Origin of the sequence: Enterobacter sp. T1-1, assembly GCF_000710795.1 — a bacterium.
Classification (GTDB): domain Bacteria; phylum Pseudomonadota; class Gammaproteobacteria; order Enterobacterales; family Enterobacteriaceae; genus Enterobacter; species Enterobacter cloacae.
In genome coordinates this window covers 1-50,492 of the sequence record NZ_JALW01000072.1, presented here as the reverse complement: position 1 = coordinate 50,492, position 50,492 = coordinate 1, and the positions used below count along the sequence as shown (strand labels likewise).

The 50,492-nt window shown below is 56.0% G+C and carries 39 protein-coding genes; 17 read left to right on the top strand and 22 right to left on the bottom strand.

Annotation, left to right across the window (positions count from 1 at the left end; genetic code table 11):
- Positions 1 to 138 precede the first annotated feature (138 nt).
- Positions 139 to 1,164, bottom strand: a complete 1,026-nt coding sequence (locus tag AK59_RS0120700) for a TerC/Alx family metal homeostasis membrane protein (protein ID WP_014833633.1) — start codon at positions 1,162 to 1,164, stop codon at positions 139 to 141.
- 330 nt (positions 1,165 to 1,494) lie between these two features.
- On the opposite strand from AK59_RS0120700, the gene AK59_RS0120695 reads away from it, so the two are divergent.
- A complete protein-coding gene (locus AK59_RS0120695; RefSeq protein ID WP_029883702.1) occupies positions 1,495 to 2,829 on the top strand; it encodes an MFS transporter in 1,335 nt (444 codons plus the stop codon).
- 35 nt (positions 2,830 to 2,864) lie between these two features.
- Here the strand turns inward: AK59_RS0120695 and AK59_RS0120690 are convergent, their stop codons facing one another.
- On the bottom strand, positions 2,865 to 3,602 hold the full coding sequence (locus tag AK59_RS0120690) for an IclR family transcriptional regulator (RefSeq protein ID WP_013099184.1): 738 nt from the start codon (positions 3,600 to 3,602) through the stop codon (positions 2,865 to 2,867).
- Positions 3,603 to 3,771: 169 nt separating this feature from the next.
- Here AK59_RS0120690 and AK59_RS0120685 point away from each other — a divergent pair, with 169 nt between their 5' ends.
- Positions 3,772 to 4,464 carry an RraA family protein gene (locus tag AK59_RS0120685; RefSeq protein WP_013099185.1) on the top strand — a complete coding sequence of 231 codons (693 nt, stop codon included), beginning with the start codon at positions 3,772 to 3,774 and terminating at the stop codon, positions 4,462 to 4,464.
- Complete coding sequence (locus AK59_RS0120680) at positions 4,464 to 5,417, top strand: NAD(P)-dependent oxidoreductase (protein ID WP_029883701.1); 954 nt, start codon at positions 4,464 to 4,466, stop codon at positions 5,415 to 5,417. Before AK59_RS0120685 ends, AK59_RS0120680 begins: the two co-directional genes overlap by 1 nt.
- Before the next feature lie 16 nt (positions 5,418 to 5,433).
- On the opposite strand, the gene AK59_RS0120675 is transcribed toward AK59_RS0120680, so the two are convergent.
- A complete protein-coding gene (locus AK59_RS0120675; protein ID WP_029883700.1) occupies positions 5,434 to 6,630 on the bottom strand; it encodes an NAD(P)/FAD-dependent oxidoreductase in 1,197 nt (398 codons plus the stop codon).
- A gap of 228 nt (positions 6,631 to 6,858) precedes the next feature.
- Here AK59_RS0120675 and pitA point away from each other — a divergent pair, with 228 nt between their 5' ends.
- Positions 6,859 to 8,358, top strand: coding sequence for an inorganic phosphate transporter PitA (gene pitA, locus AK59_RS0120670; protein WP_013099193.1), 1,500 nt, complete (start codon positions 6,859 to 6,861; stop codon positions 8,356 to 8,358).
- Between the two features lie 54 nt (positions 8,359 to 8,412).
- On the opposite strand, the gene uspB is transcribed toward pitA, so the two are convergent.
- Positions 8,413 to 8,748, bottom strand: coding sequence for a universal stress protein UspB (gene uspB, locus AK59_RS0120665; RefSeq protein WP_003861224.1), 336 nt, complete (start codon positions 8,746 to 8,748; stop codon positions 8,413 to 8,415).
- Between the two features lie 282 nt (positions 8,749 to 9,030).
- On the opposite strand from uspB, the gene uspA reads away from it, so the two are divergent.
- Positions 9,031 to 9,468 carry a universal stress protein UspA gene (uspA, locus tag AK59_RS0120660; RefSeq protein WP_003861223.1) on the top strand — a complete coding sequence of 146 codons (438 nt, stop codon included), beginning with the start codon at positions 9,031 to 9,033 and terminating at the stop codon, positions 9,466 to 9,468.
- Between the two features lie 91 nt (positions 9,469 to 9,559).
- On the opposite strand, the gene rsmJ is transcribed toward uspA, so the two are convergent.
- Together rsmJ and prlC are read right to left on the bottom strand one after the other, a co-directional pair.
- Positions 9,560 to 10,312 (bottom strand): 16S rRNA (guanine(1516)-N(2))-methyltransferase RsmJ, encoded by a 753-nt coding sequence (rsmJ, locus tag AK59_RS0120655; RefSeq protein ID WP_029883699.1) that lies wholly within the window; start codon positions 10,310 to 10,312, stop codon positions 9,560 to 9,562.
- 7 nt (positions 10,313 to 10,319) lie between these two features.
- The gene (gene prlC, locus AK59_RS0120650; protein ID WP_029883698.1) at positions 10,320 to 12,362 is read right to left on the bottom strand and encodes an oligopeptidase A; all 2,043 of its coding nucleotides are present in this window, start codon (positions 12,360 to 12,362) and stop codon (positions 10,320 to 10,322) included.
- Between the two features lie 213 nt (positions 12,363 to 12,575).
- Between prlC and AK59_RS0120645 the strand changes: the two genes are divergently transcribed.
- From AK59_RS0120645 to AK59_RS0120635, 3 genes are all read left to right on the top strand, one after another.
- Positions 12,576 to 13,418, top strand: coding sequence for a 23S rRNA (adenine(2030)-N(6))-methyltransferase RlmJ (locus AK59_RS0120645; protein ID WP_029883697.1), 843 nt, complete (start codon positions 12,576 to 12,578; stop codon positions 13,416 to 13,418).
- Positions 13,419 to 13,489: 71 nt separating this feature from the next.
- On the top strand, positions 13,490 to 14,842 hold the full coding sequence (gene gorA, locus AK59_RS0120640; protein ID WP_029883696.1) for a glutathione-disulfide reductase: 1,353 nt from the start codon (positions 13,490 to 13,492) through the stop codon (positions 14,840 to 14,842).
- A gap of 183 nt (positions 14,843 to 15,025) precedes the next feature.
- On the top strand, positions 15,026 to 16,675 hold the full coding sequence (locus tag AK59_RS0120635; RefSeq protein ID WP_013099199.1) for an alpha,alpha-trehalase: 1,650 nt from the start codon (positions 15,026 to 15,028) through the stop codon (positions 16,673 to 16,675).
- 58 nt (positions 16,676 to 16,733) lie between these two features.
- Here the strand turns inward: AK59_RS0120635 and AK59_RS0120630 are convergent, their stop codons facing one another.
- Complete coding sequence (locus AK59_RS0120630; protein ID WP_013099200.1) at positions 16,734 to 18,323, bottom strand: STY4199 family HEPN domain-containing protein; 1,590 nt, start codon at positions 18,321 to 18,323, stop codon at positions 16,734 to 16,736.
- 148 nt (positions 18,324 to 18,471) lie between these two features.
- Here AK59_RS0120630 and AK59_RS0120625 point away from each other — a divergent pair, with 148 nt between their 5' ends.
- Together AK59_RS0120625 and AK59_RS0120620 are read left to right on the top strand one after the other, a co-directional pair.
- Positions 18,472 to 19,011, top strand: a complete 540-nt coding sequence (locus AK59_RS0120625) for a GNAT family N-acetyltransferase (protein WP_029883695.1) — start codon at positions 18,472 to 18,474, stop codon at positions 19,009 to 19,011.
- Between the two features lie 71 nt (positions 19,012 to 19,082).
- Positions 19,083 to 19,409 carry a lysozyme gene (locus AK59_RS0120620; RefSeq protein ID WP_013099202.1) on the top strand — a complete coding sequence of 109 codons (327 nt, stop codon included), beginning with the start codon at positions 19,083 to 19,085 and terminating at the stop codon, positions 19,407 to 19,409.
- Here AK59_RS0120620 and AK59_RS0120615 read toward each other — a convergent pair.
- Together AK59_RS0120615 and AK59_RS0120610 are read right to left on the bottom strand one after the other, a co-directional pair.
- On the bottom strand, positions 19,388 to 19,990 hold the full coding sequence (locus tag AK59_RS0120615; protein WP_029883694.1) for a helix-turn-helix transcriptional regulator: 603 nt from the start codon (positions 19,988 to 19,990) through the stop codon (positions 19,388 to 19,390). The two genes, AK59_RS0120620 and AK59_RS0120615, sit on opposite strands and share 22 nt — an antisense overlap.
- Positions 19,991 to 20,163: 173 nt before the next feature.
- Positions 20,164 to 20,922 (bottom strand): SDR family NAD(P)-dependent oxidoreductase, encoded by a 759-nt coding sequence (locus AK59_RS0120610; protein WP_029883693.1) that lies wholly within the window; start codon positions 20,920 to 20,922, stop codon positions 20,164 to 20,166.
- A 119-nt stretch (positions 20,923 to 21,041) separates the two neighbouring features.
- On the opposite strand from AK59_RS0120610, the gene AK59_RS0120605 reads away from it, so the two are divergent.
- The 3 genes from AK59_RS0120605 (at position 21,042) to AK59_RS0120595 (ending at position 24,603) form a co-directional block, all read left to right on the top strand.
- Positions 21,042 to 21,941 (top strand): LysR family transcriptional regulator, encoded by a 900-nt coding sequence (locus tag AK59_RS0120605; protein ID WP_029883692.1) that lies wholly within the window; start codon positions 21,042 to 21,044, stop codon positions 21,939 to 21,941.
- 50 nt (positions 21,942 to 21,991) lie between these two features.
- Complete coding sequence (gene yhjD, locus AK59_RS0120600; protein ID WP_013099206.1) at positions 21,992 to 23,017, top strand: inner membrane protein YhjD; 1,026 nt, start codon at positions 21,992 to 21,994, stop codon at positions 23,015 to 23,017.
- Between the two features lie 263 nt (positions 23,018 to 23,280).
- The gene (locus AK59_RS0120595) at positions 23,281 to 24,603 is read left to right on the top strand and encodes an MFS transporter (RefSeq protein ID WP_013099207.1); all 1,323 of its coding nucleotides are present in this window, start codon (positions 23,281 to 23,283) and stop codon (positions 24,601 to 24,603) included.
- A gap of 93 nt (positions 24,604 to 24,696) precedes the next feature.
- Here the strand turns inward: AK59_RS0120595 and AK59_RS0120590 are convergent, their stop codons facing one another.
- Positions 24,697 to 26,739: an AsmA family protein gene (locus AK59_RS0120590; RefSeq protein ID WP_029883691.1), complete on the bottom strand. Its 2,043-nt coding sequence runs from the start codon at positions 26,737 to 26,739 to the stop codon at positions 24,697 to 24,699.
- 66 nt (positions 26,740 to 26,805) lie between these two features.
- Positions 26,806 to 27,579 (bottom strand): cyclic-guanylate-specific phosphodiesterase, encoded by a 774-nt coding sequence (pdeH, locus tag AK59_RS0120585; protein ID WP_013099209.1) that lies wholly within the window; start codon positions 27,577 to 27,579, stop codon positions 26,806 to 26,808.
- A 229-nt stretch (positions 27,580 to 27,808) separates the two neighbouring features.
- Between pdeH and AK59_RS0120580 the strand changes: the two genes are divergently transcribed.
- The gene (locus AK59_RS0120580; protein WP_029883690.1) at positions 27,809 to 28,738 is read left to right on the top strand and encodes a sugar kinase; all 930 of its coding nucleotides are present in this window, start codon (positions 27,809 to 27,811) and stop codon (positions 28,736 to 28,738) included.
- 62 nt (positions 28,739 to 28,800) lie between these two features.
- Here AK59_RS0120580 and AK59_RS0120575 read toward each other — a convergent pair whose 3' ends face one another.
- The 9 genes from AK59_RS0120575 to bcsR form a co-directional block, all read right to left on the bottom strand.
- A complete protein-coding gene (locus AK59_RS0120575; RefSeq protein WP_013099212.1) occupies positions 28,801 to 30,294 on the bottom strand; it encodes a M16 family metallopeptidase in 1,494 nt (497 codons plus the stop codon).
- A gap of 226 nt (positions 30,295 to 30,520) precedes the next feature.
- Positions 30,521 to 31,807, bottom strand: a complete 1,287-nt coding sequence (locus tag AK59_RS0120570; RefSeq protein WP_013099213.1) for a dicarboxylate/amino acid:cation symporter — start codon at positions 31,805 to 31,807, stop codon at positions 30,521 to 30,523.
- 159 nt (positions 31,808 to 31,966) lie between these two features.
- On the bottom strand, positions 31,967 to 33,973 hold the full coding sequence (hmsP, locus tag AK59_RS0120565; protein ID WP_013099214.1) for a biofilm formation regulator HmsP: 2,007 nt from the start codon (positions 33,971 to 33,973) through the stop codon (positions 31,967 to 31,969).
- Between the two features lie 119 nt (positions 33,974 to 34,092).
- Entirely contained in the window at positions 34,093 to 37,575 is a 3,483-nt protein-coding gene (gene bcsC, locus AK59_RS0120560) for a cellulose synthase complex outer membrane protein BcsC (RefSeq protein ID WP_029883689.1), read from the bottom strand.
- The gene (gene bcsZ, locus AK59_RS0120555) at positions 37,557 to 38,660 is read right to left on the bottom strand and encodes a cellulose synthase complex periplasmic endoglucanase BcsZ (RefSeq protein WP_029883688.1); all 1,104 of its coding nucleotides are present in this window, start codon (positions 38,658 to 38,660) and stop codon (positions 37,557 to 37,559) included. Before bcsZ ends, bcsC begins: the two co-directional genes overlap by 19 nt.
- Positions 38,661 to 38,666: 6 nt before the next feature.
- Positions 38,667 to 41,090 carry a cellulose biosynthesis cyclic di-GMP-binding regulatory protein BcsB gene (bcsB, locus tag AK59_RS0120550; protein WP_050491995.1) on the bottom strand — a complete coding sequence of 808 codons (2,424 nt, stop codon included), beginning with the start codon at positions 41,088 to 41,090 and terminating at the stop codon, positions 38,667 to 38,669.
- Positions 41,091 to 41,100: 10 nt separating this feature from the next.
- The gene (bcsA, locus tag AK59_RS0120545; protein WP_029883686.1) at positions 41,101 to 43,716 is read right to left on the bottom strand and encodes a UDP-forming cellulose synthase catalytic subunit; all 2,616 of its coding nucleotides are present in this window, start codon (positions 43,714 to 43,716) and stop codon (positions 41,101 to 41,103) included.
- The gene (bcsQ, locus tag AK59_RS0120540) at positions 43,713 to 44,465 is read right to left on the bottom strand and encodes a cellulose biosynthesis protein BcsQ (RefSeq protein WP_013099219.1); all 753 of its coding nucleotides are present in this window, start codon (positions 44,463 to 44,465) and stop codon (positions 43,713 to 43,715) included. The genes bcsA and bcsQ overlap by 4 nt, the downstream gene beginning before the upstream one ends.
- An 11-nt stretch (positions 44,466 to 44,476) precedes the next feature.
- A complete protein-coding gene (gene bcsR, locus AK59_RS0120535) occupies positions 44,477 to 44,665 on the bottom strand; it encodes a cellulose biosynthesis protein BcsR (protein ID WP_013099220.1) in 189 nt (62 codons plus the stop codon).
- Between the two features lie 173 nt (positions 44,666 to 44,838).
- Between bcsR and bcsE the strand changes: the two genes are divergently transcribed.
- The 3 genes from bcsE to bcsG are packed head-to-tail and all read left to right on the top strand — an operon-like array spanning position 44,839 to position 48,264.
- Positions 44,839 to 46,401, top strand: a complete 1,563-nt coding sequence (gene bcsE / locus AK59_RS0120530) for a cellulose biosynthesis c-di-GMP-binding protein BcsE (RefSeq protein ID WP_029883685.1) — start codon at positions 44,839 to 44,841, stop codon at positions 46,399 to 46,401.
- Positions 46,395 to 46,592: a cellulose biosynthesis protein BcsF gene (gene bcsF, locus AK59_RS0120525; protein WP_028027931.1), complete on the top strand. Its 198-nt coding sequence runs from the start codon at positions 46,395 to 46,397 to the stop codon at positions 46,590 to 46,592. Before bcsE ends, bcsF begins: the two co-directional genes overlap by 7 nt.
- The gene (bcsG, locus tag AK59_RS0120520; RefSeq protein ID WP_013099223.1) at positions 46,585 to 48,264 is read left to right on the top strand and encodes a cellulose biosynthesis protein BcsG; all 1,680 of its coding nucleotides are present in this window, start codon (positions 46,585 to 46,587) and stop codon (positions 48,262 to 48,264) included. Before bcsF ends, bcsG begins: the two co-directional genes overlap by 8 nt.
- 101 nt (positions 48,265 to 48,365) lie before the next feature.
- Here the strand turns inward: bcsG and birA are convergent, their stop codons facing one another.
- Together birA and murB are read right to left on the bottom strand one after the other, a co-directional pair.
- The gene (gene birA, locus AK59_RS0120515) at positions 48,366 to 49,328 is read right to left on the bottom strand and encodes a bifunctional biotin--[acetyl-CoA-carboxylase] ligase/biotin operon repressor BirA (RefSeq protein WP_013099224.1); all 963 of its coding nucleotides are present in this window, start codon (positions 49,326 to 49,328) and stop codon (positions 48,366 to 48,368) included.
- Positions 49,325 to 50,353 carry a UDP-N-acetylmuramate dehydrogenase gene (gene murB / locus AK59_RS0120510; protein ID WP_029883684.1) on the bottom strand — a complete coding sequence of 343 codons (1,029 nt, stop codon included), beginning with the start codon at positions 50,351 to 50,353 and terminating at the stop codon, positions 49,325 to 49,327. The genes birA and murB overlap by 4 nt, the downstream gene beginning before the upstream one ends.
- Positions 50,354 to 50,492 lie beyond the last annotated feature (139 nt).

Sequence of the window (50,492 nt, the reverse complement as noted above, 5' to 3'; positions counted from 1 at the left end):
TTTTTTCAAGCAGAAGACGGCATACGAGATACATCGGTGACTGGAGTTCAGACGTGTGCTCTTCCGATTAAGGGTTAGGTGCGGTCTGGTGCCCTCACCCCGGCCCTCTCCCACAGGGAGAGGGAGAAGAGCGTTGCATCAGGCCTCACGTTTCCCAGGGAACATCACGCTCGCAATAATCCCCAGCGCCAGCACGCCTAATACCACGAACAGACTGGTCGTCGCGCCAATGCTGTAGCCGTGATGCCAGAAGTGATCTGTTGCATTCAACCCGAGCTTGAACGCCACGAAGAACAGCAGCAGGACCACCGCCTTCTCCAGGTGAACCAGATACTGCTTCAGCGCTTCCAGTACGAAATAGAGCGTACGCAGGCCGAGGATGGCAAACATCATGGCGCTGTAGATAATCAGCGGCTCGCGGCTGACGGCGATAATGGCCGGTACGGAGTCAAACGCGAACATCACATCAGACAGCTCCACGACCGCCACGCAAAGTAATAATGGCGTCGCGTAACGTTTCGCTTTTTTGACGCGCCCAACCATTACGTCCTGGTTTTCTGGTTTTTCCAGCTCCGCATCCACCTCTTTCTGGGTCAGAATAAAGGCGTGGCTGCTGATTTTCGGCCAGACAGGATAGAAGCGTTTTACCAGGCGATAGGCCAGGTGTCCGGAGTAATCTTCAACCTCGTCGCTCTCTTCGTTACGCCTGAGCATCATTACCGCCGTCCAGCCAACGACCAGCGCAAAAATAACCTCCACGTACGGCCCCAGACTCAGCAGGCTGGTCCCAATGGCCACGAAGATACCGCGGAAGACAATCGCCCCCAGCACACCCCAGTAGAGTACGCGGTGACGGTACTTATCCGGCACGCCGAACCAGGCAAAAATCGCCATCATCACAAACAGGTTATCGACCGAGAGCACCTCTTCCAGCGCGTAGCCGGTGAGGAACAGGCTCGCCATCTCGGCACCGTGGTGAACATACAGGAACCCGGCAAACGCCATCGCCATCGAGAACCAGAAAACGGACCACATTGCGGCACTTTTCAGCGAGACAGGCTTATCGTGACGGTGCATGAAGAGGTCGATAAACATCGCCCCGACAGCCATCACCACAAAGACAACAACGGTTTCCGTCGGGAAACCGAGATGAGCAGCAGACATACACAACCCTTTTGTAGAGGCAAAACACAAAAACCATGCAGACTGGCATATGCCAGCAGAGAAAAAGATGGAACGGTTTTACAACGGTTCCCCCCTTCAAACCGCAGCTCTGTGGCTGCGCAAGGCGTGTACTTTACCTCACAACGTGGGGTGACGCATCTGCCGTTTAGGCGCTTTGCGTAACGCGCCTGATATGTGAGTCACCTCTTATTTACATAATTTAAACCTTCCATTCACTGGATAAAAATAACGCAACGTCGCTATAGTGGTTTTGTTAAATAAAACTGAGTTGTACCTGATAAAACCAAGAACAGACCCTGCGAGGACACAATGACAGAACAAACGCGTTATGGCGCTACCACCAGTGAGGGGATAGAAAAGGAGACGATGCGGAAGGTGATCTGGCGTATCCTCCCGTTTCTCATCGTCAGCTATCTGATCTCCATTATCGATCGCGGGAACATCGGCATGGCATCGCTGCAGATGAATGAGGATCTCGGTCTTAGCAAAGCGGCATTTGGTTTCGCCAGCAGTCTCTACTTTGTGGCCTATTTTTTGTTTGAAGTTCCAAGCAATCTGGCGATGCAAAAAGTCGGCGCACGACTGTGGATCCCGCGCATTATGATCAGCTGGGGCGTCGTTTCAATGTGTATGTCATTGGTTCAGAACACTACGTCGCTCTATATCGTACGTTTTCTGCTCGGCGCTGCTGAAGCGGGCTTTTTCCCGGGCGTCGTGCTTTATCTGACCTGGTGGATCCCTTCCCGCTACCGCGCACGCATTATTGCGTCATTTATGGTTGCCATCCCGCTCGCCAACTTCATCGGCTCCCCACTCTCCGGGCTGATTCTGTCAATGGATGGCTGGTTGGGTCTTCGCGGCTGGCATCTGCTGTTTATTATTGAAGGCTTACCCGCCGTACTGCTGGGCATTGCCGCCTGGTTTATTCTTCGCGATCGTCCTCATCAGGCGAACTGGCTCAGCAGTGAGCAGAAACAATGGCTGGAAACCACGCTGGAGAGCGAGCGTAATCAGCAAAAGAACATTGGACATCAAACGACGTGGCAGCTTTTGAAGCATCGCCAAATCTGGCTGATGGCACTCATTTACGCGGGCGCATCGTCTGCAGGCACCACCATCAGCGTCTGGTCTCCTCAACTGCTTAAATCCTTCCACCTCGATAACCTGGAAACAGGCCTGCTGAACGCTATCCCTTACGGTCTGGCATCCGTTCTCATGATTATTTGGGGGCGAAACTCGGATCGTACCAACGAGCGCCGCTGGCACACCGCACTGACACTGTTCATGATTGCCGCAGGCGTGTTCGCTGCATTTGTGAGCGTGTCGCTGCCGACGACTATCGTGATCCTCAGCATCATGTTGATAGGTGCGTATTCCATGAAAGGGCCTTTCTGGGCGCTGGCATCCAGTTGGATGAGCAGTACCTCAGCGGCTGCAGGGCTGGCTGCGATTGGCGCTATTGCTAACCTGATCGGCGGCGCGGTCATGGTCAATGCATACGGTATTATCAATGAGCGGACGGGCAGCTACACGCTGGCTATGCTTCCGCTGGCCACGCTGTGTGTGGCGGGAGGTATCGCAGTTCTCATTATGGGACGACAGGCCCGTAACGCTCAGCTACACGAAAAACAGGTCACGCATTAGTGATGACAAAAGCGGGACGCATGTCCCGCTTTTCGTTAACCGTTTTCTTCCGCTGTATCGCTCGTTTCCCCGTAGAACTGCTGACAGAAGGGCTTGCTGGCCCCCATTTTCTGTGACAGGCGGCTGGCGGTGTCGTGCATCAACTGACGAATACCTTGCTCCCTGCGATCTTCCGTCAGTCGCGAGATGGGGCCGGTCAATGCCAGCGCCGCAATCAGTTTGTCATGAACGCCGAAGACGGGCATCGCAAACGCCGCGGTATGGGGATCGCGGGCACCTGCCGTGTAGAGCGGAAGCGCAGGCTCACCGCCCGGCAGGGGCTCATTGAGGCCCCAATGGCGTAGAACCTTACTGATAGCAGAATCATCCAGCGGGAACTGAGTGCCGGGGAGATTGCTGTGACGGAGCCCATGTGAGGCTTCTGCCCGAAACAGGCACAGACGTTGTCCGCCTTCTAATACATACCAGCTGGCGCTCTCCTGGGAAGCCAGGGATAAGGCCTGAAGTTCAGGCTGCACCACCCGGGAAAGATGGAAAGACTGTTCATAAAGCTTACCGAGATAAAGCAGACGAGGACCAAGCGCATAATTGCCGTCATCATGTCTGACGACATAGTTCATCCGTTCAAGAGAGTTCATTAAGCGGTAAACCGTGGTTTTGTGGTAACCCGATAGCTGCGCCAGGGCGGTTAACGTCAGGCTTTCATCGCCAGGACGGAAGCAATCCAGTAAAGCCAGCGCCTTCTCAACCGCTACAACGCCTTCATTCCCCATCATTATCTCCTTTTCAGCCCGGCAGAGAGTGTACCTCAAATTTTGTGAGTCACTTCGTGTTTACATCACAAACCCCTTCTCAGGTCTGGCTAAAAGGAAAGCAACACCGCTATAGTTGTTTTGTATTGTACACCTGCATTGTACACAGTAAAACAATATGGAGAGAGTCATGTCCGTTTCTGAAAAATCATTGATAAACCGCCAGTTCGAACGCGTATCGGCTGAAGAGGTACGCCAGGCCGCCGAATATCAGGCAGCCATACTGGCGGATGTCGCCGGGCGCCGCGGTACGCTGCATGGACGAATCAAACCGTTGGCATCGCACATGTCCGTTGCGGGTCCGGCTGTTACCGTTGAGGTGCGTCCGGGAGATAATCTTGCCATTCATGCCGCGATGGCCGTTGCCCAGCCCGGCGATGTCCTGGTTGTCGATGGAAAAGGCGATCTGAGCTGCGCGCTACTGGGTGAAATCATGGCCACCCAGGCTCAGGCGAGCGGTATTGCAGGGATCATTATCGACGGAGCGGTACGTGACGCCGACACACTGAGCAAGGGTAACTATCCCGTTTTCTCTGCTGGTCTGAATCCCTGCGGCCCGACAAAGTCCATTTCTGGCCGGGTGAACCATCCCATTTCCGTTGCCGGGGCGACAGTGCATGCCGGAGATTTGGTAGTGGCCGATATCGACGGCGTGGTGGTGATCCCACGCGAGGAAGTTAAGCAGATTATCAGTCTGGCAAAAGGGAAGCTGGAGATGGAGACCAAACGTCTTGCTGCTATCCGTGAGGGCGATTTACGCCCACACTGGCTCAATGACGCGCTGCGTAAGGCGGGCATGCTGGCAGACGGGGAGACGCTGTAATGGCAAATAAGAAGGTAGTCCTGGTAACCGGGAGCGACCTGGCAGAGCAGGCCATGGCGATATTGCACGACTTTGAGGTGGTGTTTGCGGGTCGTCAGCCCACGGAGGATGAGCTGATTGCACTGTGTGAACAGCATAATCCGGTGGCAATACTGGTACGTTACGGCAAGATTAGCGCGAAAATCATGGATGCAGCACCAGCCCTGCAGGTTATTTCCAAGCACGGAAGCGGGATCGATGTGATAGACCAGGCGGCAGCGGCTGAGCGTAATATCGCCGTCCGCTCTGCACCGGGAGCTAACGCGGCGGCGGTGGCTGAACACACCTGGGCATTAATTCTCGCCTGCGCCAAATCGGTGGTGTCGCTGGATACGCGACTGCGCCAGGGGCACTGGGATAAAGCCACGCATAAATCCATCGAACTGGAAGGACTCACGCTGGGACTGATCGGGCTGGGGGCTATTGGCTCACGGGTAGCACAGATCGGTCACGTCTTTGGTATGCGGGTTCTTGCTTACGATCCCTATGCTCAATCAATGCCTTCCATATGCGAGCGTACTGATACTCTGACCGACCTACTTTCCCGTTCCGATGTGATTTCTTTGCATTGTCCGCTCACCGACGATAATCGGGGCATGATCAATACGAAAACGCTCGCATACGTTAAGCCAAACGCTATTCTGGTGAATACGGCACGCGGCGGCTTGATTGACGATGGGTCATTGCTCGCGGCGCTAGAGAATCGAACCTTGCACAGCGCGGGGCTGGACAGCTTTACCAGCGAACCACTGACCGCTCCGCACCTCTGGCAGGGGGTCGAGAACGTCATTATCTCTCCGCATATTGGCGGCGTCAGCGCAGCATCGTATATCAAAATGGGCACCGCGGCGGCCAGCAATATTGTAGACGTTGTAAGTGAAGCTGAAGAAACAACGCTTACCGCGAGCCGCTAATCCAAAATGAACTCCCTCAGGGCTTCTCTGCCAGCGCCTGCGCACACGCCCAGGCACTGGCCCACGCCCACTGGAAGTTATACCCGCCGAGCCAGCCGGTCACATCCATCACTTCACCGATGAAGTAGAGGCCCGGCACGTTGCGTGCCTCCATCGTGCGAGAGGAGAGCTCATTCGTGTCGACACCGCCCAGCGTGACCTCCGCTGTGCGGTAGCCTTCGGTGCCGTTGGGCTGCACGCGCCAGTTTTTCAGGGTCTCTACCAGCGTCTCCTGCTCGCGGCTGTTAAGCTGCTTAAGGGAAACATCCGGGATCTGCCCTAACCCCTGCAAACACTCCACCAGACGCTTCGGCAACTGCATCGCGAGGGTATTTTTCAGGCTCTGATTCGGGTGCGCCGCACGCTGTTCATTGAGGAACGCATCCAGATCGCACTCCGGCAGCAGGTTAACCGTGACGAACTCGCCCGGCTGCCAGTAGCTGGAGATTTGCAGCACCGCCGGGCCGGAGAGGCCGCGGTGGGTAAAGAGCAAGTTTTCGCGGAACACCGTTCCGTCTTCGGCGGTAATAACGGAAGGAACAGAAACGCCAGAAAGCGTCTGAAGCTGTTCCAGAAGCGGTTTGTGCAGAGTAAAAGGAACCAGTCCCGCACGCGTTGGCAGCACTTTCAGGCCAAACTGCTCGGCAATTTTGTAGCCGAACGGCGAGGCGCCCAGCCCCGGCATCGACAGACCGCCGCTGGCAATGACCAGGCTATCGGCGCTGACGCTTTCGCCGTTGAGCTGCAGCGTATAGCCCTGCTCGTCGCGGGATACGTCCAGCACCTCCGTACGCAGGCGCATTACCACGCCGCCCTTCTCGCACTCGGCCACCAGCATATCGACAATCTGCTGCGCGGAGTCGTCGCAGAACAGCTGCCCCAACGTCTTCTCATGCCACGCGATACCGTGCTTACCCACAAGATCGATAAAATCCCACTGGGTATAACGCGCCAGCGCAGATTTACAAAAATGGCGGTTCTGGCTCAGATAGGCCGCAGGTTCGACATACAGGTTCGTAAAGTTGCAGCGCCCGCCGCCAGACATCAGGATCTTGCGCCCAGGCTTTTTACCGTTATCCAGCAGCAGCACGCGACGACCCGCCTGTCCGGCCATCGCCGCACAAAACATACCCGCCGCACCGGCGCCAATTACCACGGCATCAAACCTTTCCACGTCAAAACCCTCGTTGTTCACTGCCGCGGATTGTAAAGTTTCCTCTGTGGTCACACCAGCGTAAAAAGATATTACAAAGCCATTTCATTGAAATTTAAAGAATATCCTTTCAGGCACTTTTCCCAAATCAGGTGGTATGTCAAAAAAAGTCTATATTTCACTTTGCCCGCCGCGCATTTGTCCTGGATAATGCGCCGCGTTCATGTCCTCAAAATGGCGTAACGTCCTATGCTACATTTGTTTGCCGGCCTGGATTTACATACCGGGCTTTTATTATTGCTTGCTCTGGTTTTTGTACTGTTTTACGAAGCGATCAACGGCTTCCACGACACTGCAAACGCAGTAGCAACGGTTATCTACACTCGCGCAATGCGATCGCAACTGGCGGTCGTTATGGCGGCGGTATTTAACTTTTTTGGTGTCCTTCTGGGCGGACTGAGCGTTGCGTATGCCATTGTGCATATGCTGCCAACGGATCTGCTGCTTAACGTAAGTTCTGGCCATGGCCTCGCTATGGTGTTCTCAATGCTGCTTGCTGCAATTATCTGGAACCTCGGTACCTGGTATTTCGGCCTGCCTGCATCCAGTTCTCACACCCTCATCGGTGCCATTATCGGTATCGGGTTAACCAACGCCCTGATGACCGGTACCTCGGTTGTTGATGCGCTTAACCTGCCTAAAGTACTGGGTATTTTCGGTTCTCTGATCATCTCCCCTATCGTCGGTCTGGTGGTTGCGGGTGGATTGATTTTCATCCTGCGTCGCTACTGGAGCAACACGAAAAAACGTGCGCGTATCCACCTGACGCCAGCAGAGCGTGAGAAGAAAGACGGCAAGAAAAAGCCACCATTCTGGACGCGTATCGCCCTGATCATTTCCGCCATCGGCGTGGCCTTCTCTCACGGCGCGAACGACGGGCAGAAAGGCATCGGTCTGGTGATGCTGGTTCTGATTGGCGTTGCACCGGCGGGCTTCGTGGTTAACATGAATGCCTCCGGTTATGAAATCACCCGTACCCGTGATGCGGTCAATAACGTTGAAACCTATTTCCAGCAGCATCCTGAACTGCTGAAAAAAGCGACCGGCGTTGACCAGCTGATCCCGTCTCCTGAAGCGGGTGCGACCACCGCGCCGGGCGAGTTCCACTGCCACCCGGCAAACGCGATTAACGCGCTGGAACGTGCGAAAGGCATGCTGGGCGATATCGAAAGCTACGACAAACTGGCCGTTGAGCAACGTGGTCAGCTGCGTCGCATTATGCTCTGCATCTCTGACGTGACCGACAAAGTCGCGAAGCTGCCAGACGTGAATGCTGACGACAAGCGTCTGCTGAAGAAACTGAAAAGCGATATGCTCAACACCATTGAGTACGCGCCAATCTGGATCATCATGGCTGTCGCGCTGGCACTGGGTATCGGTACGATGATTGGCTGGCGTCGTGTGGCAACCACCATCGGCGAGAAGATCGGTAAGAAAGGCATGACCTATGCGCAGGGCATGTCCGCGCAGATGACGGCGGCGGTCTCTATCGGTCTGGCAAGCTACACCGGTATGCCGGTCTCCACCACCCACGTACTCTCTTCGTCCGTGGCAGGTACCATGATTGTTGATGGCGGCGGTCTGCAACGCAAAACCGTGACCAACATTCTGATGGCCTGGGTGTTTACGCTTCCGGCGTCTATCCTGCTCTCGGGTGGGTTGTACTGGATTGCGCTGAAGCTGATTTAATTGGCTGAAGGCGACAAAAAAGCGGGTCAGGAAACTGACCCGCTTTTTTTATGCTCAGTGCCAAATCATTAAGGCAATCATACTGACGACGACCAGGCCACACAGGGCGCTGGTCAAAATGAACTGGCGACGCAGGCGCTCGCAGCGGCGGATAAACTCTTCATCGTGATGATCCCGGTAGCGCTGGTAGTAGATATACCCGACCAGGCGCATCTGTTTGCTGGGCTGTCCATGCGAGGTGAAGAACCCTCCACCGTCCACATACTGATAAAGCAACGGATCGCAACCACGAAGTACCACTAACAGCGCACGTAACGATGAGAAGTAGCGCGCCATATTCACTATGCAAACTACGCATAACGCCCAAAACAATGCGACGGTGCTAATCATACATCCTCCCCGGCGTCCGCCCACGAAGCAAGGCTTCTGAGCTACCGCACCCCAATGCCCTGACAGACAGTTCAGTGAAAGAATGACCAAAAGTCGATCCGGTTCGCGTTTTAATATCCGAACGGTTCATTAAATAGTGTAGGAGATCCGTTAATTTTTTTGCCACAAGGTTAATCGTTATCAACACCAAAGCTTGAAAAATATGTTTAACTGGGCCGTAATGAAAGCATCAGACGACGGCTTTCTGTTTAGTCATCGATAACTTAAGGAAGGAGTAACACTATGGCTTACAAACACATTCTCATCGCGGTAGACCTCTCCCCGGAGAGCAAAGTGCTGGTTGATAAAGCAGTATCCATGGCACGCCCTTACAACGCGAAAGTTTCGCTGATTCACGTTGATGTGAATTACTCCGACCTTTATACCGGTCTGATCGACGTGAATCTCGGCGATATGCAAAAACGCATCTCCGAAGAGACACACCACGCCCTGAGCGAGCTGTCCACCAACGCAGGTTACCCGATCACTGAAACCTTAAGCGGTAGCGGCGATCTGGGCCAGGTGCTGGTCGATGCGATTAAGAAATACGATATGGACCTGGTGGTTTGCGGTCATCACCAGGACTTCTGGAGCAAGCTGATGTCCTCAGCGCGTCAGCTGATCAACACCGTTCACGTGGATATGCTGATTGTTCCGCTGCGTGACGAAGAAGACGAGTAAGTGCAAAAAAGCCCGGTGGCGCTAACGCTTACCGGGCCTACAAATGGCACTGAACGTAGCCCGGGTAAGGCGAAGCCGCCACCCGGCTTTTTTATTCCGGCGTACCCGAATAAATATCAAACCGGTGCCCTTTGGTGGTCACCGCGTTGGTCGTCGCAACGTCCGCCAGCGGCGGCGCGTAATCCGGGCGTTTCACCACCACCCGCTTCGTTGCAAGCTGACGGGCAGGCTCAAGCAGGCCGTCCGCATCCAGATCTGGCCCCACCAGCGACTGAAACACCCGCATCTCTTTTTTCACCAGCGCGCTTTTCTGCTTATGCGGGAACATCGGATCGAGATAGACCACCTGCGGGCGCGGGGTGATATCGGTCAACGCCGTCAGGCTGGAGGCGTGGATCAGCTGTAAACGTTCCTGCAACCACGGGCCGATTTCCAGGTCCGCGTAGCCACGGGTCAGGCCGTCATCCAGCAGTGCGGCCACCACCGGGTTGCGCTCCAGCATCCGCACGCGGCAGCCGACAGACGCCAGCACAAACGCATCGCGCCCCAGCCCCGCCGTGGCATCCACCACATCCGGAAGATAGCTCCCTTTGATGCCGACGGCTTTGGCAACAGCCTCACCGCGGCCGCCGCCAAACTTGCGCCGGTGCGCCATCGCGCCCCCGACAAAATCGACAAAAATCCCGCCGAGTTTCGGTTCGTCGCGTTTACGTAATTCGAGATGTTCTGGCGTCATCACCAGCGCCATCAGGTTTTCTTCATCGTGCTCCAGCCCCCAACGGGCGGCCAGAACAGATAAGGCGCCGTCTCCGGCGCCTGTTTCATCCACTAAGCAGATCTTCACGTAGCAATCAGCCTTTGATCCCGTAATGCTCAAGCATCGCATCCAGCTGCGGCTCGCGGCCACGGAAGCGTTTGAACAGCTCCATCGGCTCTTCTGAGCCGCCGCGGGTCAGGATGTTATCGAGGAACGACTGACCGGTTTCACGGTTGAAAATCCCCTCTTCTTCGAAGCGAGAGAAAGCATCCGCCGCCAGGACATCGGCCCACAGGTAGCTGTAATAACCTGCCGCATAGCCGCCCGCGAAGATGTGGCTGAACGCGTGCGGGAAGCGACCCCAGGTTGGCCCTGGAATAACCGCGACCTGCTTTTTAATCTCAGCCAGGGTTTCGAGGATTTTTGCCCCCTGCTCCGGGCTAAACTCGGCGTGCAGGCGGAAGTCGAACAGGCCGAACTCCAGCTGGCGCAGAATAAACATTGCCGCCTGGTAGTTCTTGGCTGCCAGCATTTTATCCAGCAGTTCTTTCGGCAGTGGTTCACCGGTCTCGTAGTGGCCGGAGATAAACGCCAGCGCGTCCGGCTCCCAGCACCAGTTTTCCATAAACTGGCTCGGCAGCTCGACCGCATCCCACGGCACACCGCTGATACCGGCCACGCCTGCAGTTTCAATGCGGGTCAGCATATGGTGTAGACCGTGACCGAACTCATGGAACAGGGTGATCACTTCGTCGTGGGTGAACAGCGCCGGCTTGCCGTTGACCGGGCGGTTGAAGTTACAGGTCAGGTAAGCGACCGGCTTCTGCAGGGAACCGTCGGCTTTACGCATCTGGCCAACGCAGTCATCCATCCACGCCCCGCCGCGCTTGTTCTCACGCGCGTAGAGATCGAGGTAGAAGCTGCCGCGCAGTTCGTTTTTCTCGTCATACAATTCGAAGAAGCGCACGTCCGGGTGCCAGACGTCGATATCAGTACGCTCTTTGGCGGTGATGCCGTAGATGCGTTTCACCACTTCGAACAGGCCGTTAACGGCTTTGTTTTCCGGGAAGTACGGGCGCAGCTGCTCGTCGCTGATGCTGTAGAGGTGCTGCTTCTGTTTTTCGCCGTAATACGCGATGTCCCACGGCTGCAGCTCATCCACGCCGAACTCCGCTTTGGCGAAGGCGCGCAGCTGGGCCAGCTCTTTTTCACCCTGAGGACGGGCGCGTTTCGCCAGATCGGTCAGGAAATCGAGCACCTGCTGCGGGTTCTCGGCCATTTTGGTGGCGAGGGATTTGTCCGCGTAGCTGTCAAAGCCCAGCAGCTGTGCCAGCTCGTGACGCAGGGCAAGGATTTCCGCCATCACCGGGCTGTTATCCCACTTACCGGCATTCGGCCCCTGATCGGAGGCGCGGGTGCTGTAGGCGCGGTACATCTCTTCACGCAATGCCTGGTTGTCGCAGTAGGTCATCACCGGCAGATAGCTTGGGATATCCAGCGTTAACAGGAAACCTTCCTGCTCTTTCGCTTCGGCCTGGGCTTTTGCCGCCGCCAGTGCGCTTTCCGGCATACCCGCCAGCTCTGCTTCGTCGGTAATCAGCTTCGTCCAGCCCATGGTGGCGTCGAGCACGTTGTTGCTGTACTGGTTACCCAGCTCAGACAGGCGCGCCGCGATTTCGCCGTAGCGAACCTGCTTCTCTTTTGGCAGGCCAATCCCGGAAAGCTCGAAATCACGCAGGGCGTTATCGACGGATTTTTTCTGCGCGGTGTTCAGTTCGGCATAGTGGTCGCCGTCGCGCAGATCGCGATACGCCTTGTAGAGCCCTTCGTGCTGGCCGACCCAGGTGCTGTACTCGGAGAGCAGCGGCAGGGTTTGTTCGTAGGCTTCACGCAGCTCCGGGCTGTTTTTTACCGAGTTGAGGTGGCTTACCGGGGAGAAGATACGCCCCAGCACGTCATCCACTTCGGCCAGCGGCTGACACAGATTTTCCCAGGTGTACGGCCCGCCCTGCGCGACCACGCTTTCTACCGCCGCGCGGCAGTTGTCCAGCGCTTGCGTAACGGCTGGAACCACATGCTCAGGGAGGATTTTAGAAAACGGTGGCAACGAAAAAGGCGTCAGTAATGGATTGGTCATAAACGCTGTCCTGTTGAATTTGATGAATGAAGCGCGCATCCGGCGCTGTGCATATGGTTCAGTAATGGGGTTAAGTGTAGAGGATTTCAATGCCGGGCGTTGCGCTTTCGCGGCCGTGGAAACTTTTCTGTATACTGTGGCGATACGCTCTATTTTTGCCCGATGGCGCTACGCTTATCGGGCCTACGTTGACTACCCGGAACACATTCATCCATGCTCAGTTATCGCCACAGCTTTCACGCAGGCAACCACGCCGACGTCCTCAAACACACCGTTCAGAGCCTGATCATCGAATCACTCAAAGAGAAAGAGAAGCCGTTTCTCTATCTGGACACCCACGCGGGCGCGGGCCGCTATCAGCTGAGCGGTGAACACGCCGAGCGTACCGGTGAATATCTGGAAGGGATCGCCCGTATCTGGCAGCAGGACGATCTGCCTGCCGAACTGGAACCGTACATTGGTGTGGTGAATCATTTCAACCGCAACGGCCAGTTGCGCTACTATCCGGGCTCGCCATTGATTGCCCGTCAGCTGCTGCGTGAGCAGGACAGCCTGCAGTTGACCGAGCTGCACCCAAGCGATTTCCCGCTGCTGCGTTCTGAGTTTCAGAAAGACAGCCGCGCCCGCGTGGACAAAGCCGATGGCTACCTGCAGCTGAAAGCCAAACTGCCGCCGGTCTCCCGTCGCGGCCTGGTGCTGATCGACCCGCCATACGAAATCAAAACCGACTATCAGGCGGTGGTCACCGGCATTAACGAAGGTTACAAACGTTTTGCGACCGGCACCTACGCCCTGTGGTACCCGGTGGTCCTGCGCGCGCAGATCAAGCGCATGATCAAAGATCTGGAAGCGACCGGCATCCGCAAAATCCTGCAGATTGAGCTGGCCGTCCGTCCGGACAGCGACCAGCGCGGCATGACCGCCTCCGGCATGATTGTCATTAACCCGCCATGGAAGCTCGAAGCGCAGATGAACAACGTTCTGCCATGGCTGCATAAAACGCTGGTACCTGCCGGGACAGGTCACGCCACCGTCAGCTGGATCGTGCCAGAGTAATCGCAGCCATCGGTGGAAACTATTGATTTCAGGTATACAATCGCGGCAATTCACGATTAAGGATAAAAGCTATGACTAAGCATTATGACTACATCGCAATCGGCGGCGGTAGCGGCGGCATCGCCTCCATCAACCGTGCGGCCATGTATGGCCAGAAGTGTGCGCTGATTGAAGCCAAAGCGCTGGGCGGCACCTGCGTCAACGTGGGTTGTGTACCGAAAAAGGTGATGTGGCATGCGGCGCAAATCCGTGAAGCCATCCATATGTATGGCCCGGACTACGGCTTTGACACCACGATCAACCACTTCGACTGGGAGAAGCTGATCGCCAGCCGTACCGCCTACATCGACCGCATTCACACCTCGTACGATAACGTGCTGGGTAAGAACAACGTAGATGTGATCCACGGCTTCGCCCGCTTTGTGGACGCGAAAACGATCGAAGTGAACGGGGAGACGATCACTGCCGATCATATCCTGATCGCTACCGGCGGCCGTCCGAGCCACCCGAACATCCCGGGTGCCGAATACGGCATCGACTCCGACGGTTTCTTCGAGCTGCCAGCCCTGCCAAAGCGCGTTGCGGTGGTGGGCGCGGGTTATATCGCGGTCGAACTGGCCGGTGTGATTAACGGTCTGGGCGCTGAAGCGCACCTGTTCGTGCGTAAACATGCGCCGCTGCGCAGCTTTGATCCGCTGATCGTCGACACCTTAGTAGAAGTGATGAATACCGAAGGTCCAACCCTGCATACCAACGCCGTGCCAAAAGCGGTGATTAAAAATGCAGACGGCAGCCTGACCCTGGAGCTGGAAGATGGCCGCAGCCAGACCGTCGACTGCCTGATCTGGGCGATTGGCCGTGAACCGGCGAATGACAACTTCAACCTGGCCGTAACCGGCGTGAAAACCGATGAAAAAGGCTATATCGTCGTCGATAAATTCCAGAACACCAGCGTACCGGGCATTTACGCGGTGGGCGATAACACCGGTGCCGTTGAACTGACCCCGGTGGCCGTTGCGGCGGGGCGTCGCCTTTCCGAACGTCTGTTCAACAACAAGCCGGACGAGCACCTGGATTACAGCAACATCCCGACCGTGGTCTTCAGCCACCCGCCTATCGGCACCGTCGGTTTAACCGAGCCGCAGGCGCGCGAGCAGTATGGCGACGATCAGGTGAAAGTGTATAAATCTGCGTTTACCGCAATGTATACCGCCGTCACCTCGCACCGTCAGCCGTGCCGCATGAAGCTGGTCTGCGTGGGTCCGGAAGAGAAGATTGTCGGTATCCACGGCATTGGCTTTGGCATGGACGAGATCCTGCAGGGCTTTGCGGTGGCGCTGAAGATGGGCGCGACGAAGAAAGACTTCGATAATACCGTGGCGATCCACCCGACCGCGGCCGAAGAGTTTGTGACCATGCGCTAGTCCTGATGCCCCTCCACTGAGGGGCATTCTTTTTTACATTCACAAATCGTTGCAAAACGAATGCTCCGAAAAGAGTGATCTACCGCACATATTCCTCCCCATCTACCGAAGCGAATGTCTACGCTTATAAGACGCCCGGATAAACCTGTCTTCAAGAACACCTAACCGGAGGTCCTTATCATTATGTTCAACCAGAAACTACAGGCTAACGAGAACATCGCGTTCGAGATCGCAGAAGAGCTGCGCTACGAGACCGATCCCTGCGAGTTGAAACTGGATGAGATGATTGAGGCGGAGCCGGAGCCAGAAATGATCGAGGGGCTACCCGCCTCCGATGCCCTGACCCCCGCTGACCGTTACCTTGAGCTGTTCGAACATGTGCAGTCAACAAGGCTGTTTGCGGATAGCAAAACCTTTCCCGACTGCGCGCCGAAGATGGATCCGCTGGATATTTTGATCCGCTATCGTAAGGTGCGACGCCACCGGGATTTCGACCTGCGCCAGTTCGTGGAGAATCACTTCTGGCTGCCCGAGACCTATAGCACAGAGTATGTGTCCGACCCGGGGCTGTCGCTTAAAGAGCATATCGACAGCCTGTGGCCCGTGCTGACGCGCGAGCCGCAGGACCATATCCCCTGGTCTTCCCTGCTGGCCCTGCCGCAGGCCTATATCGTCCCCGGCGGACGATTCAGTGAGACCTACTACTGGGATTCCTACTTCTCGATGCTGGGGCTGGCCGAGAGCGGCCGTAACGATCTGCTGAAGTGTATGGCGGATAACTTCGCGTGGCTGATCGAGCGTTACGGTCATATCCCGAACGGCAACCGAACCTACTACCTCAGCCGCTCCCAGCCGCCGGTCTTTGCCCTGATGGTTGAGCTGTTTGAAGAGGACGGGGTGCGCGGTGCGAAGCGCTACCTTGAGCACCTCAAAATGGAGCACGCCTTCTGGATGGACGGCGCGGAGTCGCTACTGCTGAATCAGGCCTATCGCAGCGCGGTGCGTATGCCGGATGGCTCATTGCTGAACCGCTACTGGGATGACCGTGACACTCCGCGCGACGAATCGTGGATTGAGGACGTGGAGACGGCCCGCCATTCCGGTCGACCACCCAATGAGGTGTATCGCGATCTGCGTGCAGGGGCGGCCTCCGGCTGGGATTACTCCTCCCGCTGGCTGCGCGAACCGGGCCGACTGGCCAGCATTCGCACCACGCAGTTTATCCCTATCGACCTGAACGCCTTCCTGTTCAAGCTGGAAAGCGCTATCGCCAATATCTCGGCGTCGAAAGGAGATAAGGAGACGGCTGACCTGTTCCGCCAGAAAGCCAGCGATCGCCGGGCAGCGGTGAACCGCTACCTGTGGGATGAAGAGAATGGCTGCTACCGCGATTACGACTGGCGTCGGGAAAATATGGCGCTGTTCTCTGCGGCGAGCATTGTGCCGCTGTATGTCGGAATGGCGACCCATGAGCAGGCAGAACGCTTGTCTGATGCGGTTAAATCACGTCTGCTCACTCCGGGCGGTATCCTGGCGACTGAGTACGAAACCGGCGAGCAGTGGGATAAACCCAATGGCTGGGCACCGCTGCAGTGGATGGCCATTCAGGGCTTCAAGCAGTACGGCAACGACTCGCTGGGCGATGAGATCGCCTGGAGTTGGCTGCACACGGTGAATCATTTTTATAAGACTCACCATAAGCTGATTGAGAAGTATCACATCGCCAGCAGTACCCCACGCGAAGGGGGCGGCGGTGAGTATCCATTGCAGGATGGCTTTGGCTGGACGAATGGCGTGGTGCGGCGGTTGATTGGGTTGTATGGGGAGCCTTGAGTGGGGTGCGGTCTGGTGCCCTCACCCCGCCCTCTCCCACCGGGAGAGGGCGTTACGATCAGCGGATCACCTCATAAATGGCAGACTGAATAGCCTGCCATTTTTTTGTGCTGGCATTCGGCTGTGACTCGGCGCGGCGCGTCGCCATATCCAAATCGTGCTGCTGGCGTTTCACCACGGCCGGGACGGTACAAAACGCTTTCAGGTACTGTTTACGCAGGGATGTCAGCGATTCGCCATTCGCCATGGCATGGGTGAGCGTATTGATAAACCGGCGGCACGGCTTCTCTTCCACCATGTGCTGTCGGTAGCGCAACATCAGCTCCAGCACGTCGTCATGGTTGGATGACATCGCCTCTTCCGTCCATGAGAGCTTCCAGTCCATTCCACCCTGCAAAAAGAGCTGCGCAATGCGGGTGTCGTTGCGGTTGATGGCCGAGCGGAAATTATTCTCGTCCCAGGTAATGCCCATGCGCGTCAGCGTCTCACGCGAGGAGGGCGTTTCCCGCATCTCCTGCGGCGCAGGCGTTTCGGTGGCGGCCACCGCGGTCTCTGCTGGCGCGCTGCTGGTCACCAGCCAGAATCCTCCCACAACAATCGCAATGACCATCACGCCCACTGCGCCCCATAACACGCCGGAGATGAGCTGCTCGCGTTGTTCTGGCGTGCGCGGGGCGCGCTGGGTCGGTTTTTCGATGGTGTCACGTACTTCAAACAGATCCCCGCCGGTGACCCGATCCCTTTTCTGTGCTTTTTCCCAGAAAGCGTGCAGTTCGCTGGCATCCACCGCCATTATCCCGGCCGGGTTGACGCGGGTTCGCCCCTCTTCAAACGCACGCTGAACGGGCCGGGTGATTTGGGTGTAGTAGTTGTCGAGTAGCTGGATTTGCGCCGAGGTTAACGCTTTCTGAACGGTAAGGTTGTTGCGGATCTGGCGGATGTCATCAAGGAAGGTTTGCAGCGTTTTGCGCGGCTCCACCAGCAGCGTCAGCATGGACGGATCGCTGAACAGCGACGCGTAGTAGCGGCTGTACTCTTTTTTATCCACCAGCATCTGGGCCAGCTCGCTGAACATCATGCCGCTTAGCACATCGTTGATGTCGCCAAGCTTCAGCCAGCGCCGCACGCGGTCAGCGTTAAAGAGGGTCTTCAGGTGGTTGTTCAGACGGACCTGATCGGGCCACGCCTGCTGGATAAGCCCTTTAATCATCAGTTCAATTGCACGCACCTGCTTGTGCGCCTGCTGCTGTTCAAGATCGCTGCCCGGCGCCAGCTCGGTACTGTAGGTGAGAAGAGGCTGTTGCAGACGAAGATGTTCCAGCGCGGTGACAAACCGCATTGCCGCAATAAGCTGATTTTCACTGACATCCTGCCCGCTTTCATACTGCGGTACGCGCTGCTGCAACAGGCGCAGTTGCAGGGTAAATTCTGACATCTCGGCATCGTTCAGGTTGAGCTTCTTCGCCACGGCCCCCCATCCTCCCAGGCCTAAACGCGCGCTATCCAGCTGCTCCAGAAACCAGCGTGGATCTTTTCCCTCAGAAACATGTACATTCAGGAGAAGCAATATTTCCACAGAGGCCTGACGAATGACCGCCAGACAGTGTTCAAACTGTTCGCGGTTATGGTGTGATGTGCTGAGCGTCATTGTTTTCCTTAAAAGACCACGAAGACATCCAAAAGGGGCCCGGAACGGCCGTTTTTCTTTTTATTTATACGCGCTTAACCATACCTGACTTTCTGTTGAAATAAAGTGACAGTCCTAAAATCATTTATATTGTTTCAGGAGAATCTGAATGCCTCAGCTAACCACCTCGCGTCTTATCTGCTCGCCGTTACAGGAAGATGACTGGCCCTTTTTTCTGGCGCTACAGCAAGACCCGGATGTGATGCGCTTTGTCGCGCAGGATCGCACTGTGGCGGACATCCGTGAGGCCTTCGACTCCCGACTGACGCCATGGACGCCCGGCTGCATGCACTGGCTCTGCCTCGTGGTTCGCGATAACGCCAGCCAGACTCCGCTGGGGGTGACCGGCTACAAACACCACGAAGCGGATTGCGCCGAAGCCGGTTTCCTTTTCGCCCCCGCGGCCCAGGGAAAAGGCTACGGCTTTGAATCCCTGCAGGCACTCTGTGATTATGCCTTCCACCAGGGGGGGATCCGCCGCCTCACCGCCACCGTCACGGCAGGGAATATCGCCTCCCGGCGTCTGCTGGAAAAAGCCCGCTTCCGGCTGGAGGGTGAGCTGCGTGAGAGCTATTACCTTGGCGGCCGCTGGCATAATGACTGGCTATTCGGTTTATTACAGCGCGACTATCTGGAAAATATCAGCTGAGCAACGGCCATTTGGCGGATATGTCTCGTGACGTATTTCCTCTACAGTAGTGTCTGAAAGAGGAAAATACCATGTTGAAGCTATCTTCTGCTGCCGTTGAATTAATTAAAAAACAGCAAGGGCTGTCTCTGGAAAAATACCGTGATGAGCACGGTACTGAGGTTATTGGGTATGGTCACGTTATTCAGCAATGGGAGAAGTTCCATGGTCTTATTACCGTTGCTGAAGCAGAGCGCTTGTTAGATAACGATATTCAGATTTATGAGACGTTAATTCAGGAAAATATCGCCCAGCCATTAACGCAACACCAGCACGATGCGCTGGTGTTGTTAATGTTCAGTTTTAGTGACACACCGTGTCCAATAAACGCCATCGCTCAGGCGGTGAGCCGGGTATAGCACATTGCCGCCTGCGTGCGATTTTTTACATCCAGCCGCCGGAAAAGTGACTCCAGATGGGCCTTTACCGTTGCCGCACTGATATTGAGCGTGCGGCCAATCTCTTTATTCGACTCCCCGGCGGCCAGTAACTTGAGCACTTCACGCTGGCGCTCGCTTAAGGATAACAACGCCTGGTGTGACGTCTGCTGCGCAAGCCATTCGCCGGGAAAACAGACCATCCCCCGGGAGACCGAATCCAGCACTGCGGCAAACCGCTCGGGACTGGCATTGCGGGGAATAATCGCCTTCACGTTGCGCTGAAACATCTGTTCAGCCCATCGGGTCTCTTTTTTCGTCAGCACCATCACGACACGTATCGCAGGGAAACGCGTGATAATGTCTTTCAGAAAGCTGATGCCCTCATTCTGAATTAATGCGCCGTCAATCATGACGATAGCGGATGGCGACGCGGACAACTGCGCCCATAATTCATCTGCCTGACGGGTTCCTGTCATATTTATTTCAGGAATTAACGTCTGCAAACTGTTTATCGCTCCATGAATAAATATCGACTGCCTGTCAAACATGATTACTCGCATCGTTTTTCTCCCTCTGAGAATAGCGAGGGGGGATTGTATAGAGGCGTTATTTGAGAAAAAACTCAATGAACGGAGAGGTTACAAATTCATCGCCGTTCTTTATATCTGCCCGTATCTGGACACATCTCTTTTAAGGATTTCCTTAAGGGGTTCCGTCCCCTTAAGGAGGCGTATTACAGGAACATCCCACCAGACACTTCAATACGTTGCGCATTCATCCAGCCCAGTTTGTCGCTGAGCAGCGCGGCGATGGCATCACCAATATCATCCGGCAGGCCAACACGCCCCAGCGCGGTTTGCGACGCAAGCAACTGATTAAGCTGCGCGTCATCGCGTACGCGTCCGCCGCCAAAATCGGTTTCAATTGCCCCCGGCGCGATGATATTGACGGAGATCCCGCGTGCGCCCAGCTCTTTGGCCTGATAGCGGGTCAGTACTTCCATCGCCCCTTTCATGGCCGCATAGGTCGCGGAGCCTGGCTGTGTAAAACGTGCCAGCCCGCTGGAGACGTTGAGGATCCGTCCGCCATCTTTCAGCAACGGCAGCAGGCGCTGGGTCAGGAAAAACGGCCCTTTTAAATGTACATTCATTACCTCATCGAACTGCGCTTCTGTCGTCTCGGTATAGGGGGCGTATAAACCCGTTCCGGCATTGTTCAATAAATAATCAAAGGTATCACGCTGCCAGATGGTTCGGAGGGTTTCCTGCAACTGTTGAGCAAAATGTTCGAAACGGGTGATATCTCCGACGTTAAGCTGTAATGCCGCCGCGTTTACCCCTTTTTCCTGAATTTCTTGCACAACATCCAGCGCATCCTGCTGATTGTGATGATAAGTCAGGACAATACCTGTTCCCTCTGCTGCCAGCTTCAGGGCCGCGTTTTTACCCAAACCACGGCTACCACCGGTCACTAAAGCGATACGTTCAGTCATAAGAAACCTCATTTCAGTTGTCAGGGAGATTGAGAAAGAGCTTATTAGCTGATAGAAGATCAATAAAGATGTGACAGAACGCTTCACTGTTTCATTTACAACAACAATGAGCGCTACCGATGGATAAAATTAACGCAATGCAGTTGTTTGTTCGGGTCGCGGAGCTGGAGAGTTTTTCCCGCGCAGCGGAGACGTTGACCCTGCCAAGAGGCAGCGTGTCGCGGCAGATTCAGGCGCTGGAAAACCGCCTGGGCACTCAGCTGCTGCACCGCACCACGCGCCGCGTCAGCCTCACGCAGGACGGCATGGTCTATTACGAACGGGCAAAAGATCTGCTGGCGAACCTTGATGAACTGGACGGTATGTTCCAGCACGATCCCTCCAGTATCAGCGGGCGGCTACGCGTCGATATGCCGGTGGGGGTTGCACGAAATTTAGTCATTCCCAAACTGCCTGCGTTTTTGCAGCAGTATCCGGGTATTGAACTGGAGCTCAGCAGCAGCGATCGTCTGGTGGATGTGATCCGCGAGGGATTTGACTGCGTGGTGCGCGTCGGCACCCTGAAAGATTCCGGGCTTATCGCCCGCCCACTGGGCAAGCTTACGGTTATCAACTGCGCCAGCACGGATTATCTGACGCGGTTTGGTTATCCGGAAACGCTGGACGATTTGGCCTCACATGCGGTAATCCACTACGCCGCGATGCTGGGCACGCGCCCGCAGGGCTTTGAGTTTTATAACGGCAGTGCGACCCAGTGGGTTAAAACGGGCGGCGTCTTAACGGTCAACAGTACCGAGACGTACCATGCCGCCTGCATCGCCGGGCTGGGTATTATCCAGGTTCCCCGCGTGGGCGTTCGTGATTCTCTGCGCACGAAAAAGCTGATTGAAGTTCTGCCGCAATACCGGGCTGAACCCATGCCGGTTTCCCTGATTTACCCCCACCGCCGTAACCTTTCCCGCCGGGTACACCTGTTTATGGAGTGGCTTACGGAAATCACAAAAGCTTACGTGGATTAGTCGCAAGCTATAATTCAATGACATCCAGCTCAACGAAAAGGAAAAAACGCGTGACGCCGGAAAATAACCCGCAACGACCGACTCAACAATTAGATTATGATCCCATCAAGAAGATGGAAACCGGGCCCGAAGAGCCCAGCACACCCGGCAAAGCCAGCAAAGCGCTGGGGACGGTCACTACGCTGGCGGAGAGAGTTCAGCAGATCCCCATGATTGCGCACCTGATACGCGCCGCGGAACGTTTCAACGACCGGATGGGAAATCAGTTTGGTGCAGCGATTACCTATTTTTCCTTTTTGTCGATGATCCCGATCCTGATGGTCTCGTTCGCGGCAGCCGGTTTTGTGCTCGCGTCTCATCCGACGCTGCTGCAGGATATTTTCAATAAGATCCTGAATAACGTCAGTGACCCGACCCTCGCCACCACGCTAAAAAGCACCATCAATACTGCCGTGCAGCAGCGCACCACGGTGGGTATTGTCGGTTTGCTGATTGCACTCTATTCCGGTGTGAACTGGATGGGTAACCTGCGCGAGGCCATTCGCGCCCAGTCGCGCGAAGTATGGGAGCGTAAGCCTCAGGATCAAGAGAAAATTTGGGTTAAGTATTTCCGCGATTTTGTTTCGCTGATTGGTCTGCTGGTGGCGCTGGTCGTCACGCTCTCCATCACCTCGGTCGCCGGTTCCGCGCAGCAGATGATTATCTCCGCGCTCTATCTGGATTACATCGACTGGCTCAAGCCTGCGTGGCGCGGCATCGGGCTGGCGATTTCCATTTTCGCCAACTACCTGCTGTTCTTCTGGATCTTCTGGCGCTTGCCGCGTCATCGTCCGCGCAAAAAAGCGCTGATCCGCGGAACACTGCTCGCGGCAATAGGCTTTGAGGTGATTAAGATCGTGATGACTTATACCCTGCCGTCACTGGTGAAATCCCCTTCTGGCGCCGCGTTTGGCTCCGTTCTGGGGCTGATGGCGTTCTTCTACTTCTTTGCCCGCCTGACGCTGTTCTGCGCGGCGTGGATTGCCACCGCCGAATATAAAGGCGACACGCGCATGCCGGGGAAAACCCACCGCTAATTCCCCCTTTCGGGCTGAAAGTTTCAGCCCGATTCATCATTTCAGCATATATATCCAGTCCGTAACTTTTATTTAACTGAAAACCAGTTATATCCACTGATATTTAAAATCTGTGAAGCATTTCATGGAAGTGTTTTGGCTGGTCTGAACATTATCCGCTTTTTGTTGCTTTTATCACCGGTTCGCGGCTTTGTTACAGATTGAAATGTCGCTTTTGCTGTGCGTAATATGGCCTTTCGTCCGACATAAAATAAGAAAATATTATGCAAGCAACCGCCACAACACTCGATTCCGGGAGCGAAAACGTTCCGGTCAACTCACGCAATAAAGTTGTCGTCGCCTCGCTGATTGGCACCGCCATCGAGTTCTTCGACTTTTACATTTACGCCACCGCAGCGGTCATCGTCTTCCCGCATATTTTCTTCCCGCAGGGCGACCCGACGGCGGCCACGCTACAGTCTCTGGCAACCTTTGCTATCGCCTTCGTCGCGCGTCCGATTGGCTCTGCGCTGTTTGGTCATTTTGGTGATCGCATCGGGCGTAAAGTGACGCTTGTGGCCTCGTTGCTGACGATGGGTATTTCTACCGTCGCCATCGGCCTGCTGCCCACCTACGAGACCATTGGCATTCTGGCACCGGTGCTGCTGGCGCTGGCGCGTTTTGGTCAGGGTCTGGGTCTGGGCGGTGAATGGGGCGGCGCGGCACTGCTGGCGACCGAGAACGCCCCAGCGCGTAAACGGGCGCTGTATGGCTCCTTCCCGCAGCTTGGCGCACCGATTGGCTTCTTCTTTGCGAACGGCACCTTCCTGCTGCTCTCCTGGCTGCTGACCGACGAGCAGTTCATGAGCTGGGGCTGGCGTATTCCGTTCGTCTTCTCGGCCGTGCTGGTGCTGATTGGTCTGTATGTTCGCGTTTCTCTGCACGAAACGCCGGTGTTCGCGAAAGTGGCGGCGGCAAAAAAACAGGTAAAAGTGCCGCTGGGCACGCTGCTGACCAAACATGTCCGCGTGACCGTGCTGGGCACCTTTATCATGCTGGCTACCTATACGCTGTTCTATATCATGACCGTCTACTCCATGACGTTCAGCACCGCTGCCGCGCCGGTTGGGCTGGGTCTGCCGCGTAACGAAGTGCTGTGGATGCTGATGATGGCGGTGATTGGGTTTGGTGTCATGGTGCCGATTGCCGGCCTGCTGGCGGATAAATTTGGCCGTCGCTCCAGCATGATCACCATCACGACACTTATCATTCTGTTCGCCCTGTTTGTCTTCCCGCCGCTGTTAGGCTCGGGCAGCCCGGCGCTGGTGATGGCGTATCTGCTGATTGGTCTGAGCCTGATGGGTTTAACCTTCGGCCCGATGGGCGCGCTGCTGCCGGAGCTGTTCCCGACGGAAGTGCGTTATACCGGCGCGTCGTTCTCCTATAACGTCTCGTCGATTCTGGGAGCGTCCGTTGCGCCGTATATCGCCACCTGGCTGCAGGCAAATTATGGCCTGTTCTACGTGGGCGTGTATCTGGCGGCCATGGCGGCACTGACGCTGATTGCGCTGCTGCTGACGCACGAGACTAAGCATCAGGCGCTTTAAGCTAATGCCGGGTGGCGCTGCGCTTACCCGGCCTACATTTGAATCGTAGGCCGGGTAAGGCGTAGCCGCCATCCGGCAAATACAGACCGCACCTTACCTCTTCATCTGCGACAAAATCGTCCGGCACTGATTGGCTTCCCCTTCTGATGGCGAAATCAACGCCAGCAGCGCCGCGGCTGGCGTGACCAGCGTTGCGAGCGCTGCCGCCACCGCACCGCGTGCAATCAGAGGCCCGGGTTTTACCCCCGCCTGCGGATTTTTGAAAGTGCCGCGCACGTAGAGCGGCGAGCGCAGGGTGATGATACGGATCCCTTTGCTTTCCGGGTCGATGGTTAAATCAAGCTGCTCAGAGGCCATGCTGGCGGTTCCGGTCACGTTGATTACCGCGTTTTCCGTGTCGAAGGCAAAAATCTGCGGCCGCGCCACGCCGTTAACCAGATCCAGATTCGCCGCCGCGCAGTTCACCCGCACCTCATCGTCACCAAAGATCTGCCCGATGATGTAGTTCCCGACGTTCAGCCCCAGGATCTCCATCAGGTTGCGGCTCACCAGCCCGTCGTTCATCAGTAGCTTGAGGTTGCCATTACTGCTCCCGAGCAGCGCCGCCACGGAGTTCCCCACCCCGCGAATGTCCGCGTCACCGTTCATTTCACCAAGGGTCTTCTGCATTAGCTCCACGTTGGGCATCAGCTCTTTCAGCTTAAGCCTGCGCGCCCGTATATCAGCCCGACCCTGCATCGGCTTTTTATCGCCTTCCAGATGAATGTTAGAGGAGATGGTTCCACCCGCCATGCCAAACTTCAGCGGCTGCAGACGCAGGTCGGCATTTTTAAGCAGAATATGGGTTGAGAGGTTGCTGATCGGCAGCGTGCTGCCGTGCTCGATTTTTCGCCCTTTGAAGCGCACATCCGCATCCATTACATCCCACTTGTCGGTTTCAAAGCGATCGTAGGGCAGCACTTTCCCCGCGGGCTGAAGGTCTTTTTTGACCTCTTTCGACTTCGTGCCTTTGCCGGAATCAACGCCGATCAGAGGGCCCAAATCGGCAAGCCTCAGCTGGCGGGACTCCACATCCCCTTCCAGTTTCGGACGCGGTTTGCCAGTGGTGTAGGTCAACGTACCGTGGATATCGCTGTCACCGATACGGCCGTTGAAATCCCGATAGTCAAAGACAGACGATTTTTCCGTATCGAGTTTGGCCACCAGATGCCCGTCCGTCTCAAACGGCGGCGTATCCGGCAGCAGCACGCCGGTGAGTTCGTAGAGCTCCCCCAGCGAATCTCCGGCGAACTTCAGCCGCAGATCGACCCCGCCCATGTTCATGGGATCGTTGACCGTGCCGGTAAAGGCGACTCGCGTGTTGCCGGAGCGGAAGTCCGCCTGCACCGGGAACGGGGTACCTGCGCTTCGCAGCGCCAGCATGCCGCCAATTTTACCGGTGCCGGTCAGTGGCTGTCCGTTGTAGCGCCCGGTGGCCCGCAGGCCGAAAACGTAATCGCCCGCGCTGGCGTTATCCCCTTTCGCTTTGGTGCCGGTCACTTCACTGAACGGCAGCGGCTTACCCAGCGGATCGACCAGGATCTCCACGTCGGCCTTGCTGACTTTATCGTCGATGGCGATCCGCCCGCGATCGAACAGAATGTTATCGAGACGGAATGACCACGAAGAGGGCTGGGCATTGGGATCTTTCTCGCCGCTGCTGGCGAGGTTAAAGGTCCAGTTATTGTTTTTTTCCGAGAGACGGATCAGACGTGCATCGGGCTGCTGAAGCTTGATCCACGGCAGGTAGACGGTTTTTGTCAGGAGCGCTAACGGCGCCAGCGTGGCTTCAACCCGCGGAAGATGCACCATGGTGACGGCAGGAATATCCGGCGGATTGCCCAGAACGATGTCGTCGGCGTGAACGTGCGGCCAGGGGATCCAGCTTCGCCAGCCGGTCTCTTCTTTCTGACGCTCCCAGACCACGCCCAAATCACCGCGTATCGCGAAGGGGCGGTTCAGTTCAGTTGAGACTTTCTGGTTGATGGTCGGCTTAAGACGGTTCCAGTCGAATGTCGCAATAATGATGATAGCGACCACGATCAACAACAAGAAAATCCCTGCTGTCCAGGAGATTACCCTGGTTGTTTTAGTCATTTTGATCCCCTTTTCCTGATGACCTGTCCTGTAAAACTATAGTCCAGACAAAGGGAAACGGGCGGTTCAGAGGTTGGTTATCACACCGTCGAGGGTATCCATGGGCACCGGACGTGAGAGGTAATAGCCTTGCGCGGCGGCGGCGGGTGAGTTTTGCACATCGCGCCACTCTTCCAGCGTTTCCACACCTTCCACAATGACGCCTTTGCAATAGCGGTTCATCAGCTGTAATAACAGCGTAAACAGATTCCGCCCTTCCGGGGTCTGGCGCAACATAATGAACAGATCGCGGGCCACTTTGATGTAGTCGTAACGCACTTCGCTGAGGGCGGAGAAGTTCGCCATGCCGGTGCCAAAGTCATCCAGCCACAGGGGGCCAAATTCACACATCGAGGCAAAGGAGGATTCCTGCGGCAGGCGGACATGCTCCACCAGTTCAAAGCGCATCCACGGCAGGGTGGCGATAAGCTCCTGCAACTTCGCGTTCTGGCGCAGCGCCAGCAGGGTTGGGCCATCCACGTTGACCGAGGCCAGAATATCGTGCTGTTCGAAAAAGGCCTTTTTCGTTTCCAGCATGCGCAACTGCTCTTCCAGCACGTCCAGGCGCTGGCGCACGGCGACTTCGGCAAAATAGCGGTCCGGCGCGATACGCTGTGAAGGGTTAGAGGGGTGTGTAACGACCGTCAATATTTCAATCGCCATCAGTCGACCGTCGGTACGATAGATTGGCTGGTAGGTATACACACGCTCACATTGCAGCCAGTAGCGATGCTCCTGCAAGTTCTCAATACTTGCCTCAGGCGTAGTGCTCAGCCGCTGGATAACCTGCTCTGACTTCATTTCAGATGTCCTGTTGTTGGGATGGCCTTTCTGGACTCGTCACTGGGTTATCGGCGCGATAATTGAGAACTTTATGTTCAATTCACCGGGAAAATGAAATTAAGATGACAGAAATGAACAGGAACACGCGCTGGTTCAAAAAAAATAATGGAACGATGTTTTAATATAGTTGACCTGATAATTCACACAGCGCACACTGCTTTTAAATACTCTGTTCAGGTTCATGATTATGTCCAAAAAAATTGCCGTTATTGGCGAATGCATGATTGAGCTGTCACAAAAAGGCGCGGACGTTAGCCGCGGTTTTGGTGGCGATACCTTAAACACCTCCGTGTATATTGCCCGTCAGGTGCCGCCGGAGGCCCTCACCGTGAACTACGTCACCGCACTGGGTACGGACAGTTTCAGCCAGCAAATGCTGGACGCCTGGCAGAGCGAACACATTGATACCTCGCTGATTCAGCGCATGGAAAACCGCCTGCCGGGTTTGTATTACATTGAAACCGATGATACCGGCGAGCGCACCTTCTACTACTGGCGAAACGAAGCTGCGGCCAAATACTGGCTGGAAAGCGACGACGCAGCCGCCATTTGCGAAACGCTGGCGACGTTTGATTATATCTATCTGAGCGGGATTAGCCTCGCCATCTTAAGCCCGACCAGTCGTGAAAAGCTGCTGTCGCTGCTGCGCGAATGCCGCGCCAATGGCGGGAAGGTCATTTTTGATAACAACTACCGTCCGCGCCTGTGGGCCAGTCGTGAAGAGACGCAGCAGGTTTACCAGCAGATGCTGCAGTGCACCGACATCGCGTTCCTGACGCTCGACGACGAAGATGCCCTGTGGGGCGAGAAGCCTGTTGATGAGGTTATTGCGCGCACCCAGGCCGCTGGCGTGAGCGAAGTGGTGATTAAGCGCGGCGCGGCATCGTGCCTGGTGGCCGTAGCAGGTGAGGCGGTGATTGACGTCCCGGCGGTGAAACTGGCGAAGGACAAAGTGGTGGATACTACGGCGGCGGGTGATTCCTTCAGCGCGGGCTATCTGGCGGTGCGCCTGACGGGCGGCACGCCTGAAGCGGCTGCACAGCGCGGGCACCTGACGGCCAGCACGGTGATCCAGTATCGCGGGGCGATTATTCCGCGTGAGGCGATGCCTGCTTAAATAAGGTGCGGGCTGATGCCCTCACCCTGACCCTCTCCCACCGGGAGAGGGAATTTTTTGGATTACTGCCCCTGTGGAATATCCGTCGCGTCCTGATGCAGATCATCAGACGTTGCCGCCTGCGTAGGTTGCGGCGCGGCGGTCATGATTGAATCCCATGTCGCCTGCAGCTCCTTCATGTTGTATTCCGGCTCGCCTTTCGGCTGCAGAAGGACTAATCCCATATCCTGCGACAGCTGCTGACGTAAATCCTGATTTAACATATCGACGGTCAGCCCATTCAGGAAGTCCTGACGGAGCTTCTGGTACTGTTCCGGTGCGATGTCCACCACCTGATTCTGCAAGGAGCGAATACGCTGGCTGATCAGGATATCCGTATCGGCGCGGGCATAGGTGGCAAACAGCTTCTGCAGTTCCAGCTTTTTCTGCGCGACCAGCGCGTTGAACTCTTCTTCAGACAGGCCCTCTTTGCGCACTTTTGCCAGCTCTTTCGCCACCACGCCCAGATTGGCATTCAGCTTATCGCCAGGCGATTCGATATTAATGGCGCACTGGGCGCGCTGGAACAGCACCCGGCAGTCGAAGCCCAGCGCAATGTTCTTCACGCTGTTCTTACTGAGACTCTGCTGAACGTGCCAGAACAACGCCTCACGCGTCAGATCCGCACGCCAGTAGCGCAGCAGCGCGGCGGATTCGCGGATAGGCTGCCAGGCGGTATCCCACATCATGGAGAGCCGGTCCTGACGCACGGCATCAGTGGAGATGCTGACTGGCTCTGTCCGCAGCGGGGAGAGCGTCGGGACAGGAGCAGGCGTTTCACGCTTGCCTTTCAGCTCGCCGAAGGCTTTGTTGATCTGCTCAACCACCGCGCGGCTATCCACATTCCCGACCACGATCAGCGTCATCGCGTCCGGGGTGTACCATTTCTGATAGAACGATTTTACCTGTTCGGCATCGACCGGCTGTTTCAGCGGCTCTGCCGGGTCGTGCCCAAGCAGCGCTGAGCCTTTCAGGCGATAACGCCACCAGCCCTCTTTGGTATCCGCAGGCCAGGTCGCCACCATATCGCTGTTGCTCAGCGCATAGTTAACGGTTTCCGGCGTGATCGCCAGATTGCCAGTGGCATCGGAGAGATACGTAAGAGCTTCTTTGAGCAGATCGTTACGGTTATTCGGCAGGCTCAGGTTAAACATGGTGTAGTCATACGAGACGACGGCCGGCGGCAATGGGCGCTTCGGGTCAATGCCCTGCTGCCAGAGCGAACGCACCTGAACAGCCTGTAAACTGCCGCTCTGGGTGAGCGCCAGTCGGGGAATAAAATGGCTAAAGCCGGTCTGCTGGGTGCTTTCAGTGAGGGAGCCGGTATTCACAGACAGACGGATCTCAATACGATCGCTGGGACGCTGCGGCGTGGCTAACACCTGCCACTGAAAACCATTCGCCAGGGTCCCTTGTTGCCATGCCGGGTCTGGCTGGAGCGCATCTGCCTGCACATAACTGGCTGCTGCCATCATCAGCAAACCGCCGGTTAAGAGTCGAATTTTTGTGCCCTGCATGTGAACCCCTGATCAACATTCCTGGTTAAAAAGAGTGTCTCGCGACGCGCTTCACTCTAAAAGATGACGATGAAAACACGTCGATTAGACCGCGCGTTCGGCAAAACGTCACGGTGAGAAGTGCAATATACCCAAAAAAAATCTTGTCGAATTATGACAGGTACGAACAGTCATTATGCGCAGGAGCCCGCATTCCGACAAGGGAATGCGGGAATTTAGCGGAAAATCAGGAGGATAAACCCGGGTTTTTGCTATCAGAAGAGCGATTATTCAGCGTATCGTCGAGCTTTTTGTGATCCAGCTCTTTAACCCATTTTGCCACCACAACCGTAGCCACGCCGTTACCCACCAGGTTGGTTAACGCACGCGCTTCAGACATAAAGCGGTCAATACCGAGAATCAACGCCAGACCGGCCACCGGCAGATGTCCCACAGCGGAAATGGTCGCCGCCAGCACGATAAAGCCACTGCCCGTTACGCCCGCAGCCCCTTTCGACGAGAGCAGCAGCACCACCAGCAGGGTGATCTGATGGAAGATATCCATATGGCTGTTGGTTGCCTGTGCAATAAACACTGCCGCCATGGTCAGGTATATCGAGGTACCGTCGAGGTTAAAGGAGTACCCTGTCGGGATCACCAGCCCCACCACCGATTTACGACAACCCAGCTTCTCCATCTTATCGAGCATGCGCGGCAGCGCCGACTCAGAGGAGGAGGTCCCCAGCACAATCAGCAGCTCTTCGCGGATATAGCGGATAAATTTGAAGATGCTGAAACCGGCCGCGCGGGCAATCGACCCCAGCACCACCACCACAAACAGAATACAGGTGATATAGAAGCAGATAATCAGCTGGCCGAGCTGTACCAGCGTGCCGACGCCGTATTTACCGATGGTGAACGCCATTGCCCCGAAGGCACCAATCGGCGCCAGGCGCATGATCATATTGATGATGCCAAAGATGACCTGCGAGAAGCTTTCAATGACGTTAAAGATCAGCTGGCCTTTGCTGCCCAGACGATGCAGGGCAAAACCAAACATGACGGCGAACAGCAGCACCTGCAGAATGTTTCCGCTGGCAAACGCCCCGATCACGCTGCCGGGAATGACGTCCAGCAGGAAGGCGACCACGCCCTGATCTTTCGCCTGCTCAGCGTAAACCGCCACCGCTTTGGCATCCAGCGTCGACGGGTCGACGTTCATGCCAGCGCCAGGCTGCACCACGTTAACAATGATCAGACCGATAATCAGTGCCAGGGTGCTGACCACTTCGAAGTAAAGCAGCGCCACTGCACCGGTACGTCCTACCGCCTTCATGCTTTCCATGCCAGCGATACCGGTCACCACCGTACAGAAGATCACCGGGGCGATGACCATTTTAATGAGCTTAACGAACGCGTCGCCAAGCGGTTTCATTTGCGCACCCAGTTCCGGGTAGTAGTGACCCAGTAAAATACCGATTGCGATGGCTGTCAGGACCTGGAAGTAAAGACTTTTGAAGAGTGAGGTTTTCATAGAATGTCCTTGGGAAGAAAAACCACAGGCTTTGTAAGGTTATGGTTAACCTGCGGCTCTAAAATAACACCCGCATAACAGGACAGAAATAAACTCAGTTCAAATTTGAAACACAAATGTTAAGAACTTTGAGCTGGCTCGCACAAGCCAGCAACAAAATTACACTTTTGCGTTATTGCCAGCGCCGGAAAGGTACCGTTGTTCAAAGACATCCGACGGGACGGCACGGGCAAAGAGGAAGCCCTGGCCTTTCCCGACACCCGCCTCAGCCAGCCAGCGGCGCTGCGCTTCCGTCTCGATACCCTCAGCAATCAGATTCAGGTTGAGACTACGCGCCATCTGAATAATGGCTTGCACCATGCTGCTGTCTTCCGGCAGCCCATCGACAAACGCTTTGTCGATTTTCAGGACATCCACCGGCAGCGTTTTCATGTGCTGAAGCTGACGCAGTCCGGCATAGCCCATGCCAAAATCATCCAGCGCGATGCGGATACCGGCGTTGCGCAGCGGTTTGAGGATCGCGACCGCCTCATTCGGGTCGTCAATACGACGGCTTTCCGTCACTTCCAGAATCAGCGTATCCGGCTGGATCCGGTAGCGATTGATGAGCTCCAGCATCTCCGAGACCATAGTGGGATGCATCAACTGCAGGGCAGAGAGATTGACCGACAGCGGCAGGTTGACACCACGCTCCTGCCAGGCGGCAAGCTGGCGGCATGACTCCTCAAGCACCCAGTAGCCCACCGTGACCATCAGACCACAGGACTCAATACGTTCGATTAACCCTTCCGGCAGCTCCCAGCTGCCATCCGGCTGCTGCACGCGCAACAGCGCTTCCGCGCTTTCCACTTCACCCGTCAGCAAATTGACCTGCGGCTGGAGCCAGAGGGCAAACTGGTGGTTATCCAGCGCGGTGAGGATGTCGCTCTCTTCCGTCAGACGCTGCTGCGCCTTTTCCATCTGATCCGGGTCGAAGAACTGGATCTGGTTTTTCCCTTTGCGACGGGCGGTGAATGCCGCCGAGAAGGCGCGACGATAGAGCTGCTCCGCGGTCAGATCGCCATAGAACATGGCAATCCCGATACTGGCGCTGGGGCGAAGCTGAATACCCTGAATGGGCAGCCGCTCATTAATGACAGTGAGTACTTGCTGACCTAACGTGATCGCATGCCACGGCTCTTTCACGCCGTTCGCAATCACCACCAGGTCATAACCGCTGACCTGAGTCAGCACCATACGTGGAGCAAGCACCGATTTAACCTTTTCGACCAGCGTCAGTAACAGCATTTCACGCTGGCTCTCCTTGAGCACCCCAGCGGTATCCTGCAGGGTTTCACAGGCGATGACCATCAGCGCCGTGGTCTGCTGGCGCGCCACGGTCTGCTCCAGCATCGCCATCAGGAACGCTTTATTAGGAAGCTCCGACACCGGGAAACGGGTGGCGCTACTGTTCAGTTCATCCTGCTGACGCTGAATGCGCTGCTGGTTGAGGTTGTAGCTGCGCACCAGCATGCCGATCTCATCGTCATGATGCAGGCGGGGGAGCTCAAGCTGATGACCCATCTGCTCCTGGGGAGAAAGCGCGTTCAGCTCCCGGGCGATACGCCGCAGCGGGTGGACAATCAGCCGGTTAATGCACCAGGTCAGCGCCACGCTCAGTATCAGCGTCATAAGTAAGCAAGTGGTCACTAACGTGATAAACCAGCTCATGACGAATTTATACATGCGGTACGAGTCCGCCTGCAGAACAAGATAGGCCAGCGGCTGCGGATTCGCAGGGCGTTCAAGCGAGTAGATGGGGAGCGAAATTTGTACCGGCAGTTCAAACAGGCGCATCACCATCATCGGGACGGGACGTTCCGGGATAAAACTCATCCGCAGCGCCTGGAACTGGTTCGGCAGCACCACGTCTGCGCGGCTGACAACGCCCGCAGGCTGAATACGTTTTAAAATGGTTTCCGCTTCGGGAATATCGCCTTTCAGAATAGAAGCCGAAAGCGGGCCACGCACCGAGCGGGCAATACTTTCTAATTGCGAAGCCGTGTTATAGCGATTCTGCTGCACGGAATGAAACAGCAAAATGACGCAAAATAGCAGTACAAACAGCAAGGTGACAGCAGAAACCATCGCCATCTGTTTGATCGTTAAGGAACGGCTGACACGCAAAATGACTCTCCACAGAACTCGAAGCGCAGGGCGCACCAGGGTGTAAACCTGGCGCGCCTGAGTATACCCGATCGCCGCACTTTTAAGAGAGACTTACAAATGGATTAAGTAAAATCCGATTACCAGTCCGCGTAGGGAATGAGCGGCTGTGGCGGTAAGTCCATATCACCCTGCCAGCCTGCGGCGGAGTAGCGTACATAGAGCAGCGCATGGCTTGGGGTATAGTCTTTCGCTTCCTGAATATCCACGCCAAGACCCACAAACCAGTTGGACGTGACCCGGCGCTCGACAATGGCCCGCGCGGTATAACCGGTGCCTGAGGAGCTGCTGCCGGTTTCCATCGCCCCCCTGTCGGTGTAACGGCCTGGCTCATCGACGGGAATGAGTCCCTGAAGGGGATAGCGCAGCACATCGTTGGTTTTGGAGTGAGACCATGAGACAGATCCGCCCAGCTCCCAGGACCAGTTCTCCGTGCGTTTACGCCAGGTGACCGGCAGTGCAAAGGAGACATATTCCTGCGGGCTATAATAGCCGCCCTGACCCAGGGTATAGCCGCTCAGATCTTTATCGTAGTGCCAGAGCATGTTAGAGACACCGACCGTCAGGCGCTCGTTGTTTTTATTAATCAGCTTGTAGTAGTAACCGGTCATCCAGCGGACGCGCCAGTTATCCTCTACATTTTTCCCGGTCAGCGATTCCGCGTTCAGGCTTGACCAGATGCCGTTCGCCTCGCCTTTATCGTAGCTGATGCTCACGCCACCGCCGGTGGCGCGCACGCCGCCCCAGGTGGTGCCGGTATTGGTGTCTTTTTGCCCGGCAAAGGCCAGCAGAGAGCTGGAGATCGGGCGACGGTGGGCGTTAATGGTGTAGCCGATAGGACCGAGATCGTTGCTATAGCTCACCCCGCCGACCACATCCACCACGTCAAAGCCCATTGGCGTGGTGCCGATATCCCATGCCCAGGTTTTATTCTGCCAGCCCACGGCCACGCTTGCGCCGTTTGACGTCTGACTGGTGTTGCCGCGACATGGCGTTTCGGCACAGGTCCCCCATTTGGGATCGTAGGTGCCGTTGTTAGTGGCAAACGAACCGGCATCCATATTGACCAGATCGCTGCGGAAGAACATCCGTCCATCAGAGAGCGGCGCATCCACCTGCAGCATGGTGGTGTGGGCTTTCAGGTCGGAGTAGCCCCCGGTACCGCTGGAGCCCCAGTAGTCGTGCTGCAGCGTAACGTTAACATCCTGCTGGCGATACAAATCACCGGCATCGCTACGCACGCCGCGCTTCAGCCAGTCATCTTTTTCGTCGTTACGCGTCAGGCGCGTAAAGGTGTCATTGTCTGCCGGACGGGTGGTGGTGATGCCAGAGGAGACCATGGCATCTTTATAGGTCTCCAGCGCCTGCTGAGGCTGGCCATTTTGCGTCTGAAAACGTGCCGCATCACGCAGCACCAGCGCGTTTTCCATTGACGCAGGCTGTGATTTTGCCTGCGGAATGATGCTGTTGAACGTCTTTTCTGCGGCAGCAGAATCACCCAGCCCCGCCTGCGCCATCGCGATGCGGCGCTGCATGTTGAGCGACAACGGCTGGCCATTTTGCGTCGCAGGCAGTTTCGCCAGTTCGGCACGCGCAGCGTCTTTGTCGCCCTGCGCACTGTAGATTTCGGTCAGGCCGAGGATCGCATCTTCGTTTTGTGGCTCGCGCTGCAACACGCCGCTGTATGCCGTTTTTGCTGCACTGAGATCGCTCCGCTGCTGCGCCCAGTCCGCCAGGGTTAAATCGATACGGGTAGAAGCAGGTTGCTGACGAAGAAGATTTTCCGCCTCCTGCTCTTTGCCACTGTCGCGCAGGCGATTGGCGGTTTCGAGCACCTGATTACTTTGCAGGCGGTCGGCAAGCTCCTGAATATTGCCGTTCCACTGGCTGCGCGGCAGCGTCTCCAGATGGGCCAGCGCGGCACGATCCTGGTCGTTACCGGAAAGATAGAGCCCGTTGGCATAAACCTGATCCGGGTCGGTCGGTTTCTGGCTGGCAAGCTGACGCATCAGGGTATCTGCCTGACTGCGCTGGCCTGCGCTGTAGAAATCGCGCGACAGGCGATAGGTGATCCACACGTCGCCTGGAGAGAGCGCCAGACGACGACGCTGAACCTCGGCGGCCTGGGCGTATTTGCCCTGGTTCTCCAGCTGCTCGGCCTGTGCGGAGAGCTGTTCGTTGGTCAGGCTACGTTCAATATCATCAATACTGCGACGCTGGCTGGCGGAGAGCGACTGGATAAACTGCGAGGCTTTCTCCGGCGACTGTGCACGATAAATATTGGCCAGTCCGCGGACCGCGTTACTATTGCCGCTGTCCATGCGTAATGCCTGCCGATAATAGCGCTCGGCGGCGTCGTTATCTTTACGTGCCGCTGCGGCATCACCCAGCCCCAGCACCGCATAACTGTCGCTATTGTCGATAGTGCGCGCCTGTTGATAATAGCGCTCCGCCTGTGCCGGGCTATTCGCTTTCAGCGCCGCATCCCCCTGCTGGATCAGCAGCCAGTAACGGTTCACCTTCAGCAAGCTGTCCCATTTGCCGCGGTTATCGCTCTGCGGATCGAGGGCGATCGCCTTTTCAAACTGTGCCACCGCGCGAGCACGGTCGCCTTTCTGGGAGTATGCCTGGCCCAGCGCGCCAATGGCTTCGCTGTCGGCATGGTTTGCGCTGACCGCCTTTTGCAGTTCCGCCACCGCCTTATCACCCTGTCCGGCATCCACTGCCGCCAGGCCTTGCGCTTTCGCACGGAAAGTTGGATCGGCGAGCTGTTTTTGCTGCGCTTCAAGCTGTGAACGCGCGGCGGTTACGTTCTCACCGTCACTGAATACGCTCAGGTACTTTTGCAGCGCGGAGACGCTGGCACTGCTGACAGGCTGGTCTTTGATCTGCGCATACCACATATCCGACGCCTGGCTGCGGCCATTGCTGGATTTGGCCATCTCCTGCAGCACCGCAAAGCCTTCATCACGGCGCCCGGTCTGGAACAGCAGCTGGGCCAGCGTCGACTGCAGCTGCGTATTGCCGGGGCTGCTGCTGTTAATCTTTTTCAGTTGGTTAATGGCCGCATTGCGGCGGGCGGGATCTTTCGCCACCACATTCCAGTATTCTGTTGCCACGTCGCCGCCCGGCGGGTTGCCGTCGAACAGCTTGTCATAGGCAGCAATCGCTTCCTGGGTATGGCCTGTCGTGGCGAGTAAGCGAGCCTGCTGTAACTGCTGGCGGCCATCCGGCGTGGAAAGTAGCATCGTGTTGCGCGAGGACTGGTACGCGCTGGAACCGGGGGCGATCCCTTTCAGTCTATCCAACTCTTTTTGTGCGCCAGCGTTGTCGCCCTGACGAAGCAGATAGCGAAAACGTGCCGCAATAACGTCAGGGTTGTTCGGGTCGATCAGCTCAAGACGATAGAGCGACTGACGCACCAAATCTTCACGCTGCGTCGATTCCCCCAGGCGCACCTGTTCCAGCAGCTGTTGCTGCTGTGGAGAGTTGACGGCCTGAGCCAGCGGCATCAGCGCCAGGCCAAGCGATAAACTGAGTAGATTTACTGTGAACTTGCGCATTCCTGGCCCCAATCCGGTATTAATTCACCTTTTGTGGTGAAACGAAAACGATGCTGATCCCATCCTTGTCCAAAGAGAGTCAGTACATAACTGTAGTAAGCATTATTATCAGGAAAGTGGTCAGCCACGCGCTGGCGCTGGACGGCCTGCGCATCACGCTGTTGTAAAAAAGGCAGCATGGCGGCAGAGAAGCCGACCGGGCCATTGCCCGTGCGTGCTCCACTCACCACATTCACTTTTTCCGGTGGTACACCCTGTTTTGTTGTGGTGGCGGCCATCGGCCTGAAGCGCGCCAGCAGCCGGGCTTTTTGAGGATCGTTATCGTTCATCATCCCCACCCAGAGATAGACGCGGATGGCGTCATATCCCCCCACCAGCGGCGGCTCCTGCTGTAACCGCCAGCCTTTGTTTTTCTGGTATTGCACCCAGTCCGGCGAAAAACCTTTCGGCGCACTCTCCAGCAGCAAGCGCAGATTGGTCTCACGCAGGGTGGTCCACGGGGCGCCAAAACGCGTGAAGTAGCTTGCGAGCTGTGGTGGAAGATAGCTGGGATTAAAACGCCAGGCGTTCTCATCGACAAAGCCAACTTTACCGGGCAGCAGCATCAGACCGAGGCCAGGTACTTTCACCACTTCTTCGCGGGCGATACGCTCGAGTAGCGCCTTGCCCGTACGGGTATAGTCAGCGTCTTTCCATAACCGCCCCGCTTCAAGCAGGGACCAGGCGATCCAGATATCGGCATCCGAGGCGGAATTGGTATCGATAACCGCCCAGGTGTCTTTGTCTTTTTGCCCCCATAACCAGGCGGGGAGCGTGTCGTCGAGATGCCCCCCGGCAAGGTTATCCCGCGTCCATGCCAGCACTTTGTCGAACGCTTTACGGTCATTCGCGGCGAGAGCAAAGAACAGCGCGTAGCTTTGCCCTTCCGAGGTAGTGATTTTACGCGTGTCGCTGGGATCAATGACCCGCCCGCCCTCGCTGATGTAATCCTGTTTAAATTTCTCCCAGGCAGGCCAGGTACAGGCGGCGCGCAGAGGCGCCGCCGCCAGCATCAACGCAATGACACACCAGCGAAAGGCTTTCATCACATCTTACTCATGATCCGGATTCAGGCGACGACGGCTGATGATACGCAGCAGACGCCACAGCACCCAGGCCAGCAGCACCACGCTGACGGCGGCCAGGATAGCGAGCAGAATCGGATGGTTAGAGAGCGCATACCACAGACGTTCGAACCATGGCAGATGCCCCACATAGTACACATCGCCTACGCGCAGGCTGTTCACGCCCGACTCACGGATCACCGACACAGAGCCGAACATCGCGGCACGTTTACCGCTGTCGTTCATCGCACTGTTGAGCAGTTCGTAGCCACGCGGGCTGTCTGCGAGCAGGGCAATCACGCTACGCTGATCGTTATACGGTGACTGGAAGCCGACCACGGCCGCCATCGCCCCCTGAGACGTGACAGCCGTCTGCGCGCTGGCTTTACGATCGTTGATATCCGGCATGATGCTCGGGAACTCGGTCTGACGCAGCGGCGTGTTAACCCAGGACTGGGCTGCCTGAACCAGCAGATCGATACGCTTCTCATCCTTCAGCTTATCCGGGATGGAACCGATCACCATGATGTCCGCATCTTTGTTCTGAATTTGAGCGCCATCATCCGTCAGGGTAACGTTAATCGCCGGCAGGCCCGTTTGCGCGCCTACGGTCGCCATGGTGTCCAGCAGAGTCGTCACCTGCCCTTCATTTGGCGCTTTTGGCATCACAACAATGGATTCAGACAGGTCCGCCATACGGCTGAACGGGAAGCCCGCGTTAGCAAACGCCCGCAGATCCGGCATGGCGAGGAAGTGATAGTACTTCGAGAAGTCGATGGTCGATTCATCGCCAATCACGACGTGGTTCTGCACCGGCTGGAAGGTGATGCAGTTGTCCACCGAACCGCCCGGCATTGGATTCATGTACTGGAAATCAAAGCGCAGCTGGTTTACCGCCCCGAGCTTCAGCGCCGGGATGGAGACATCGGTTTTACCATCCAGCAGCCCCTGCAGTACCGGCAAACGCAGCAGCAGACGGTTCGTTTCCTGATTACTCACCAGATTAAACGACTGCAGGAACTGATTATTCAGGCTGATATCCATGCGCGAACTGTCTTTGGTTGACGGCGCGGTGTAACGATAGTTCATGTTCATATCGATACCGGTGGTGCGCAGCAGATACAGGTCCGGCGGCAGGTTCAGCGACAGGCTGACAGGAGACGGCTCAATCCCTGTCGACTGCAGCTGCTCTTCATAGGTTTTCAGCTCCCCGAAGGTGACGGCGCGGTCGGTACGTACCCAGTTTGGCGCGTCATAAGGTTTACGTGCCAGCAGCGGCTTGACCTCATCGACAACCACGCTACTGCCGCGGAACAGGATATTCCCCTGTGCAATCGCTTTTGCGGCCTGCACCAGGTCTTTCTCATCACGCCCGAAAACCACCAGCAGCTTCACATACGGGTTATCCGGGTGGCTTATCATCTCAATGGTCGGCGCTTTGACATCCGGGTGCTCACGCAGGAAAGCAGGACGCTTCGCGTTGGTCGCAAAGATGATGGCATTTCTGTCAGGGATCTTGTCATACATAACCGGGAAGTTCTGCCCGCGCCAGCCGGAACGGGAGCCGAACCAGGAGGCCACGATGGTCGCTGCCAGTTGCTCCGTGACGTCCGGTGAGGACGCAAAGACCATCGGCAGGTTTAACGGGCGATTATCACGCGGATCGAAGAACGGCACCGGGAACGCGGAGAGATCGTTTTTCAGCGCCAGCGACTGGTAGGTCATCTGCAGCGATGAGTTACGCCCGACATCCATCCACAGCGTGTTGCTGGCCGGGTTTTCGCAGACGTCACGGTAATGGCCCACGAATTCCAGACGGATACGGTTAAAGTCAGTGATAAACAGCGGGTTGATCGGCACCTGAGCCAGGGTTTTCTTGCCCAACTGCTCTTTGGTGACCGGCAGCACGTCCATCAGCTCGTCATTCAGGTAGACCTTCAGCTGAGACTGGGTCGGCAGCAGCGAAGGAGAAGGGGTATATTCCAGGTTCAGCACCGCCTTCGACACGACCTCATCGCTGCGCATACCAAACTCAACGCCGCCTTTAGGATTGACGCCGCGCAGCACCATGCTGCCCGGAGGCGGCGCAATCTGCGCAAAGGTGAGCTTCACGTCCCGCGACGGGGCATTCTCCGTGACAACAGGCGCATTAGCCCCCGGAACGCCCGGCATCACCTGCCCCACAACCTGCGCGTCGGCCGGCAGGGTATTTCCCGCTGTCGGCTGGTTGGGAACGAGGTTTTCTGTTTGACCGGGCGCCGCGGTGACTACCGGTTCGGTCGCTTGCGACACCACAGGCACCGTAGGAGCTGGCGTGGCCGCGGCGTTATCAGGCGCTGCGTTAGCCATTGTTGCAGGGAGAGTACTCATCCCCATTGCCACTGCACATAACCAGGAAAGTTTTGTTTTCATCGCGTTATCATCATTGTTGAGCCATAACCGGGTCCGCCTGCTTCGCCTCATCCCGCTCAGGACGACGAGGAATGAACGACACGACCCAGGAAACCAGCGAAGTAAGTGACCGGAAAATTATTTTCACCGACGACGGGGCAAATTCTGCAAGGTGACGATAGCCACGGAACCCCAGCTTCAGAATATCCAGCAGGCTTTCCAGAGGCTTATCTTCCGGGAAGCTGTCCTGCCAGAGAGCCCACGTATCCGCGCGGGCAAACGTACACTGCACAAAATCAATATGTTGCTTCCTGGTCAGCGGCATCAGCTGCAGACCCACTTCATTGCCTGCCACACGCACAACCTGTGTCGGGAAGACATACTCCTGCTGGCCACGCTTAAGCAACAGGTTAACCTTCTGCCCTTCCAGCACCTTCGCCTGTCCGTTGATTTTGATACCCAGACCACCGTCGGAGAAGTCATGAACGGTACAGGAGAAGAGATGACCATCTTCACGGGCTATCGCAGCAGGCATGCTGATTTCAACACGATGCGCGCGACGTACTTGCTTGCTCTCCACCGACACCGCCACTGCGCCGCCAAGGATAATCAGGTTGTAAAATACCCATGCCATACTGACGAACACCGTCAGGATTTCGTTTTCCGGACCGTAGAAGTAGCGCCAGATACCGGCAATTACCCCCACAATGTTCAGCAGCACCAGGAAGATGTACGGACGGGAGATCACCCAGTCGACATACTCCTCTTCCACCAGGCCCCCCTTCGCGGTGACGTTAAACTTGCCTTTATGCGGGTTAATCAGCGCCACCATCGTTGGCGGCGCGATGTACCAGGCCAGCACCGTTTCGTAGATTTCACTCCAGAATGAGTGGCGATACTTGCCCTGAATCTTCGAGTTGGTCAGGCTCGCGTGGATCATGTGCGGCAGAACAAACAGCGCAATCATCAGCGCGGGCGCGTAGATGATATAGGCGTGAAGAAGCAGGAACGCCAGCGGCGCGGTCAGGAAGATCAGCCGCGGAATACCGGATAAGAAGTGGAACATGGCGTTGACATAGCACAGACGTTGCGCCAGCTTGAGGCCTTTACCCAACAGCGGGTTATCAAGACGGAAAATCTGTACCATCCCGCGCGCCCAGCGAATACGCTGGCCGATATGCGCCGACAGGGATTCCGTCGCCAGACCTGCCGCCTGAGGGATACGCATATAGGCAGAGGTATAGCCGCGACGGTGCAGGCGTAGCGAGGTATGGGCATCTTCAGTGACCGTTTCAACCGCGATGCCGCCAATTTCATCCAGCGGTTTACGGCGGATAACCGCACAGGAACCGCAGAAGAAGGTCGCATCCCACATGTCGTTGCCGTCCTGCACCAGGCCATAGAACAGCGTGCCTTCGTTCGGGGTCTTACGGAAACGGCCGAGGTTACGTTCAAACGGATCCGGCGAGAAGAAATGGTGCGGCGTCTGCATCATCGCCAGCGCTTTCTCTTTCAGGAACCAGCCCATCGTCATCTGCAGGAACGAGCGCGTCGGCACGTGGTCGCAGTCAAAGATGGAGACAAACTCCCCTGTCGCATACTTCAGCGCGTTGTTGATGTTCCCGGCTTTGGCATGTTCGTGAGAGGTACGGGCGATATACTCAACGCCCACCTCTTGCGCGAACTCACGGAACGCGGCCCGACCGCCGTCATCCAGGATCCAGATTTTGAGCTTATCTTTGGGCCAGTCGATACCCAGCGCGGCGTAAATGGTATTTTTCACCACGCTCAGATCTTCGTTATAGGTCGGCACAAAGAGATCGACAGTCGGCCACTGCGACGTATCTTTTGGCAGCGGAACCGGCTGGCGGTTGAGCGGCCAGATCACCTGGAAATAGCCCAACACCAGCACGATCCAGGCGTACGTTTCAGCAAACAGCAGCACCAGACCGCATACCAGACTGACCGGGTCATCCCAGTTCAGCGTTGAGGTATAACGCCACCAGATATAGCGGCAGGAGACGGTCAGTGATAACACAATCAGCATCAGGGCGGAGAAGCGCCCCGGTATACGCCGCACCAGCAGCGCCACGCCCCACAGCAGGATCAGGAAAGTGAACTGCGCCAGCGGGTTAAAGGGTTGCGTGATACAGACCAGCGCCAGAATGAGCGAGAAGACAACAATCACGCCCAGAATAAAACGCCGTAAACCCGGGTGCAGATGCCCGAGTTCTTTATGGTTATCCAGATGGCTGGTCTTATCGCCCACGCGGTCAGGCAGCCTGTCCAGCCACTGATGATAGCGTTCGCGTAAAAGCTGGACCCGGCTGAAGCTGCGCCAGTGCGGCGTCTTTTTCTCCTGCCGCGGCGACGTAACCACCAGCCAGATGGCCTGAATGATGTACCGCGCCGGATCTAACGGCCGTGGACGGTCAGGATTAATGTGCGGATACAATTCACTGTGTCGCGCACGAATGCGCTGCCAGCGGGGGTGCTCGAGGGGGATGAACATCCAGGCCAGAATCATCCAGAAACAGCCGAACGCGGCGCTAAATGCCGAGGCACCATGCCGGCGATAATGCCGGTAATGGTCGCTTAAACGCGAACTGACCGGCGGGATGAGTAACCAGCTGGCGAGTCGACTCATACCGTACCCCTGGCAGGATCCGCCTCTTGGGCGAAGTGCAGCAGACACCAGTTCGCCAGCGTCAGGATCTCTTCTGCCGCCAGCGAATCGCTACGATACTCGCCAAGTGGCTGTTTGGAGGCGAGGCATTCCGCCATCCCCTCATCACGATGGATCACAATCGGCAGCAGACGACGCTGGCTTTGCAGCCAGACCTGATACAGATCGTCCTGGATCTGGCTGCCAATGCGTAAATCGTTAATCAGGATATGGCTATTCTGGGGCAATCCCTGCTGATGTAGGCGGATATGGCAATTAGCATCGACGTTCACAATGGAGAGCACGTGGTCGCACTGGGCAATCAGCTGTCGGGTCAGCGTGCCGGCACCGTGCGGCAGATCCAGCAGGATCCACTGATAATGGCCTTTTTCTTTGAGGCTCTGCAGCGCGAGTGTGAATTGCGAAAATAAACGCTGGTAGGCGGCTTCATTCTCACGCTCTGTCGTGGTCAGTTGACCAAACGGCAGGAGATCGAGCTGAGAGGTGTAACGCAGACCCGCATCACGCCAGTCTTTATCATCAAGCAACGCGCGGGCCCAACCCTCTGTACGGGTAAAGTCGACGTTAAATGACATACGCAGCAAATTGTCGGCGCAGGCGTCAATCACCAGCACCGATTCACCTAAAAGCTGTAATGACCACGCCAGCGCCGCGGTAACGGATGTTGTACCCACTCCACCACGGACGCCCTGTAATCCGAGTATGGCCATCAATGGCTCCCTTATTGTTGTTGGGTAAATTCAGCTAATAACGGCCAACGTTTAATAGCCGCAGCCAACTGTTCCCGCTGGGAAATATCGGTGTAATCTATTTCAGGTAAAGAAAAGGCCTGCGTCAGCGCCAGAAAATCGTTTTGGAATGTGTAACCCAGGGTCGAATCGACTGGGGTTCCGGGTTCGTTATTATCCATTTTTTTCCATCCCTTTGAGTATCGTTTTACTCTCTGAAGTCGCGAGGCTTCCTGCCCTGTGAAATTTCATTTACATGCTAAATCTGATGCTCTTTAATTTCAATGTTAGGTTTATTTCTACGCTTTCGCTAGTAAACTGATATACAGATAAATTAGACGAAAAGAGGGACACCGTGGACTCCATATTTTCTATTGGCATCCAGTCATTATGGGACGAATTGCGCCACATGCCAGTCGGAGGAGTCTGGTGGGTTAATTCGGATCGTAATGAAGATGCTATCAGTCTGGTAAACCAGACAATTGCCGCGCAGGGTAAGGACACCCGGGTCGCTGTCATTAGTATGGGCGAAGACCCGAAGCAAATTATTACGCTTGAGCGAGACCGCGGTCCACAGACGGTACGCTTGTTTTCCATGCCGTCGGAAGCAGATAGTCTATACTATTTATCCCGCGACATTCAGTGTTCCATCAATCCAGACCGCTTTTTATTGATTCTTAAATGTTCACATAACGCCCTGCAAAATATCCCGACGGAGAAACTGCTGCAGTGGCTGGAAAAAATCAATAAATGGGCAAAATTTCAAAATTGCACGCTATTGATAATCAATCCCGGCAGTAATAACGATAAGCTGTTCTCACTTTTAATGGCGGAGTATCGCTCGCTATTCGGCCTGGCGAGTCTACGCGACCAGGCGGGCAGCTATCTCTACGATATTGCATTCTGGTGTAATGAAAAAGGCGTGAGCGCCAGACAGCAGCTTACGCTTAAACATATTGACGGCGAGTGGCACCTTGCCCAGCAAGAAGAAACCGTGGTGCAACCGCGCAGCGATGAAAAACGGATCCTGAGCCATATTGCGGTACTGGAGGGGGCGCCCGCGCTGTCTGAAAACTGGTCCCTGTTTGAGTCCAATGAAGCGCTTTTTCATGAAGCCCGCACGACGCAGGCGGCAACCCTTGTTTTCTCGCTGATGCAGAACAACCAGATTGAAACGCTGGCACGACAAATTCATACCTTACGTCGTCAACGCGGCAGCGCGTTAAAAATTGTGGTACGCGAAAACAATACCAGCCTGCGTGCCACGGACGAACGTCTGCTTTTGGGCTGTGGCGCAAACATGGTTATCCCGTGGAATGCCCCTCTGTCACGCTGCCTGACGCTTATCGAAAGTGTCCAGGGGCAGCAGTTCAACCGCCACGTACCGGAAGATATTTCCACGCTGCTTTCCATGACGCAGCCGATGAAACTGCGTGGTTATCAGAAATGGGATACCTTCTGCGATGCCGTTGGCAACATGATGAACAACACGCTGCTTCCTGCAGACGGGAAAGGGGTAATGGTTGCCCTGCGACCTGTACCGGGGATCCGCGTGGAACAGGCGCTCACCTTATGCCGCCCGAACCGTACCGGGGACATCATGACGATTGGCGACAACCGCCTGGTTCTGTTTTTGTCTTTTTGTCGGGTGAACGATCTCGATACCGCGCTGAACCATATCTTCCCGCTGCCTACCGGGGATATTTTCTCAAACCGTATGATTTGGTTCGAAGACAATCTGATCAGCGCTGAGCTGGTGCAGATGCGTGCCCTCGCGCCTGAAAACTGGGTGAAACCGCTACCTGTCACGAGCGATATCAAACCGATCCTCAATGCACGGCATGACGGCCATATCTGGCGTCGGGTTCCGGAACCCCTTCGCTTATTAACTGAGAATGGGGAGAACGCACCATCATGAATATCAGCGATATCATTCAACTGGTTGTATTCTGTGCGCTGATCTTTTTCCCGCTTGGTTATTATGCACGCCATTCACTGCGTCGTATTCGCGATACGGCCAGAATGGCGTTTGGCAAACCTCGCTATGTCAAACCAGCCGGAACACTGACACGGGCAACACACGTCAAGGCAGACCGAAAACATGACTAACTCAACTTATACCGCTTCGTCACCATCGCCTCTGTGGCAATACTGGCGCGGCCTTTCCGGCTGGAACTTCTACTTTCTGGTGAAGTTTGGTCTGCTGTGGGCTGGCTATCTGAACTTCCATCCTCTGCTGAACCTGGTGTTTATGGCCTTCCTGCTGATGCCGCTGCCCAATATCAGGCTGCATCGCTTGCGTCACTGGGTTGCCATCCCGCTGGGTTTTGCGCTGTTCTGGCATGATACCTGGCTGCCGGGGCCGGACAGCATCATGAGTCAGGGTTCGCAGGTCGCCGGGTTTAGCGCCAGCTATATCCTCGACCTGACCGAGCGCTTTATTAACTGGCAGATGATTGGCGCGGTCTTTGTGCTGCTGGTTGCCTGGCTGTTTCTGTCACAGTGGATCCGCGTCACGGTGTTTGTCGTTGCCATTATGATTTGGCTGAACGTTCTGACGCTGGCTGGGCCAAGTTTTTCCCTGTGGCCTGCCGGTCAACCGACCAGCACGGTGACCACCACCGGAGGAAGCGCGGCAGCAACCGTTGCCACGGCAGGCGACACGCCGGTGGTGGGCGATATTCCAGCGCAGACCGCACCGCCGACCTCAACCAACCTGAATGCCTGGCTTTCCAGCTTCTACACCGCGGAAGATAAGCGTCAGACTAAATTCCCGGATGCACTCCCGGCGGATGCTCAGCCGTTTGAACTGCTGGTAATTAACATCTGCTCCCTCTCCTGGGCTGACGTTGATGCGGCTGGTTTAATGTCGCACCCGCTGTGGTCGCATTTCGATATCCAGTTTAAAGACTTTAACTCTGCCACCTCGTACAGCGGCCCGGCGGCCATCCGCCTGCTGCGAGCAAGCTGCGGCCAGCCATCACACAAGAATTTGTATCAGCCCGCTGGCAACCAGTGTTATCTGTTCGATAACCTGGCGAAACTGGGCTTTACGCAGCATCTGATGCTGGGGCATAACGGTCAGTTCGGTAACTTCCTGAAAGAGGTACGTGAAGAAGGGGGTATGCAGGCACCGCTGATGGATCAAACCGGGCTGCCGGTCACGCTGCTGGGCTTCGATGGCTCGCCAGTCTATGACGATACCGCCGTGCTACAGCGCTGGTTGCAGACCATTGAAAAAGACAGCAATCCGCGCAGCGCCACGTTCTATAACACCCTGCCCCTTCACGACGGTAATCACTTCCCGGGCGTGAGCAAAACGGCAGATTACAAAGTGCGTGCGCAGAAGTTCTTTGATGAGCTGGATGCGTTCTTCACTGAGCTGGAAAAATCTGGCCGTAAAGTGATGGTGGTTGTCGTTCCGGAGCACGGTGGGGCGCTGAAAGGCGACAGAATGCAGGTGTCCGGCCTGCGCGATATCCCCAGCCCGTCCATTACCAACGTGCCTGCCGGGATTAAATTCTTTGGTATGAAGGCACCGCATCAGGGCGCACCGATTGAGATCACTCAGCCAGTCAGCTATCTGGCCATCTCTGAGCTCGTGGCCCGCGCGGTCGATGGCAAGCTGTTTGTGGAAGATAGCGTGAACTGGGATCAGCTCACCAGCAATCTGCCGCAAACCGCGGAAGTGTCAGAGAATGCGAATGCGGTTGTCATTCAGTACCAGAACAAACCGTACGTTCGTCTGAACGGCGGAGACTGGGTACCTTATCCGCAGTAAGTTCTCCAGACCCTCTTCCCCTCGGGGAGAGGGAATGATTGTTCCGCGAGCCAGACGAGCATTTTCAGGCTCGCGGAATATCCTGTAGTGCGCATACTCATTTATTCAGCGCTGCGCAGGGATATCTCACCGCCCACCCAGGGCTTGATGACGCCATCCTGCTCCAGGAGCAGGGCACCCTGTGCATCAATGCCGCGAGAGATACCGTAGATCTCCTTATCACCAATCAGCAGTTTCACCGGACGGTTGATAAAGTTATCGAGTTTTTCCCAACGAGACAGGAACGATGCCAGCCCTTCCTGTTCAAAGAGAGACAGGGAGGTACGCAGCTCTTTTATCATACGCACGGCAAGTGTGTTGCGATCGATGGTGATCCCCGCTTCCTGCAGGTTGGTCCACGCCTGATTCACCACATCGCTTTGCACATTTCTCATTACCATATTGAGACCGGCACCAATGACAATTTGCGCCGCATCGCCAGTTTTTCCCGTCAGTTCGACCAGAATACCGGCAAGCTTACGATCGTTCAGGTAAAGGTCATTTGGCCATTTTACCCGTACTTTATCCGCGCCAAGTTCATGCAGAACTTCCGCCATAACGATACCAATCACCAGACTCAGACCCACTGCGGCGGCAGGCCCCTGCTCAAGACGCCAGTACATGGAAAGATAGAGGTTTGCGCCAAACGGTGAGAACCATTTACGCCCGCGACGGCCGCGCCCGGCCTGCTGGTACTCTGCAACGCAGGCATCCCCTGATTCCAGCTCGCCTATCCGCTCCAGCAGGTACTGGTTTGTCGAATCGATGACCGGCAATACGGCCACGTTACCCTGCCCTATCTGGCTGCGGATGAGTTCTTCGTTCAGGAGCTGAATGGGCTCCGGCAGGCTGTAGCCTTTTCCGGGCACGGTGAAGACATCAACCCCCCAGTCGCGGAGGGTCTGAATATGTTTATTAATGGCAGCACGGCTCATGCCCAGTTGCTCACCTAATTGCTCGCCAGAATGAAACTCACCGTCGGCCAGGATGCCAATCAGGGTTAACGGGATGGTATTGTCCTTCACGCGATAGTCTCCACAGCATTCACTTCACCCGTACGACCAATGAAGCGGACTTCCGGCTCCAGCCAGACGTTAAATTTCTCAGCCACTTGCTGACGCACATGGTGCGCCAGTTGCACCACGTCGTCGCTGGTCGCATCGTGTTGATTGATCAGCACCAGTGCCTGCTGACGGTGAACCGCTGCGCCGCCCACGGCAGTACCTTTTAACTGGCACTGATCGATAAGCCACCCTGCGGCCAGCTTCACGCTGCCATCCGCCTGCGGGTAATGCGGGGCAGTAGGCCATTTAGCCAGCAATGCTTTCGCGTTTTCGCTGCTTATGACCGGGTTTTTGAAGAAACTGCCGGCATTTCCGTTTACTTTGGGATCGGGCAGTTTGGTCATGCGCATATGGCAAACCGAGTCAAACACATCGCGAGGGGTGACGGTTGCCGGATCGAGGCGCGTTAAATCACCATAGGTCAGCACCGGCTGCCAGGTTTTGGACAGACGCAGGCCCACAGCGACAATGACGTAGCGATCCTGATATTCATGTTTGAAGATGCTGTCACGGTAGCCAAAACGGCACTGCTCTGCCGTTAAACGCTGAGCCGTACCGGTCGCCAGCTCAATGCAGTCGACATAGTCGCACACGTGTTTGAGTTCGATGCCATACGCACCGATATTTTGAATGGGCGATGATCCCGCACAGCCCGGGATGAGAGCCAGGTTTTCCAGTCCCGGCATCCCTTTTTCGAGGGTATATTGCACCAGTTGATGCCAGTTTTCGCCGGCACCTACGCGCAAACGCCAGCTATCGGCGCACTCTTCGACCTCAATTCCCATGATGCGGTTAATAATGACCGTCCCGGCAAAATCATCGAGAAACAGGACATTGCTGCCTTCGCCCAGAATCAGTACGGGTTCGTTGTTTTCTGTTGCGCGTTGCCATGCATCCAGCAGTTGCTGGGCCGTATCGGCGCGTACAATGTGATTAGCATTCCGTTGAATACCAAAGGTATTCCAGGGCTTAAGGGAGTGGTTCATAGGCGCTATCCTGATGCAAAAACGCAGGTAGTTTACCGTATAAGCAGTACGTTGTGGGGGATTAGTTTGTGCAGCGCAGAAACGCAAAAAGGCCATCCTTTCGGATGGCCTCTTCACTTATTTGATGCCTGGCAGTTCC

Excerpts from the sequence above, each read along its gene's own strand:
- AK59_RS0120700 (WP_014833633.1), bottom strand. The coding sequence starts at position 1,164 with ATGTCTGCTGCTCATCTCGGTTTCCCGACGGAAACCGTTGTTGTCTTT.
- AK59_RS0120695 (WP_029883702.1), top strand. The coding sequence starts at position 1,495 with ATGACAGAACAAACGCGTTATGGCGCTACCACCAGTGAGGGGATAGAA.
- AK59_RS0120690 (WP_013099184.1), bottom strand. The coding sequence starts at position 3,602 with ATGGGGAATGAAGGCGTTGTAGCGGTTGAGAAGGCGCTGGCTTTACTG.
- AK59_RS0120685 (WP_013099185.1), top strand. The coding sequence starts at position 3,772 with ATGTCCGTTTCTGAAAAATCATTGATAAACCGCCAGTTCGAACGCGTA.
- AK59_RS0120680 (WP_029883701.1), top strand. The coding sequence starts at position 4,464 with ATGGCAAATAAGAAGGTAGTCCTGGTAACCGGGAGCGACCTGGCAGAG.
- pitA (WP_013099193.1), top strand. The coding sequence starts at position 6,859 with ATGCTACATTTGTTTGCCGGCCTGGATTTACATACCGGGCTTTTATTA.
- uspB (WP_003861224.1), bottom strand. The coding sequence starts at position 8,748 with ATGATTAGCACCGTCGCATTGTTTTGGGCGTTATGCGTAGTTTGCATA.
- uspA (WP_003861223.1), top strand. The coding sequence starts at position 9,031 with ATGGCTTACAAACACATTCTCATCGCGGTAGACCTCTCCCCGGAGAGC.
- prlC (WP_029883698.1), bottom strand. The coding sequence starts at position 12,362 with ATGACCAATCCATTACTGACGCCTTTTTCGTTGCCACCGTTTTCTAAA.
- AK59_RS0120645 (WP_029883697.1), top strand. The coding sequence starts at position 12,576 with ATGCTCAGTTATCGCCACAGCTTTCACGCAGGCAACCACGCCGACGTC.
- gorA (WP_029883696.1), top strand. The coding sequence starts at position 13,490 with ATGACTAAGCATTATGACTACATCGCAATCGGCGGCGGTAGCGGCGGC.
- AK59_RS0120635 (WP_013099199.1), top strand. The coding sequence starts at position 15,026 with ATGTTCAACCAGAAACTACAGGCTAACGAGAACATCGCGTTCGAGATC.
- AK59_RS0120630 (WP_013099200.1), bottom strand. The coding sequence starts at position 18,323 with ATGACGCTCAGCACATCACACCATAACCGCGAACAGTTTGAACACTGT.
- AK59_RS0120625 (WP_029883695.1), top strand. The coding sequence starts at position 18,472 with ATGCCTCAGCTAACCACCTCGCGTCTTATCTGCTCGCCGTTACAGGAA.
- AK59_RS0120620 (WP_013099202.1), top strand. The coding sequence starts at position 19,083 with ATGTTGAAGCTATCTTCTGCTGCCGTTGAATTAATTAAAAAACAGCAA.
- AK59_RS0120615 (WP_029883694.1), bottom strand. The coding sequence starts at position 19,990 with ATGCGAGTAATCATGTTTGACAGGCAGTCGATATTTATTCATGGAGCG.
- AK59_RS0120610 (WP_029883693.1), bottom strand. The coding sequence starts at position 20,922 with ATGACTGAACGTATCGCTTTAGTGACCGGTGGTAGCCGTGGTTTGGGT.
- AK59_RS0120605 (WP_029883692.1), top strand. The coding sequence starts at position 21,042 with ATGGATAAAATTAACGCAATGCAGTTGTTTGTTCGGGTCGCGGAGCTG.
- AK59_RS0120595 (WP_013099207.1), top strand. The coding sequence starts at position 23,281 with ATGCAAGCAACCGCCACAACACTCGATTCCGGGAGCGAAAACGTTCCG.
- AK59_RS0120590 (WP_029883691.1), bottom strand. The coding sequence starts at position 26,739 with ATGACTAAAACAACCAGGGTAATCTCCTGGACAGCAGGGATTTTCTTG.
- pdeH (WP_013099209.1), bottom strand. The coding sequence starts at position 27,579 with ATGAAGTCAGAGCAGGTTATCCAGCGGCTGAGCACTACGCCTGAGGCA.
- AK59_RS0120580 (WP_029883690.1), top strand. The coding sequence starts at position 27,809 with ATGTCCAAAAAAATTGCCGTTATTGGCGAATGCATGATTGAGCTGTCA.
- AK59_RS0120575 (WP_013099212.1), bottom strand. The coding sequence starts at position 30,294 with ATGCAGGGCACAAAAATTCGACTCTTAACCGGCGGTTTGCTGATGATG.
- AK59_RS0120570 (WP_013099213.1), bottom strand. The coding sequence starts at position 31,807 with ATGAAAACCTCACTCTTCAAAAGTCTTTACTTCCAGGTCCTGACAGCC.
- bcsC (WP_029883689.1), bottom strand. The coding sequence starts at position 37,575 with ATGCGCAAGTTCACAGTAAATCTACTCAGTTTATCGCTTGGCCTGGCG.
- bcsZ (WP_029883688.1), bottom strand. The coding sequence starts at position 38,660 with ATGAAAGCCTTTCGCTGGTGTGTCATTGCGTTGATGCTGGCGGCGGCG.
- bcsB (WP_050491995.1), bottom strand. The coding sequence starts at position 41,090 with ATGAAAACAAAACTTTCCTGGTTATGTGCAGTGGCAATGGGGATGAGT.
- bcsA (WP_029883686.1), bottom strand. The coding sequence starts at position 43,716 with ATGAGTCGACTCGCCAGCTGGTTACTCATCCCGCCGGTCAGTTCGCGT.
- bcsQ (WP_013099219.1), bottom strand. The coding sequence starts at position 44,465 with ATGGCCATACTCGGATTACAGGGCGTCCGTGGTGGAGTGGGTACAACA.
- bcsR (WP_013099220.1), bottom strand. The coding sequence starts at position 44,665 with ATGGATAATAACGAACCCGGAACCCCAGTCGATTCGACCCTGGGTTAC.
- bcsG (WP_013099223.1), top strand. The coding sequence starts at position 46,585 with ATGACTAACTCAACTTATACCGCTTCGTCACCATCGCCTCTGTGGCAA.
- murB (WP_029883684.1), bottom strand. The coding sequence starts at position 50,353 with ATGAACCACTCCCTTAAGCCCTGGAATACCTTTGGTATTCAACGGAAT.